The organism is Polynucleobacter sp. Tro8-14-1 (genome assembly GCF_018881655.1).
Taxonomy (GTDB): domain Bacteria; phylum Pseudomonadota; class Gammaproteobacteria; order Burkholderiales; family Burkholderiaceae; genus Polynucleobacter.
Map to the genome: position 1 here is coordinate 1 of NZ_JACVPX010000006.1, position 56,937 is coordinate 56,937.

The following is a 56,937-nucleotide window of genomic DNA, read 5'->3' on the forward strand; positions in this document are numbered from 1 at the left end:
CAACCTTAAACGAGTGATGAACATCATGGGTAGCAGCAATCTAATGAAGGCGATGGCGACATAAGGCGAAAGCCTTACTCAATCCGTAATAAACAGGCCTGAGTAACGCCTCTACGAGGCGTTACTATAAAACCAATATTTACCGAAACAGGATGCTTGAGCCCCTCAGGGCTCTTTATTGAGAAACCTAAACCCGTGTACACGCTTTAAATCTAAATCAATGGAAGTATTTTGGGTTTTTACACAGCCTCGGTCGACAGCAGTCTTTGATGCATAGGGCTTTACAGCCCATTATTTGTACATTTCACATAAAGAGCAAACGCCCGATTACTTTTTACAAAAAATATGTTAGATTAATTATAATTTTTGTAAAATAATCATCATTTAGAGGTCTCAATGAAACATCGCCTATTACTCACTTTTATTGCTATTTCTTTGGGTTCAATATTGATTGGCTGTGGTGGGGGAGGAGGCAGCAGTTCGTCTACCTCAACTACTCCTGCTCCTGCTAGCTCAACTAGCTACAGCTCTGCATTGGCAGTAGGTGATTTGGGTGCGCTGACAATTAATCCTGAGGTTACTAGCTACTCATTGGCAATATTAAGAAGCTCTTTTGGATTAACCAATAAAACTTTTTCCGGTAGCCTCAGTCGTAACGCTGATGGTACTTATACTGCAATAGATTCAACACAGCCAACTAAGCCACTCAAGTTATTTAAAACAACTAATTTATCTGTCATGGCTGTGCCAATTTCAATATCAGGCGTTGTTTCTGCTTATGCGCCAGTCTTTTCAATTAAATCAGGTGCAGCAATTACAGAAGCAAGTCAAATAGTAGTCAATACGAATACAGTAAGGGCTGTGCAATTTAGATCATCTGGTTCAAGCAACTCTAAGGTTTATGGCGCTTCTGGTGCTACGGGTTTTATAACTGTTATTACGCCATCTCAATTTACTCTTAGTCTTTGTGATAATGGGGGTATTAGCTCCAATAATACAAAGCTCGTAAGTTGTGTAGCAGGCAGTTCAAACATCACGAGTACAAGTACATTTAATTACGATAGCTCCAGTAGCTCATGGTTAATGGCAAATCCCTCTGGTACATCTATTGTGAGCGCACAATTTACCAGCATCCCAGAAAATGGAAGTGTAGTCGGATATATTGATACCTCAGACACCAGTGGAAACTCATCACAATTTATGGCACTAGCCTTAGCTAGTCCCTCACAATTACCAGCTCCATTGGCTGGAACCTTTAACCATACTTCATATCAGGCTTGTACGAGCACTAACAACTGTGCATACGATAATGTATTGGGTAATGGTGTAGATACGGGTCCTATAACAATCGTGGCTGGTAGTTCTATAACTAGAAATCCTAGTACTGGCTACCCAAACTGTACAGAAACATTAACTCCTGATAGCCCCATTGCTGGCATGTATTCTGTAACCCATGCTAACTGCAAGCCCGGAAGTAACCCAGATATTATTGGATTTAATATTACCCAGAATTTGAGTTTTAGTGCTGGTTACGATAACTCAGTGACTCCTGCTGCGGTAAAGGTCAACATTGATATCCTGTATTAATTTCACAGGCTATTAAGCAAACCACCTACGGGTGGTTTTTTGTTACTCTGGGAGACTGCTATGAGTCTTGAATTCAACCGATCGATGCAACACACTACAAACTGCGTAAGCAAAAGGAGTGTTGCTCATGAAACAACGACCTCGAATCTATTACACGGCCACCCAGAAGGCTTTAATGTGGGAGCGGTGGCAAAAAGGCGATAACCTTCATCAGATAGCGCAGTTATTTGATCGGGGCCACTCCTCTATCCAGCGTATTTTGGCTGAAAGTGGTGGCATCAGACCACCAGAGCGAACTCGATCCGTTTTAGCGTTAACTTTGGCCGAGCGAGAAGAGATCTCCCGCGGCCTGGCAACGGGACAATCCCTTCGCTCTATCGCTCAGCTTTTAGGTAGATCGCCTTCTACGGTTAGTCGGGAGGTAAAGCGCAATGGTGGTACCAAAGACTACCGATCAGCTGGAGCCGATGGTTCTGCTTGGGATCGAGCACTTCGCCCCAAGACTTGTAAACTGGTCTTAAACAAGCCCTTGGCAAGTATCGTGACAGACAAGCTGCAGCTCTTGCAGTGGTCGCCACAACAGATTGCCGGATGGTTAAAGCAAACGTATCCAGATGAGAAAAGCTATCAGGTGTCACACGAGACGATTTATCGCAGCCTCTTTATCCAAGCCCGTGGAGCCTTAAAGAAAGAGCTCGTGGCACATTTACGTCGCACTCGGATCATGCGCCGCTCACGCCATCACACACTTAAAGATCTTGGTCTTGGCAAGATTGCCAATGCCATCTCCATTAGAGAGCGGCCAGCAGAAGCAGAAGATCGCGCAGTACCAGGTCACTGGGAAGGTGATCTACTTTATGGAGATGCCAATAGTCAGATCGCTACTCTTGTAGAGCGCCAAACCCGTTATGTAATGCTAGTCAAGGTTGCTCGTAAAGATAGTCAGACGGTGGTCAATGCACTCATTAAGCACGCCAGAAAATTACCAGATGAGTTATATAAATCGTTGACTTGGGATCGAGGTAAAGAAATGTCTGAACACAAACGCTTTACTCTAGCTACCGATGTGCAAGTGTATTTTTGCGATCCTCAGCATCCTTGGCAACGAGGCTCGAATGAAAATACCAATGGGTTATTAAGACAATACTTCCCTAAAGGAATGAGTCTGGCCAATTACTCACAGGCTAAGCTCAATGCCATAGCTAGGAAACTGAATGAGCGCCCTAGAAAGACACTAAACTATCAAACACCGGCAGAACGTTTTGCCCAATCTGTTGCGTTGACCAGTTGAATCCAAGGTCGAAACCAGACATTGCAAAATACCTTCTTATCCCAGTATCATTTTGTCAGACTTAATCGCCTGCAGTACGGTGGTAGCGATTTCTTCAATGGATTTGCTGGTTGTTAGCACCCAAGGAATAGATTGTTTCTTCATCATCGCCGTTGCTTCATTAATTTCATAGCGGCAGTTTTCTAGCTTGGCGTAGTTACTGCCGGGTCTGCGTTCATTACGAATCTCTGAGAGTCGTTCAGCATCAATCATTAGGCCAAATATTTTTTGGCGATATGGGACTAAATCCTTCGGAAGTTGTCCTCGTTCGAAATCTTCCGGTATCAGGGGGTAGTTGGCTGCCTTGAGTCCATATTGCATTGCCAGATAAAGACTGGTTGGCGTCTTACCAACCCTGGAGATTCCAATTAGAATGACATCGGCTTCGGCAAGGTTTTGATTGGACTGGCCGTCATCATGGGCCAGGGAATAGTTGATGGCCTCAATCCGGTTCTTGTAGGCCTCGGTATCGGCATTGTGGTGAAGGCGGTTCATGGCATGGGTGGATTTCATGCCTAAAGCTTCTTCTAGAGGGGCTACAAAGGTCTGGAACATGTCCAAAATCAGGCCATTTGCCTTAGCCACGATTGCATTGAGCTCAGAGTTCACCAAAGTGGTGAAAACGATGGGTTGCACCCCATATTTAGCAGCTGCCTGGTTGACGCTGCTAACAGCATCGTGGGCCTTATCCACGCTATCCACAAAAGGCACCCGAATATGCTTAAAAGTGGCCTCAAATTGGGCCAAAATCGACTGGCTGAAGTTCTCGGCAGTAATGCCGGTGCCGTCAGAGACAATAAAAACAATGCGGGTTTCGTTAGACATGGATTTGGCTTAAAAGTCAGGGTCAGCACTACAATAGAATCATATTAAAGCATGCCCCCTTTAGGGTGGCCGCTACACCAGTTTCCTTATCTTTTGAGAGTATTTTATGTCCAATCAACAGCAACAAAATAGCAGTATGGCTGATGCCTATGTTTTGCCTTTTGAACAACTCCGCATGACTGATGTTGAATCAGTTGGCGGTAAGAATGCATCATTAGGAGAGATGATTTCTCAGTTAGCGTCTACTGGGGTTCGTGTTCCTACAGGTTTTGCAACGACTTCGTTAGCATTCCGCGACTTTCTAAAGCACAACAATTTGACTGAGCGCATTCAACAGCGTTTGGAAGGCTTGAATATTGATGATGTGCGTGCATTGGCGCAAGCTGGGGCAGAAATTCGTGGCTGGATCGAAACAGCGCCATTTCAGCCAAAGTTGGATGAAGAAATTCGTAAAGCATTTGCAGTATTGGATGACTCTGGTCAAGGCTCATTTGCAGTCCGTTCATCAGCTACTGCCGAAGACTTGCCAGATGCTTCTTTTGCTGGTCAGCAAGAAACATTCTTGAACGTAGAAGGCATTGACGATGTTCTGAAGAAGATTCGTGAAGTATTTGCTTCTTTGTATAACGATCGCGCGATCTCCTACCGTGTTCACAAGGGCTTCGCCCATGCTGAAGTAGCCTTATCTGCTGGTATTCAGCGCATGGTGCGTTCTGACTTGGGTGCTGCTGGCGTAATGTTTACTCTGGATACCGAGTCTGGATTTGAGGATGTGGTTTTCATTACCTCTAGCTATGGCTTGGGCGAGACTGTTGTCCAGGGCGCAGTGAACCCGGACGAGTTTTATGTATTTAAAACCACTTTGGCTCAAGATAAGAAGGCGATCATTCGCCGCTCCTTGGGTTCAAAGTTAATTCAAATGCAATTTGCCCCAAAAGGCTCCGCAGAAAAAGTACAAACTGTTGATGTCACCCCAGAAAAGCGTAACCGCTTCTCTTTGGAGGATGCGGATATCACTGAGTTGGCTAAATATGCAGTGATCATTGAAAAGCACTACGGCCGTCCAATGGACATCGAGTGGGGTAAAGATGGTCAAGATGGTCGTATCTATATCTTGCAGGCGCGCCCTGAGACTGTAAAGAGTCAGGCTGCCGGTCAAGTAGAGATGCGCTACAAGTTGAAGGGCAGCTCAAAGGTATTGGCAAAAGGTCGCGCAATCGGTCAAAAGATTGGCGCTGGTCCTGTACGCATTATTCGTGACCCAAGCGAAATGGATCGTGTTCAGCCAGGTGATGTCTTGGTTGCCGATATGACTGACCCGAACTGGGAACCAGTCATGAAGCGTGCTTCAGCGATTGTGACTAATCGTGGTGGACGCACATGCCACGCAGCAATCATTGCCCGTGAATTAGGTGTGCCTGCAGTAGTTGGTTGCGGTGATGCCACTGAGCATTTGCAAGACGGCATGATGGTGACGGTTTCTTGCGCTGAAGGTGATGAAGGTCATATTTATGATGGCTTGATCGAAACTGAAGTCACTGAAGTATCCCGCGGTGTGTTGCCAGAGATTCCTGTGAAGATCACGATGAATATCGGTAATCCTCAGTTGGCATTTGATTTCTGTCAGATTCCGAATGCTGGTGTTGGCTTAGCTCGTCTTGAGTTCATCATCAATAACTACATTGGTGTTCACCCACGTGCTGTATTGGAATATCCAAATATTGATCCTGACCTCAAGCGTGCAGTTGAAAGCGTTGCTCGTGGCTACGCTAGCCCGCGTCAGTTCTATGAAGATAAGTTGGTTGAAGGTGTAGCAACGATTGCTGCTGCTTTCTATCCAAAGCCAGTGATTGTTCGTTTGTCAGACTTCAAATCCAATGAATATAAGAAACTCATTGGTGGATCACGTTACGAGCCGGATGAAGAGAATCCAATGTTGGGATTCCGCGGTGCATCACGTTATGTGTCTGAAGATTTCGGCGAGGCTTTTGCTCTTGAGTGCGCTGCAATGAAGCGTGTTCGTGAAGATATGGGCCTGGACAACGTAGAAATCATGGTTCCGTTTGTACGTACTATCAATCAGGCTAAGCGCGTGATCGACATGATGGAGAAGTTTGGTCTCAAGCGTGGCGTAAATGGTTTGCGTCTCATCATGATGTGCGAGATCCCATCTAATGCGATTTTGGCTGATCAGTTCCTTGAGTACTTTGATGGTTTCTCAATCGGCTCAAACGACATGACTCAATTAACTTTGGGCCTAGATCGTGACTCCGGAATGGAATTGTTGGCTATCGACTTTGATGAGCGTGATCCAGCGGTAGAGTTCATGATTGCTCGTTCAATTGATGCTTGCCGTAAGCAAAATAAATATGTTGGTATTTGCGGTCAAGGCCCCTCAGATCACCCAGACTTTGCTCGTTGGTTGGTTGAGAAGGGAATCACTTCAATCTCATTAAATCCAGATAGCGTAGTGGCTACCTGGGAGATGTTAGGTAAGAACTTAAAAGCCTAAATCAAAGCGGATAGCATTAAAGCAAAAGGCCTAGATTTTTTCTAGGCCTTTTTGTTTATCAATGCATCTAACGCTTCACTATTAGAGACTTACTTTTTCTTTGCAGTCACCTTCTTTAGAACCACTTTCTTTGTCGCCTTCTTTACGGGGGTGACCTTAGTATTTCTTGTGGCCTTTTGAGCCCCTGCTTTAGATGGCGGATGATTGATAGGAACAATCCCCATTTTTTTAGCAGGAGTGGAAATATCGCTCGATTTATGAGCGCCGCTCCAACTAGGTTCCGCTATGGAATTAAACGCCTCGCGTAGTTTCTCGCCCCACGCTTGATGAATCATTGCAAAATAGGGGTTTGCATCATCTAGAGTAACGAGCTTCGTGGCTTTCAGAGAATTTTTTTCGTAAACCAACATATCCAGAGGTAGTCCAACCGAAATATTACTTTTCAAGGTGGAGTCCATTGAGATGAGGGCGCACTTGGTTGCCAGATTAAGTGGTGTATTGAAATTGAGCACTCGGTCCAAGATGGGCTTACCGTACTTGGATTCGCCAATCTGGAAATAGCAAGTCTCGGGCGTAGCCTCAATAAAGTTTCCTGCCGAATAAATATTAAATAGGCGCGGTTTCTCGCCTTTTACTTGACCACCAAAAATCATATTGCAGTTAAATTCAAGACCCGCTTTTTCAAGTGCGGCATGATCACGTTCATACACTTGTTTAATGGCATCGCCCACAACGACGGCAGCTTCATATGAGTTTTTGGCTGTCCAGAGGTTCTTGCCCTTAAAAAGCTGTCCTTGCAGCAGGATTTCTTTAACGGATTGGGTAATGGCAAGATTGCCGGCACTCATCAAGGTAAAGAAGCGATCCTTGTTTTGAAACAAGGTCATCTTTCTAAAGGTGCCGATTTGGTCTACGCCAGCATTTGTTCGGGTATCAGATAAGAAAACAAGACCATCTTTAAGGCAAAGACCAACGCAATACGTCATACACGGACCCTCTTCATTATTTCCTGGAATTATCTCTTAAATATCCCAGAGGGTTGCTATGGCAACTGTTGAATCGAAATGTTGGCGCTGAGTTCTTCTCCGCCGCCGCCAGAGCGAACCCCCTTAACAGGAGCGGCGGAATAATAATCTCTGCCAATGGCAAGGCGAATATGACGTGAGTCAACTAAGCATGCATGGGTGATATCTACACTGGTCCAGATGCCTTTATCGATATCGCTACAAAAGTCGATCCAAGCATGGCTAGCAAGATTTGGGGATTCTTCTGCAAAGAAATAACCACTGACATATCGCGCTGGAATTCCAGAGGCGCGACAGAGACTCAACATAATATGGGCATGATCTTGGCAAACGCCAGATTTCATGGCGAAGGATTGAGCTGCAGTCGTGGCAAAGTTCGTTTGGCCAGGAGAGTACACAATCAAGCCTTGAACTGCCTCAGCGAGTTTTAGTACTTGATCAACTGAATTTTTCTTTGGAATGCCATAAGAGAAATACTCCAACATTTCATCTGTAGGCTCAGTCAGATTGGTTTGCTGCAGTAAGTAGTAGGGCGAAACTGCTTTAGCATCATCGACAAACTCAAATGCATCTTGTGTATGTACTTCACCTTCAGCCTCAATCATCATTGAGGTGTAAGGGCTTTCCTGCACAAATACACTGCAAAGATTACCAAAAGTATCTATAGAGCTAGATGCTTTTATTGGGGTGCTAATTCTCCATTTATCGACTTGTTGGCCAGCTAGAGTGGGAGGTGTCAAGCGCAATTCTTGTATGGAATAATGCACCGGTGTTTCATACCGATATTCCGTGCGATGGCGAATTTTAAGATGCATATAGTCTTTGTGATTTCTTAGGCAACAGCCAGTGGAATGAGATAAGCATTGCTAAACTCATCGGCTATGTAGTTAATGCGCTCTAAGAAAGCCTCAATAAATTCTTCCAGGCCTTGCTCAAATACCTCATCAATATCGGAATAATCCAAGCTAGCCTTGAGCTTTCCGAGCAGACGTTCAATTTCTTTGGATTGCTGATTCTTCACTTCAGAAATGAGGGGGATTAATTCATTGACGCAGGACACCAAGGATCGTGGCATCTGTTTATTGAAGATAAGTAGTTGTGCGACTTGTTTTGGAGTGACTTGATCGGAATAAATTTGACGATAGATCTCAAATGCGGAGACGGAGCGCAGTAAGGCTGCCCAGTGATAGAAGTCAAAGAATTCACCATCAGTGCCATCTTCCGAGGATTTCTTAGCGCCAAGAACCCGCAGGGCTGCTGGGTCCTCATACTTAGTTTCCAGAATACGTGCGGTGTTATCAGCGCGTTCTAGCAGTGTTCCCACGTTAATAAAGTAAAAAGCCTCATTTTTCAGCATCGTGCCGTATAGAACACCCCTAAAGAGGTGGCAGCGGTGCTTGACCCACTCCAAAAGGCGGCTGGGATCCGATTGATGTCTTGCTTCTAGAATGCGTTGTAGCTCAAGCCAAGTAGTGTTTTGGGTTTCCCAAACTTCGGAAGTAATCTTGCCGCGGATAACGCGGGCATTCTCACGCGCAGCAAACAGGCAGGAAACGATGCTGGAAGGATTGCTGGTTTCATAAATCATGAAGTCCAAAACATTCTCACGATTAACGACATCATATTTGCTGAGGAAGGCTTCTTCCAACTTAGAAATCGTGAGTAACTTTTTCCAACTCTGCTCTAAAAACTCTGCAGGCTGAGGAAGTAGAGAGGTTTGATGGTTTACATCGAGCATGCGGGCAGTATTCTCTGCGCGCTCGGTGTAACGGGCCATCCAATAAAGACAATCAGCTGTACGACTCAACATATTTTCTTATTCCCCATACTCTTCACTCACTCTTCCAATACCCAGGTATCTTTAGTGCCGCCACCTTGGGAGGAGTTCACCACTAAAGAACCCTCTTTGAGTGCAACCCTAGTCAATCCGCCTGGTACCATCTTGATAGTCTTACCTGAGAGAACAAAGGGTCTTAAGTCGATATGCCTTGGTGCAACGCCTGACTCAACAAAGGTAGGGCAGGTGGATAGCGCCAATGTAGGTTGCGCAATGTATTTATCTGGATTGGCGATAAGGTGAGTTCTAAATTCTTCAATCTCTGCTTTGGTTGATGCTGGACCAACTAACATGCCATAACCACCAGCACCATGAGTCAGTTTCACAACCAGCTTATCCAGATTAGCTAAGGTATAGGCTAAGTCATCTGCCTTACGACATTGGAATGTAGGTACGTTATTAAGAATCGGTTTCTCACCAAGATAAAACTCAATCATCTCTGGAACGTATGGATAAATAGATTTGTCATCAGCAATACCGGTGCCAATCGCATTTGCCAGTGTTACGTTACCAGCGCGGTGTGCTGATAAGAGCCCCGCAACGCCTAAAGTGGAATCAGAGCGGAATGCCAATGGATCCAAGAAGTCATCATCAACACGACGATAGATAACATCAACTCGCTCAGGCCCTTGAGTGGTTCGCATAAAGACTTGCTCATTTTTCACAAATAAGTCTTTACCTTCCACTAACTCAACACCCATCTGCTGCGCGAGGTAGCTGTGCTCAAAGTAAGCAGAGTTATACATACCTGGAGTTAGTACAACGACGTTTGGTTTTTTAACGTCATCTGGTTTAACTGACTTGAGACATTCCAATAAAAGATCGGGGTAATGCTCTACAGGGGCAATGCGATATTTTTGAAAGAGGTCAGGGAAGAGTCGCATCATCATCTTGCGGTCTTCAACCATGTAAGACACGCCAGAAGGAACACGCAGGTTATCTTCTAAAACGTAGAACTCACCTTCACCGGCGCGAACGATATCAATCCCAGCAATTTGTGCGTAGATGTCGCGCGGTATGCTGACGTTGCGCATCTCAGGGCGATATTGCGCATTGTTATAAATCTGTTCGGCTGGAACAATGCCCGCCTTAATAATGTCCTCATCGTGATACACGTCGTAGATAAAGCGATTAAGTGCTTTGACTCGTTGACGTAATCCCGCCTCAAGTTGCTCCCATTCCTTGGCAGTAAAGATGCGTGGCACTTGATCGAAAGGAATGGTTCTTTCCGACCCCAGGTCATCTCCGTAGACGGCAAAGGTAATGCCCACTCTTCTAAAGATCAGGTCTGCTTCAGCGCGTTTGAGACCCATGAGGGTGTCACTTTGCTGTTTCAGCCAATTGTGAAAGATTTGGTAGTGGGGACGCGCTTTGCCTGCGGCGTCGAGCATTTCGTCAAAAGGCAATTTCATAGTTACCAAACTAATGCCTTTATAAAAGCTGGAATGAATGATTTGAAGCGGCTTGGTGCTGAATTGCACCATAAAAGTGCATATATGCTCAAATATTCGCCCTAAGGGCAGTCTACCCCAGTTTTTATGGGCTTAGGCAAGAAATTAAGCGTTTAGATCGCCTCTAGCGATACGGCCTTTTTCGACTTCCCATTCACGTTCTTTGGTGGCTGCGCGTTTGTCATGTTGCTTTTTGCCTCTGGCCAGGCCAATCTCACACTTCACATTGCCTTTAGAGAAGTGCAGGTTTAGGGGTACCAGGGTATAGCCCTTTTGCTCTACTTTGCCGATGAGTTTTTTAATTTCGATGGCATTGAGCAGGAGCTTTCTAGTGCGGGTGCTATCGGGCACGATATGGGTGGAAGCTGAGAGCAGGGGGGTGATATGGCAGCCGATTAAAAACAGCTCCGCCTTGCGAATGACGACATACGCTTCTTTGACGTGCACGCGACCTGCGCGGATGGCTTTTACTTCCCAGCCTTCCAGTACAAGCCCTGCCTCAAAGCGCTCCTCGATAAAATAATCAAAGAAGGCTTTTTTGTTATCGACGATACTCATATTTATTTAGCTCTCAAGAACGATTATGGCAGACGTCTACAAGACCGTTTTAATTAGCCAATCAGCCGACCGTATGTACGGCTTGGTGACCGATGTCGCCCGCTATCCTGAGTTCTTGCCTTGGTGTGGCGGAGTGGAAATTTTTGAGCAGACTGAGACCGTGCTCGACGCCAAAATTAATATTCATTTCAAGGGAATTACCCAATATTTTCATACTCGGAATGTGAATCACCGCCCTGAAACAATTGACATGGTCTTTGTAGACGGCCCGTTTAAGCACTTTTCTGGGCAATGGAACTTTATCCCTTTGCGGGAAGATGCTTGTAAGGTGGAGTTCAAGTTGCACTGGGAGTTCAAAAGCGTCATTTTGGACAAGATTATTGGCCCAGTATTTGGTCATATAGCCGGCACCTTTGTTGACTGCTTTGTAAAGCGTGCCGAGGACCTCTATGGCTGAGCGCTCGCTTGACCTCATTCTCTGTGATGCCAGGCAGGGTGAGCCAGAGCTTAAGGCGTTCAAGCTCATCCTGTCAGCGGGCGAGTTGCCTACTGTTGGTCTGGCTCTTATTAGGGCCGGGATTGCAGTTGGTCCAGAAGACCCTGTTTTAGCTAGAAAAGGCTGCTTCGGGGTCTTTGGTAAGCGCAAGGACTGGGATAGCCCCATTTATGCTGGAGATCGCCTAGAGCTCTATTCCCCGCTATTAATTGACCCTAAAACGGTTCGGCGTAAGAAGGCTAATCAGAACCAAGATGCCAAATTCCAGGCTGCCGCAGCTAAAAGAAAGGCTAGGAGGCTATAATCTGTTTTTGCGACTAGGGGTTTTGCATGCGACTCATTCAAAAAGCACTCACTTTTGACGATGTGCTCCTCGTACCGGCTTATTCATCGGTACTCCCTCGAGATGCCAGCTTGGCAAGTAAGTTAACTCGAGATATTTCACTTAATACACCATTGGTGTCCGCAGCTATGGATACCGTCACTGAAGGTCGTTTGGCAATTGCCATGGCTAGTGAGGGTGGCATTGGCATCGTTCATAAAAACTTAAAGCCTGCTGAGCAAGCGCGTGAAGTAGCTAAAGTAAAGCGATATGAATCTGGTGTTCTGCGTGATCCAATCACGATAAGCCCAGAGGTCACTCTGCGTCAGGTGATCCAACTTTCTCGTGAGCATGGTTTCTCAGGATTCCCAGTGCTCGTTGGCAAAGAGGTTGTTGGCATTATTACGAACCGAGATTTGCGTTTCGAAGAAGACTTAGATGCTCCAGTAAAAACAAAGATGACTCCACGTGAGCGTTTGATTACCGTGAAAGAAGGTTGCTCACTGGATGAAGCAAAGCGCTTAATGAGTCATCATCGTTTAGAGCGCGTATTGGTTGTCAATGACAAGTTTGAACTGCGTGGCCTCATTACCGTTAAAGACATTCTCAAGGCAACTGAACATCCGAATGCTTGTAAAGACAGCGAAGGTAAATTACGCGTTGGCGCCGCAGTAGGCGTTGGCCCTGATAACGATGAGCGTATTGAGTTATTGGTGCGTGCTGGTGTTGATGTGATTGTGGTTGACACAGCTCATGGCCATAGCCAAGGCGTATTGGATCGCGTGAAGTGGGTTAAGAAAAATTATCCTCATGTGCAAGTGATTGGCGGCAATATTGCTACTGGTGATGCTGCTAAGGCATTAGCTGATCATGGTGCTGATGGTGTCAAGGTGGGTATTGGTCCTGGCTCAATCTGTACAACACGTATTGTTGCTGGCGTTGGTGTTCCACAAATCACTGCCATAGTGAATGTGGCAACTGCACTTAAGGGTACCGGTATTCCATTAATTGCTGATGGTGGCATACGTTACTCCGGTGACGTTGCAAAAGCATTAGCTGCTGGCGCTAGTTCGGTCATGATGGGTGGCATGTTTGCTGGCACTGAAGAAGCTCCTGGTGAAGTGTTCCTGTATCAAGGGCGCTCATATAAGAGCTATCGCGGTATGGGTTCTTTGGGCGCGATGGCGGATGGTTCTGCTGATCGTTACTTCCAAAGCGATATTGTTGCGAATGCAGAAAAGTTAGTGCCAGAAGGCATTGAAGGTCAAGTGCCATACAAAGGTAGCGTGTTGGCAATCTTGCATCAGCTGACTGGTGGTATTCGTTCTTCTATGGGCTATCTCGGTTGCAAGACCATTGATGAGCTCCATGAAAAAGCTAACTTCGTAGAAATCACATCAGCTGGCGTGCGTGAGTCGCACGTTCATGACGTGAAAATCACTAAAGAAGCGCCAAATTACCATATTGATTAACAACTATAAAAAGCTGAAATAAAGGCTGATCTTTTCGTGCACGACAAAATACTGATTCTCGACTTTGGTTCACAAGTAACTCAACTCATTGCTCGGCGTGTACGTGATGGACGCGTATATTCAGAGATCCATCCCTACGATTGCGACCCTGAATTCATTCGTAAGTTTGTTCAGGAGCAAGGTGGCAAAGGCATCATTCTCTCTGGCGGCCCTAGTTCGGTAACTGAAGATGGTAGTCCCCGTGCGCCTCAAATCGTTTTTGAGCTTGGCGTTCCTGTTTTAGGAATTTGCTACGGTATGCAAACCATGGCTACTCAGTTGGGTGGTGCAGTTGCCTCTGCAGAGTCTTTGGGTAAAGCACGTGAGTTTGGTTACTCCGAAGTGCGCGCTCATGGGCACACAAATTTGCTTAAAGGCATTCAGGACTTCTCCACCAGCGAAGGTCATGGGATTTTGAAGGTGTGGATGAGTCATGGCGACTCAGTCACCTCAATGCCGCCTGCGTTTAAGTTGATGGCCTCTACTGAGTCTTGCCCAATTGCTGGCATGGCGGATGAAGAGCGTCGCTTCTATGCATTTCAGTTTCATCCAGAAGTAACCCATACCATTCAAGGCACTGCAATCATTGAGCGCTTTGTCCATGAAATTTGCCAATGCAAACCTGACTGGGTAATGGGCGACTACATTGCAGAAGCAGTTGAGAATATTCGCAAGCAAGTTGGAAATGAAGAAGTCATTCTGGGCTTGTCTGGCGGTGTCGACTCCAGTGTTGCAGCGGCCTTAATTCATCGTGCGATTGGCGATCAATTGACTTGTGTATTTGTGGATCATGGCCTGCTTCGCTTGAATGAAGGTGATATGGTGATGGAAATGTTTGCACGCAATTTGGGTGTGAAGGTTATCCGCGTTGATGCCAAAGAGAAATTCATGGGTGAGTTGGCTGGTGTTGCTGATCCAGAAGCCAAGCGCAAGATCATCGGTAAAGAATTTGTTGAAATTTTCCAGACTGAGTCTGGGAAGATTCAGAATGCTAAGTGGCTTGCCCAGGGAACGATCTACCCTGACGTTATCGAGTCTGCAGGTAAGGGTAAGAAGGGTGCGCACACGATCAAGAGTCACCATAACGTAGGTGGCTTACCTGAAGACATGCATCTCAAATTGCTTGAGCCCTTACGTGAACTCTTTAAGGATGAGGTCCGCGAACTTGGGGTGGCCTTAGGTCTTCCTCGTGAGATGGTGTATCGCCATCCATTTCCAGGGCCAGGTCTTGGCGTGCGTATTTTGGGTGAGGTCAAAGCAGAGTTTGCGAGCTTACTGCAACGTGCTGATGCCATTTTCATTGAAGAGTTGCGCAATACGATTGATGACGCAAGTCAAAAATCTTGGTATGACCTTACGAGTCAGGCATTTGCCGTTTTCTTGCCAGTGAAGTCTGTTGGCGTAATGGGTGATGGCAGAACTTATGAATATGTTGTTGCCCTTAGAGCAGTCCAAACCCAAGACTTTATGACAGCGCATTGGGCCCACTTGCCACATGAGTTGTTAGGTAAGGTTTCAAACCGCATCATCAATGAAGTGCGCGGTATTAACCGTGTTGTATACGATATCAGTGGAAAACCACCCGCAACGATCGAGTGGGAATGATTTTAACAGATAATTTCATTATAAATCAAGCACTTATCTGTTACAAACTTATTACAAAGTAATGTAAATTTTGTGTAAAATCAATAGGTTAAATAACCTTTGATGAAAAATGTCACAAAGTTCGAAAACCATTCAGAAGAATAGTTCCCTAAAGACGAGTTCAGTCGTCCCCAAGAGTCGTATCAAACAATCTCGAATGAGTGAACGATTCGAGGTATATGACGGTGAAATCATGATTTACAAGACCACCGGATCTGGTGATGTCTGGCAAATGAGGATGTGGGTAGGTTCGGAGAAGAAGTATGTTCGTGAAAGTTTACGAACAAGAGATAAGTCCGAGGCCATTGAAGAAGCCAAACGAAGATTCTTGAATTACAACCATTTAATCAAAAATGGACAAAAGATATTCTCCATAACAACAAATGAACTTCGTCAAAGGTATTTGGTTCATGTAGAGGAGTTGGTTAGATCTGGACAGTTGAGTCCAGGAAGACAAACAAACATTAAAACTTTTACCAAACACTATATTCAGTTCATTGGTAAAGATAGAAAAATAGCCAATATTGATCGTAAAGAGTTCCAGAGATATCGTGCCCACCGTCAAAAAGATAAATCAGATATCAAAATGAGTGTGGTGGTAAATGAGTCAATCACAATAAAACAGATGTATAAGTGGGCTGAGAATGAAGGACTGATATCAAACTATGTACCGGACTTTGGAGTTATTAAAGTACCAAAAGACGATACTGTGAGAGATGGATTCACGATCAAGGAATATATTCAATTAACTGAAGTAGCTAGTAAATGGTACCAACGTGTACCTAAAAACTTCTTGAAATTTGAAGAAGAAAGTTTTTATCGAAAGTCTATACGTGACTTCATTTTATTAATGAGTAACTATGGATTCAGAACTGGTGAATTGATGTTAGTGAAATACAAGGATATCGAATTCAAGACAGGTAAGAGGGCAGACGTTCATATACCAGCGGCAAATACAAAGGTAAGAAAATCAAGGATTACAGGTGGTTTGAGGGCTGATGTATTTCAACGAAAGTCCGAATATTCGAAACCCTTCAATAAACTCAACGACTATCTATTTACTGGATATGGTGTTGACTCTCAAATATCAAGATACGTAGTCTACGATTACTTCAAGAAATTGGTGAATGAGGTAAAAGAAAAGTATCCAGAATACGATACAACTAAGAGTCTGTATTCTCTCAGACACTTTTTTATTACTTGGCATCTCACAATTGGAAAAATGAACGTATACGATCTGGCTAGTGTGGCTGGTACTAGTTTGAAACAGATACAAGACCACTATGATCACGTATCTCAAACTCATCGTATTGATGAAATGTTGTCCTACTCGAAAAATCGTAGGATCGATGACAACTATCAGATGATATCGATAGACGAAGAACTATCAAAAGACTAGGTGGAAACTTAGAGGACTATTCTTTAAAGATTCCGTATATAAGATAGTATCTGTGTATTATTTTGTCAATAAACTACTGGAAGTGACGTCCTCAGAATCTTCTTAATTAAGAAGGAAATATGAATAAAACAGATATTGTTCGTAAAATTTATGAGAATTCAGACAAGAAGATACCAATGAAGGATTTGGATCTAATTGTGGAGAAAACCTTTGATTTAATTTCTGAAGTCATACAGCAAGGTAAGGAAGTTCAAATTTCTGGGTTCGGATCATTTTCATTACCCGAGAAAGTGACAAAACCACTAATTAAAATTCGTAAAGTGGTAAATCCTAAGAAATGAAATCTAAGTTCGTTTACACGGAACCTAATGAACAATATCGGGAATGGTTAAAAACCAATCCAATCAAGAAACTCACTCCATCAGATGAAAAAAAACTGGATGATGAAATTCGGAAGAAAATATCAGATGAATTAAATGTAACAGGTGAATTCGATATAGCTGAGTTCATGTTGTTACATAAGTGGTACGAAGTCAGGGAGTTTGTTTCAAAACAGGATCCCAAGGATATAGAAGAGGTGAAAAATCTCATCTGGAAACCTAAAGGTAGAAGTGATTTTAGAAGAATTGTTCCAGAATTAGTTTTAACAAGTGATAGTCTGGATATTAAAAAAATAAATTTTTGGGATGAAGAAAGTTATCAATCCTATACAACTAATGATAAGTTCATTAAACATTGGAACATTCTTCGTGTATTAATCTCCTCCTCACGACATGATGGAACAATAGGTAGACAGTTGAGATACCTCGTCAGAGATAAGGTAACAAACACATATCTTGGAATTATTTGTATTTCATCTTCAATGATGAACTTGGCTGAAAGAAATAAAGAAGTATTCGGTGGAGAAATTACTAAAAATAAGGAAGCCAAACAACACTTTATTGATGCTTTCTCTACTGGTGGTAAATCAATCAATATGGCTAACGGTCAAACCATCATGTGTTGTCAACCGTTTGGAAGATACTTTAACGGTGGGAAATTATTAGCATTATTGTGTTTAACGAAACAGGTAGCTAACGATTGGAAAGAAAGATACGGTGACACTCTTGTTACAGTTGAAACAACTTCTTTATATGGTGAAAAAGAATCTACACAATACGATGGTTTAAAACCATTCTGGAGAAACCTAGGTAAAACGAGTGGTGATACTCCACTTAAACCAACGGATCAACTCTGGAAGGAATTAAGAAGATGGTTAAAGAAAAGATATCCAAGAAAATATCATCACTTTATGATCCAAAGGAATGTGAAGGGTGTTCAGTCAGTTCGGGATAAAAAGAATGGAATGATTTCTCGTTGTTATCAATTACTAGGGATTGGAGATGTATTAAAAATATCATCTGGTCATCAACGAGGAGTGTTCTTATCTAAACTTTATACAAATTCAGATTTATTTCTACAAAATAAAATTACCGAAAGTGAATTGATACCTGCTTTTGATAATTCACTTGAAACATTAGTAGAGTTTTGGAAGTTTGGATTTAAAGGTGATACGAAAGATTCATTACATCCAGAACTTGAAAAATTAGCTAGTAGTAAGAATAAACACAGTACCAAGAACAGTCCGGCCAAAACACGATTACAAACTTTAATTAACAAAGCCAAAGAGAAGGGGGAATCTCCTTACATTGACTTGATTACAGATTGGTATGAACCAATGTCTAGGTTATCGTTGGCTGAAACAAAAAAACAGTTCTTAGTCCAGATTTCTCGTTGATAAATTTAGTAATTGGTTCTTGAATCTCCTGTTCCCTGAGGAAAAATTCAATTTCAGAATCTAAATTTATAAAATTAACCAATCCATTTTCAAGAACCTCAACATCATAGTTATTGTCTGATAACTTTAAAAAAGTTCTAGCATCCAAAGTGAAGTTTATTTCACCAGAAAAGTATGAATTTTTGATGATGGATTCTGAGATGAATGGAACTGAATTTTCTCTGATACTAATTCTGGAAATAAATTGACGGTAATTAAATACCGAAACTTTAAGATTTGAATCTTCCGTAAAGAATCTAATGTGAGTGGAATCCGTAGTGTTGATGGTGTCACCAATAGCTTCAACATATTTTTTATCGAGATGGAAACTCTCAGATAGTGTTGATTTTATTTTAGTTATCACCTTGTTATACAGATTCATCACCTCTGTTTCTGTAACATTAACCAATCCGTCAAGATTAAAGAGTTGATAACTTTGTTGGCTAATATTTAAATTAGTACGAATAACCAAATCTTCATGTTTCTCCGACTTACCGAAAATAATAACAGTTGAGTTTGGTGTAACTAGAAAGGAATCACCATAGTTACCGTATTTCTCAATAAGTTTGGAATGAATTTTCATTAATCACCATCAATTTTTCTTTTGAGTAATCCTGACACCTCAATATCAGCGTATCTCATTAACCGTTTTATTTCTTTAAGATGTTCTTCAATCTGGTGATATTTTTTGATGATATCGTTTTCTGAGAAGTAGATGGTGATACCTTTTTTCATATCCTTCACCTCTTCGTAAACCTCAACAACTTGAATACCGTCATCATCATCAATTTGTTTCCATTGACGAGCTTCTTCCAATTTCAATACAGGGTGAATTAATCCTTTTTTGAATTTTTCCTTTAGTTCCTTATCTTCTAGTTTTGATAATTCCCAAAGTGTGTTGTATGCCGGTGGAAGTAGTTGAACATTGTCATAAAGAATTTGTCGTTTGGCTATCTGACAAAGATTACTGATTGTCGTTTGACTCATAATCTTTCTTTCGATTAAGGCTTCACGAATTTCTCTCCACTTATTTTTACCTACTGAATCATTGTAAGTAGCGTGTTTATTGACGATGGTAGCTACTTCAAGAATGTATTCAGCTGCTTTATTCCATGTATTGGTAATTTGACTGATTACAACTTCAACATCATTTGATTTTGATTTGGATGTGATATTTGTCATATTTAATAAAATCAATGAAATTTCTGGTTTCTAGGAAATAATCGTATTACTATTAATAATGATACCTAGAAAAAAGTTGAGATGATGAAACGATTGATATTGATATCTTTAATGATAATTTCCATTAGTTCAATAGCCCAAACTACGAATCTGAAAAACTCTCCCTACAACATGGAGAACAGTATCAATAATATGGAAAATTCTCCATATAATATGAGGAATTCACCTTACAACATGGAGAATTCACCTAATAATTTGAGTTCAACAAATGGTGTTTACGACAATCAGGGAAATCGAACAGGTTATCAAGTCAAGGAACCTACGGGTGTAACTAATTATTATGACAATCAAGGAAACAGAACAGGTTATACACCTTCAAAAAGGTAAGAAATCCTTAGATGAACTCTTGGCTTCCAAAGAAGTCATCACAGGTAAAGAAGTGATTCACAATCTCAAAGAACTGGAGAAACGACAGAAAGAATTTGAGGAATCTGTGGAGGTGGAGTTAAGGAATAGGAGGGGTAAATGAGGAAAACACTAAGACTCACTCTTATAGTAATTCTACTTTCCATTTCTACACTCTCATACTCTCAATTATCTCCCTATGGAACTGGATTCAATGTCGGCACCAAAGAAGACTTAGAGATTCGGTTGGAGTGGTCTAAAAAAGATCCCTGTTTCGATCCTGGTTTTTCTAAAAATACCAAGGAGTACATTGAATTGATGAAATATAGAAAGATTCAATCAGGTCCCAATGGAAAACAAATAGTCTGTGAGAAGAAAAAATGAAAAAATACATACTTATATTGATGTTGACAGTCATGAGTCAAGTTCACTCACAATCGAATGAAAATAGACCCGTAACCTTAAATGACAATACAAAAACTCAATTGATTGAACTAAATCCCCAGACACCAAGTATCGGTCTTGAATCTAGGTATCAGTCTGACACAGTTTCAAAAAAGACTGATTCAGTATTTGATGAAACAGTTTCTTGGTTAAAAAAGAATGGATTCTTTAAGTTTCTCTCAGTTATCGTAATTGTTTATTTCGGATATATAAGATTCAAAAGAAAAAAACTTAAGGAGTCACAGGGTGGGAAGTGACCTTGAATTTGTCGGAAAAATGAATCCTCAGAGGCTAAAGTCTTGGGACGAGAGATTTCGTGAAGAACGTGAACAGTTCTTTAGGGATGAAAAGAATAGAGAACTAAGAAGGTCTGGTAAGTTAGTAAAGGTTGAACTTGAGACTACTTACGAAAGAGACGAATGACTCGATTTCTATTTCTTGTATCACTAATCTTGTCATTTAATGTCTATGGTCAAGTTTGGGAACCTGTTGTTGAATCCGATAACCATACTATCTACTCCTATGATTCCTCATCCACTAAACGTGAGGGTGACATAGTTACCTACTGGGAGTTAGTCAATCACAAAACTCCATTAAAAAATGGTAAGTCGTTAGTTCTTTCATCAAAGACAAAAATCATTCAAGACTGTGAAAAGAATAGATTCAAAGTCTCTGACATGATTGAATATGACGGTCACAATGGGTTGGGGAATATGGTCAATGTAACTATTGGTTCTGAGACTAATTGGTATCCCACTGAAAAAGACTCAATAAACGAAGTATTGAAGGAGTGGGTCTGTAAGTAATCAGTTTGATTGTTCAACAACCATGATTACTAAACTTTTCTTCTTCACATTCGTCTTAATCACCTTATTCAGTTCATTCAAGTATCCGTTGATGACCTGATCCTTCAAGTCAGAACTCACCTTCATCGTGTAGATAGAGTCTTTTTCTAATCGTTCTAGTTCTCTTTGATTCATTCTTCTTCACCATCAAGAACTGGTTCGACTGTAATCAATACTTGACCATTCTTTAACATCTTGAGTGTGAGTGGTAGTAGTTCATTGAGTAGATATACAACATCTTCTTTTGTCATATTGGGAAAGAGGTCACAGGTATAAAACTTCTCTTTTTCTTCAGTCATAAAACGATGGAAAGACTTAATTTTTAGTGAGGATTTCTTCATAGTTCTTCTACCTCATTCAATACAGAAACAATACCGTTCTGTTCAATATTTGATATCAATGTATTGATGGCTAGGCGCCCAAGAGTAGATTTTGGAATCTTGGTGTAACTTGATACTTCATTGAATCTTTGATTTAATTCATTCGAAATCCTAAGGGGAAATTGAATTTGTGGTGTAGCTGATACGAATAGTTGTGTCATTTGTATTTCCTTTAATTGGACATTTAGACTAAGACCATCACGAACTCAACACTAGCGATGGTTAGAACGACAAGTTTGGGATTACTTGGTTCTTGTGGAATATTTATGTCATTTAATATCTGTTGATTGATAGTGGTATTTCACAATCAATAGATACAGTTATGGCTTATGTATCGTTTACAACTCATTTCAAACGGATATAACTTTACTCAGAGCAATTCACCGTTTGTATCCTCTTAATTCAAAAGGAACGATTTACATTCAATTAACACCTTCTCGTCACCATACATAAAACTGTTACCTTCATATCTGGTTACATAGTAGGTGTGTTTTTTACCTAATTCTTTTTTGTAAGGTTGAATCCATACTTCCGACTTGATACCTTTTTGTAGTGATTTTTCCGAATACTTTTTCCAATACCTTTTAAGGTTGTCATTCAATTCGTAAACATTGGAATTCTTTGGTATTTCAACGAAAGCATGAATATGAACATTCACACCCATTTCTTTGTCACCACCAATAAATGGAACAAATCTCATTGTTTTGTTACCAAGTTTTCGTCTGGTGGTGGTAATTGTCCAATCCAAGGATTTCAACATTCTTGGGAATGACAGTTCATTTATTGATTGTCGGGATATCCCAGACTCATCCATAAATCCTCCATTGAGTTTAAAAACAGCTATGACCCATTCGGTCTCAGATTCCGTCAGAACCTCATTAATCCACTCCCTAATCGTTTTTGACATACATTGATTCCTATATCTATCTATGTATATAGGCTGAATTTATTGATACCAATTGGTAATGATGAATAAATTCAATATTTCCCACTTTTCCATTCCGGGAAAATTTCAAATTATCGAGTTCCGGCCAATTAAATTTTTTTGGATATTTTCAGTTTGATCTGGTGGGAATTTTTCTTATAACTGTTATTCCACTCACTATTCCCAAAACATCTTTTTTATTGGTTTCGGGAACATCATTTTTTGATGGTTTTGACTATTCCTAAATCGTCATATTTTCACTATTCCAAATGACATGATTCGGGAATGTTTATCTTGTGTAGAGTAGGGTGGTAAACATTCATCTACACCAGAATATCTATTGCCTGGGGTCTTGACGACCTGTAATATGAGTATGTACCCCTATGAGATTAGATGATTAATCTAATAACCAATAAACCACAGATTCATTCACTTTAGTGAATATTGATACGAACAGGTGAGTATCAATGGATGAAAAACCTTCTTAATTAAGAAGCTTTTGGTCTCTTGGGTTTATGGTTATTGAGTGTATTGATAATCATTGAACCAACAGATTTAGCTAGATTGACGGGAACAGCATTACCAATCTGTTTGTATTGTGATGTCTGTGATCCAGAGAATTCCCATGAATCGGGGAATGTTTGAATCCTAGCGTATTCACGAACTGTAAAAGGTCGTGTTTCATCTGGATGACATCTCTCTGTTTGTTTCTGAGCGGGAGCACAGGTTAGTGTTAAGGATGGTTCATCCCAACTTATTCGTCTAGCCATACCTGTCTTACCACCACCGAGATAAAACGATTTCATCATGTATGACTTTTGAATATCTAAAGGTAAATCTCTCCAATATCCTCCAGGAGGAACGAGATCCATAATCTTTTTCTTAGCCTTTGGATATTCTTGACCGGGAGATTTCGGTACATCCGTTTTGTATAAGACGCCTTTTTTCAAAGCATCTTTTAGATTCAATATCTTTTTATTTGGTTTTGGGTAGTCAAATTGTAAATTAGCATCTTTTCTCAAAGCTACTAGGAATAATCTTTCTCTTTTCTGTGGAACATTGTAAAAAATAGCTTTCAACACCTGTGGAGGAACAACTTCATAACCTAACTCCTCTAAGACTGAAACCATTCCGTTTAGTGTTTTACCTTTTTCGTGAGAGAGTAGACCACGGACATTTTCACCAATAGCTATTAAAGGTTGTGTTTCTTTCACACAACGAGCGAATTCATAGAACAATGTACCTCTGGCATCATCGAAACCAAGTTTCTTACCAGCATAACTAAATGCCTGACATGGAAATCCACCAGTTACTACATCTACCTTACCTTTGTATGGTTTGAAATCAATAGTTGAAATGTCACCTTGAACAACATTCCACTTTGGACGATTTGTTCTTAAAGTATTACAAGCATCCTTATCTATCTCGTTGAGAAGAATACAGTCTAACCCTGATTCTTCTAACCCAAGAGCCAAACCACCAGCACCAGCAAATAGTTCAATGGTTTTGTATTTTCTTTTTGGTTTAATTTCTGATGGTGTGTTTTTCACTTCATCTTTCTCAAATAAAAAACTTAGTTCATTAAGGTTCTTCAAGTCATCCAATTTATAGACACGATAGTCATTGGTTGGATGTCTATGAGATTTTAATTTTCCACTTTTATCCCATCTTCTTAATGTGTCCTTTGAAACAGACAACATATCGGATACTTTAGATAGGGATAAGAATTCTTCCATCCGGGGATTATATAACCTTATGTATGGTTACTATAATTCTCGTTTGTAAATTGTGTGTGGTAAATTAAAAAAATGACAAATTTACCTTCATCAGTTGATAACGAAAAGGTCTTGAAAGAGGCTAAAGAGTGGTTCAAGACAAAAATCGTTAGTAGACATCTCGTCAATACAAAGAAACTGACCAATTCCTCTCAATTCGACATCAATCCCTTTTTAACACCGTATTTGTCATCATTTCTTACGGGAGATATCACCAATAAAGGTGTGGCCAAATCTCTTGTATATGCTCGTGTATTAGGTACCTCGATAACAACATCCTTTGGATCAAATATTCAAAACTTCATTTCTGATGTTTTGGTTAATGCTTATGGAAGTATTGTTCAAGGTATTGATATTGTCTTTGTAGATAAGTTAGATGGTCGGACGAAATATGCCCAGTTGAAAGCTGGACCCAATACCATCAATGCTGATGATGTAGAAACAATTGATAGACACTTCAAAACTATCAAGAATTTATCCCGAACCAATAATGCTCAGATAATGACTACTGACCTCATAGTGGGTGTTCTTTATGGAAATGAACAGTCTATGAGTGCTCATTACAAAAAACTACGAGATGAACATAATTACCCAGTATTTGTAGGTGAGGAGTTTTGGCATCGTCTAACAGGTGACAAGGGGTTCATGAACAAACTAATCACCTCAATTACCGATGTAGTAAACGATATTGAGGTTTCCTCGGTCTTGGAGAATGTAATAGATGAATTATCACAATCCGAGGAAATTTCTAATATTGTTAAGTTAAGTAAACGAACTTAAATATATTTGTAAACTGTACCAACACCACAATTTAATTGTTTACTGATTGAAACAATTCCCATTCCTTTTTCTCTAAGAATCTTGATGGCATTTTTCATACCATCGTTCATATTCGATGGTCTTCCAAGTTTCTTACCTTGTGACTTAGCTCGGTTAATACCAAGAACAATTCGTTCTCTCATTAGATTTTTTTCATACTCACCCAAACTAGCCATAAGAGAAAAGGTAAGACGACCCACGGAAGTAGAGGTATCAATACCTTGTTTTTGAATCAATATGTCTACATTCAATGAGTTTAGGTAGTTAAGTGTTTCAATACAGTTTTGTAGACTTCTTCCTAACCTTGTAATGTCAAATATCAAGACTTGTTCAAATTTCCTCTGACTGGCATGATTTAATAAAAGATCCAGTCCCGGTCTTTCTTCTCTCCCTTTGGATCCTGAAATACCGTTATCTATGTATTCCTGAACAATCTCCAAATTCATTCTTTTGGCCAAATCTCTTAATTCCATCAACTGGTTGGTCGTATCTTGTTTTGATGTCGAAACACGGACATAAACAGCTGTTTTTTTCATGATTTTCCTAGTTACAATGTAGTTACAAAGGGTGAGGTCTTGAACTGGATGTATCAATACCTTCACATTCGATACTCACTATTCACGATAGGTTTAGGATTCTTCAATTGAATCAACTGGATAACTTCTTAATTAAGAAAATGAATATAATTTTAGTTACAAAGTTGTTACAAACTATTCATAAGTCATTGATTTTATGAAGAATTTTACCTATATGACTATTGAGTGGGAATAAGGGGTAGGCGATTTAAGCCTGCCAATATTCATGCTTGAGTTACGCGAAGCTTCACTCGCAATCCTGGCAAGGGCTGATGCACAAAACAAAGTAAGTCAGTTACTCAGTTTGTTTGATGGTTATCACAAACAACAAATCACCCTGGATGTTGCTCGTAAGATTGATGCTCAAGGCCTTTCTCTACCTGGGCGTCCGCTAAAGCCGGAATTGGTACTTCCTAAGCTGGTTCCCAAAAGAAGAATGGATACCTCCGAGGGTAGGGCGGGCTTATTGCACTCACTCGCCCATATTGAATTTAATGCAATGAACCTTGCGCTAGATGCCATCTGGCGTTTCCCAGATATGCCCAAGGAATACTATGAGGACTGGTTGAAGGTTGCCAAAGAAGAGGCCTATCATTTCAGTTTAGTAAATGAGTATTTGCATGCGCTGGGGTTTTCTTATGGAGATTTCCCTGCCCACAATAGTTTGTGGGAGATGGTTGAAAGAACAACGGATTCTGTAATTGCAAGAATGGCTTTGGTGCCCAGAACAATGGAAGCAAGAGGCTTAGATGCGGTGCCAGCGATTCGAGATCGCTTCAAGCAAATTAAAGAAGTGCGTGCAGTGGAGATATTGGAAATTATTCTCAATGATGAAATCGGCCATGTATTGATTGGCAATCGCTGGTTTAATTTCTTGTGCGTGAAAGATAATCTTTCTCCAATCACTGCTTATCGAGAGTTAGCCGCCAAATATCGTGCGCCTGTTTTAAAGCCCCCATTCAATATGGAGGCCCGCAAGCAGGCTGGCTTTACAAGCGAAGAGCTATCTCTTCTTGGTGCATAGTAAATAATGATGAAGGTATTAAGCCTCATTCCACCCATGACCCAGCTGAACACGCCGTATCCCTCTACGGCGTATCTCACGGGATTCTTGAGGTCTCGTGGAGTTGACGCCGTTCAAGAGGATCTCGCCTTAGCTTTAGTGCTCAGTTTCTTTACTCCAGAGGGTATGTCTGAGATTCGTGCTCAAGCGCTCACGGTGCCTGAAGAGAGTCGCAGTGCCAGCGTTAATTTCTTTCTGGATTACTTTGATGCCTATCAATCAACCATTGCCCCAACGATTAGCTTCTTACAGGGGCGCGATAGCACTTTAAGTCATCGCATCAATACCCGTGATTTTCTACCTGAGGGACCACGATTTACTTCTCTTGATGCATTTGATGAAGAGGAGGCGGGTGATCCTTTATCTTGGGCCTTTGGCGCTTTAGGGTCTCAAGACAGGGCGCGTCATTTAGCCACCCTTTATCTCAATGATTTATCCGATGTATTGCGTGATGCTGTTGATGACCGCTTTGAATTCGTGCGTTATGCAGAATCCTTGGCAAGTAGTCAGCCTACCTTTACGCCTTTGGCTGATGCGCTCCAGGCTAAACCAACGCTCATGGACCTGCATTTACAAGAGTTAGCCAGTAAAGCGATTGAGCGTCACCAGCCGAATGTAGTACTCCTATCCGTACCCTTCCCGGGCGCCATGTATGCAGCCTTGCGTATAGCTCAGGTGATTAAAAAATCACATCCAGAAATCAAGATTGCTTTGGGTGGTGGTTATGTCAATACTGAGCTTCGAGAGTTATCCGACGCTCGGATCTTTGATTATGTGGATTTCATTACGCTAGATTCTGGCGAGAGACCGCTGCTTGCTTTACTCGAGCACATCGGCGGCAAACGCTCCACCGAAAGATTGGTGCGAACCTTTATGCGGAATTCTAGTAATCAAGTGCAATACCTCAATTGGCAAGAGCTTGATGTGCCTTTTGAAGAGGTTGGTACTGCCACTTGGGATGGGTTACCGCTGGATTCTTATTTATCTCTTTTGGATATGCTTAATCCGATGCATCGCCTATGGAGTGACGGCCGCTGGAACAAGCTGACTGTTGCGCATGGCTGTTATTGGAAAAAGTGCAGCTTCTGCGATGTATCTCTTGATTACATCTCTCGTTATGAAACTGCGTCAGCCAGTTTATTGGTAGATCGTATTGAGCAAATTGTTCAGGAAACTGGGCAGACAGGATTTCATTTTGTGGATGAAGCTGCGCCACCTAAGATATTAAAAGCGCTGGCTGAGGAGCTCATTCGCCGCAAGGTGCTCATTTCTTGGTGGGGCAATATTCGCTTTGAGAAAACCTTCACGCCTGAATTGGCGGAGCTGTTAGCTAAAAGTGGATGTATTGCGATGTCTGGAGGTCTCGAAGTGGCCTCTGATCGCCTACTCAATCTCATGAAAAAAGGCGTATCGGTTGAACAGGTTGCTCAGGTTACAAAGGGTTTCTCTGATGCCGGAATCTTGGTTCACGCTTATTTAATGTATGGCTTTCCAACGCAAACCGTCCAAGAGACGGTGGATGCATTGGAATATGTGAGACAGCTTTTTGAGCATGGCTGCATTCAAAGCGGCTTCTTTCATCGTTTTACTTGCACCGTACATTCTCCGGTGGGTCAAAATCCGCAAGAGTATGGAATTGAACTCATTCCTTTGCCAGAAACCACCTTTGCCAAGAATGATGTTGCCTTTATTGATTCCACTGGGGTTGATCATGGAGTCCTTGGTCAGGGGCTAAAAAAGGCCATTTATAACTATATGCACGGCGTAGGATTTGAGATCAAAACTCAGTCTTGGTTTGATGGTTTGGGCATCTCCATACCCAAGACAACTGTCCCTAAAAATTTCATTCAAAACGCCTTGTATCGCTAGCTCACCTCTATAAATCAGACTTACAATTATTTTGTAAAGTTCTCAATTAACGTAGGAGATATCAATGAATTTATCACGCCGTACTTTTATTGCATCAGCCGCATTAGCTCCCGTCGCTTGTGGCGTTCCTCTCTCATATGAGCGTGGGACACCAGTTGCCCAGCCAAAACCTTTGCCAGCAGTGCGCGCCCCTCAAGTAGGTCAGGCGTGGTCTTATATCAAGCGCAATGTATTTGATGGGAAAAACCTAGGAATCATTACTGAGCGTGTTGCTAGTGTTGGCTCGACCATTGTGATTGAACGCACGGATGAGAGCGGCGGCAAGCTGCCGAATGAAGTGCAAGGCCCATGGGGTGTTGTGCAGACCGATCCACAGTGGTCGCGTACGATTAGCTTTAATCCGGCTATCCCGTTATGGCCATCAGAGCTATCTTCCAGTTGGAATAAGCAGCTCAATACCAAATACAAATTAGCAGGCTATCCAGATTCCGCCTATAGCTGGCAGGAGTTTATGGGTGCACATGGCTGGGAACAAATTACTGTGCCTGCCGGAACATTCTTAACTTTGCGTTATCAAAACCTCATTAACTATGAAAGCAATGATGACAATAAGGTCAATTGCATTCGCAAAGAAACGATTTGGTTTGCGCCAAGTATTGGGCGCTGGGTTGCGAGGGAATCTTCTGGCTCTTACATGATTCAAGGCCAACTAGGCATGCCTAATTTAGAAGATAGTTTTCAATGGCAACTGACTTCTTACAAGTAAGCGCTTTGCGTCGCCTTGTCTTATTGATGCTGCCAGTCTTACTGGCGGCATGCATCTCATCTCAACCCTACCCTGGGGGTATTCTTGAGCCTCAGCCCATACCAGCTCCAGTGGTAAGGGCGCCCAAGGTAGGTCAAGAGTGGGTTTATCAAGTTCGCAATGTATTTAATCAAGAGATCGTAGATACGGTCACCGAAAAAGTAGTTTCTGTTGGCAATGAAGTACGCATTGCTCGCACGAGTCTTAAGGCGGGACCACTTCCTGATGAAGTTCAATCGCCCTGGGGTTTTGTTGTGCAAGATGCCCATTGGAGTCCAACTCAGAAGTTCACAAAGCCCATTCCGATGTGGCCGCTACAATTACAGGCAGGCTGGAGTGGGTTCTTTACCACCCAATATCAAGTGCCCGGATACCCCGATGGCAGTTATTACTGGGGTCTCGGTATGACTGCATCGCAATGGGAGCGCATTCAGACCCCTGCGGGGCAATTTTTGGTATTACAGATTCATAATGAAATCCCGAATTTTGTCAGTAATGACCTATTTAGGGTTGGTAATGAGCGGCAAGAGGACTTGTGGTTTGCGCCAGAAATCGGACGATGGGTTATTCGGCGTAGTTCAGGACGCTATATCACTACTGGCATCTATTGGGCTAATGCCTACTGGGAAGACTATCTGGAGTGGGAGCTAATCTCCTGGAGATAAGCAAAGCGCTTAAAATAGACGCATTGCTATGTATACCGTTAAAGAACTATTCCCCACACTTCAAGGCGAAGGCACCCACACTGGTAGGGCTGCCGTATTTTGTCGTTTTGCTGGATGCAATCTTTGGAGTGGGCGTGAAGAAGATCGCGCCTCAGCGATTTGCCAGTTTTGCGACACCGATTTTGTAGGTAGCGATGGTGCTGGCGGTGGCAAGTTTGAAACTGCTGCCTCACTTGCTGATGCAATCGAGACTTCATGGCGTAGTACTTCAGCTGGTCCGCAGCAGCGTTATGTAGTTTTCACTGGTGGGGAGCCGCTCTTGCAATTGGATGAAGAGTTGATCGCTGCACTTCATCAAAAAGGTTTTGAAGTGGCGATTGAAACGAACGGCACCATTAAAGTTCCCAAAGGAGTTGATTGGGTTTGTGTAAGTCCTAAAGCTGGCTCTGATCTGATTGTTCTTCAAGCGGATGAGTTAAAGCTAGTCATCCCACAAAATGACCACCAAGCATTAGAAAAACTCATGGCCCGCTTTGAGGGAATGGATTATCGCAATCGTTTCTTGCAACCCATGGATGGGAAAAACCTTAAAAGTAATACTGAGTTAGCAGTAAGCTTATGTCAAAAGCGTCCCTTATGGAGATTGAGCCTGCAATCTCATAAACTGATTGGGATTCGATAGTTGACTGAGCTCAAATAGGATTAATTAAGCACTGAATGACAAATAAACAACCTGCCATCTCCATTACGCGCCGCCTTGAGTTTGACTCCGGGCATCGTATTCCCAATCATGATGGTCAATGTCGACATCTGCATGGACATCGCTATGCAATAGAAGTCACGCTGACTGGTGAAGTGGCTGATCATCCTGGCAAAGCAGATGATGGCATGGTGCTCGACTTTGGCGATATCAAACGCTTAACAAACCAATACGTAGTAGATCTTTGGGATCATGCATTTTTGGTGGCTAAAGAGGATGAAGGGCTGGTTGCATTCTTGTCAACCTTACCTGATCACAAGACGGTCATCATGGAGCATGTCCCAACTGTTGAGAACTTAGCTAACGCGGCCTTTGTAATATTGAAACCCGTTTTCAGTAAAGCTTTTAGTGGCCGCTTAGAGCTCTCTTCTATTCGTCTTTATGAGACGCCCAATTGCTGGGCTGACGTGCATGTTGTGTAAATGACGCAAACAGAGCTTGACCAGCAATATATGCGTATGGCAATTGAGCAAGCTCAGTTGGCAGCGCAATCAGGTGAGGTTCCTGTAGGCGCAGTGCTAGTTCGGGATGGCCAAGTCATATCGAGGGCATTTAACAAGCCGATTGCAAACCATGATCCTAGTGCTCATGCTGAAATGCTGGCCTTGCGAGAAGCAGCGCTAGCCGAAGAGAATTACCGTATCCCTGGCAGCACCTTATATGTCACTCTTGAGCCGTGTGCGATGTGCTCCGGTGCTATGCTCCATGCTAGGATTGATCGAGTGGTTTATGGGGCGCAAGACCCCAAAACAGGCTCTGCTGGTAGCGTGCTAGATATATTTTCTTCAAAACAGATTAATCACCAGACCAGTGTTGAAGGTGGCATCATGAGTGAAGAGTGCGGTCAATTGCTGCGTGATTTTTTTAAGGGGCGACGTTGAAATCCATTCACCTCATTGCTCCTTCTGGAGCAAGCTTAGATAGTAAAAGCCCATTGGCTGGTATTGACTGGTTTGGACATCAAGGTATTACTATCTATAACGTAGATTGCGTACATCGTGGCCATGAACGCTTCGCTGGCAATGATGATGAGCGTCTTACTGAGTTAAATGCCATATCCAAATTAGAACCTCAGACTGTAGTGATGTCTATGCGCGGCGGCTACGGTCTCCATCGCTTGCTACCCGGTATTGAGTGGCAAGCAATTGCAAAGGCTATTCAAAACGGCTTGCAAGTATGTGGTCATAGTGATTTCACTGTCTTTCAGTTGGGATTGCTAGCAAAAACTGGTGCCATTTCTTTGGCTGGTCCGATGCTGAACTATGACTTTGGAAGGTTAGGTGATGATGGTTCACCGGTAGTGCCGGATGAGTTTATGTGGAAGCATTTCCAGGCCGCAGCTCAAGACCGAAGACTAGATTGCCAAGTGTCGACCCCACAATCTTTCTTGGGTAATAAAGACGCGCACTCAATCACAGGTTTATTGTGGGGCGGTAATTTAACGGTTCTGGCTGGTTTAGTTGGCACACCATATCTTCCAAGCGCTCAGCAAACGCAAGGCGGGATCTTATTTTTGGAAGATGTGAATGAGCATCCTTATCGAATTGAAAGAATGTTGATGCAACTTTTAGATGCAGGCATTCTTGCAAATCAATTAGCCATATTGTTGGGTGGATTTTCTGCCTATCGTCTTTACGACAACGATAAGGGGTATTCGCTCGAGCGCGCTATTGAGGCGATACGCAAACGTTTGCCGGAAGCGATTCCAATTTTGACCGGGCTGCCATTCGGACATCAGGCCAATAAATTAACTTTGCCTGTTGGTGCGCAAGCCGATTTACATTTCAATTCAAATGGATTTGAACTTAAAGCACAGTGGTAATGTTTACTGAGACCAGTGTGGGAAACTCTTTTTTTAAAAGTCTTTTAGTTTTCATTGCACTCACCTTTACTGGAGCAGTCATGGCAACCGAAGAGCCAAAATATGCTATTCTCGAAAAAGAACCACCCTTTGAAATCCGCTCTTATGCACCCATGATTGTTGCTGAGGTACAAGTTGAGGGTGATTTAGATGAGGCCTCGAGCCAAGGGTTTCGCTTGATTGCTGCTTATATTTTTGGCCAGAATCAAGTGAGCGAAAAAATTGCAATGACTGCGCCAGTGACAGTCGAAGATCAAGCGGTGAAGAGCGCAAAGATTGCAATGACTGCACCGGTAGGAATTGAGTCTAAAGCCGGCAAATGGACAGTGTCGTTCGTGATGCCTGCTGAATATACGATGGAATCGATACCCAAGCCCATGAGTCCGCAAGTGCAATTGCGCCAAATTCCCGCAGTAAAAAGGGCAGTCATTAGTTTTAGTGGTTTTTATAATAGCCAGAAAGTGGCCGAGAAAACGCTAGAGCTGGAGCAGTGGATGAAGTCTCGTAATTTGCAAAGTGCCGGCACTCCTAATTTCGCACGTTATAACCCGCCTTGGACTTTGCCCTTCATGCGTCGCAATGAAGTCATGATCACCTTACGTGACTAGTTCTTAGCTTCGAAGCTCTTCAATAAAAATTGGCCGCCGCCATTGATGCCTAAAGCCTTCGTTAAGGTCGGTAGTGCCTGGGCCAGATGTTTTTCTAGAGTCCAGGGTGGATTGATAATAAACATCCCGCTAGCTTGCAAACGGCGCTCACCTGGCGCATTTTCAACTCGTAACTCTGTATGTAACCACGAGCGTTTATGTGCGGTAGCAATTTTTTTCAGACGGTCAGGTAGAGCTGCCGATTCTCTTCTAGAAAGTACCGGGTACCAAATTGCATAGCAGCCCGTGGCGAAGCGTTGCAGCGCCTCTTCCATGGCGAGCTCAAGATAACGATAGTCTTGCTTGTCTTCGTAAGAAGGGTCAATTAATACGAGGCCGCGTCGACTAGGAGGGGGCAGTAGTCCCTTGAGTCTGGCAAAGCTATCCTCAGCATAAATATCAATCTGTTTAGACTGTTTTAGTTCGCCAATATTGTGGCGCAGAATATCGATCTCTTTGGGGTGCAGCTCAAAGAGCTTGAGTCGATCTTGTGGACGCAGCAGACGTGCCAGAATAAAGGGGGAGCCAGGATAGGTATTTAGATGGCCCTCAATGTTCTCAGCATCAATGCACTTCAAGTACTCTTGGATGCTCTCGGGGATTGGGGTGTTTGCGTGATGGCAAGTTTCTACATATTGCTTGAGGCGAAAGATTCCGCCATCAGCTTCTTTACTCACTGTAGAAAAGCCATCTTGCAAACTATAGATGCCAGCACCTGCATGGGTATCAACAAAGGTAATGGCAACAGGCTTCTCTTGAAGGTATTGAACCAAGTGAATTAAGGTAAGGTGCTTCAGGATGTCTGCGTGACTTCCCGCATGAAATGCATGTCGATAGCTAAACATCTTGAATTATTCTGCCTTGCGAGGCGCTTGAGTAAATTGCGCCTTGACATAAAAGACTAGGGTGAAGGCCACTATGGCAATGGAGAGATACTGCAATGGCAGATTTAAGTCCAGATCCATGATTTGCGTAAGGTGGGCGTACATTGCGATAACGCCGCCAAGCGCAATCAGATGCGACCAGATTTTTCTTGGCCCAAGTTGATTTTCCGGAAATTGATTAGCCGCTAGGGCCCCGAGCATTCCACACCAAATACCAACACCTGCGCCACCTAAAACGTCGGTGAGCCAATGGGCGCCTACAGCGCTACGTGATAAGCCCACTAAAGTGGCAAGCAAAAACAGCAGCATCAATGAATCACGTTTAACTTTACCTACGGAAAAATACAAGGCGCTTGCAATAGCAAATGCAGTGAGCGTATGACCAGATGGGAAGGCTTTATGGAGTAACGCTTCACCAATGCGATAAAAGCTGCCATCAGTTAGGACGCCTGCAGGTCTTGGCAGGTCGAAGAGGCCTTTTAAGACTGTGCTTGCTAATGCGGCTATCCCGCCAGCAAAAATTCCAGCAGTCAGCATCCTTGGCGCAAGTAACAGTAATGGAAAGGCAAGTGCAAACACTCCCCAACCATTACCTAAAAAAGTAAGCCAAGCCCAAAGGGTGTCTGGCAGTAATTGCGTAAAGCGGTTAATGAATAAAAAAGTACTGCTTTGAAACTCACCAAAGTAAATTACGCAAGCGAGCGCAATTGGAGCTAATGGAATGAACCAAGAAAATGTGGGAATTGCCTTTTTGCTCATCCAGCTTAGCGAGCCTTTGCCTTGTCAGCATCTTGCAATTGCTTGATTACTTTATCCAGGACTTGTGGAACGGTGATGGCCTGCATGCACACGTTGTCTTGACAAGGGGTTTTACGGTGATTGGCAGCACTTACGCAGGGCGAGCAAGCTAGATTGGCAGTGATCGCAATGGAATTGCCAACAGAACCATAAAGGGCTGGAGTCTCCGGTCCAAAGAGAACGACTGTTCTCAATGGCGTCACGGCTGAAAAGTGACCAGGACCAGAGTCGTTGGTAACCATGACATCTGATAGCGTGTACAACGGTGGCAGCTCAGCAAAGCCGACCTGTCCAGCAAAATTTAATGCATTTTTAACATTGGCAACAGCACGAACTTTTTCTACGTAGACAAACTCAGTAGGTGAGCCGGTAATTAAGATGAGATCGTTGGGATATTGCTGATGGATTGCTTGAATCAATTCAGAAAAACGCTGTTGTGCCCAGCGGCGTTGTGGAAGAAGATCGCTTGCATTCGGATTGATCAGAATGAGACGATCCTTCCCCGAGATGTAATTGATGCGGGCCTCTTTAGCCATTTTTTCAATACGCTCGCGCACCTTTTCGAGGGCGCTTGGATTGATGACGGCTTGCTCGAGGCGTACTTCAGAGTCCGGAATCTCAATCTTGCTAAATGGAACTTCAATTTTTTGGGCAAACGCCGCATGAATTAAAGATAGAAAATTCTTAGTAATGTGAATATGCGGGTTGTAATGCACCTTGCGAGTGAGCATGAAGCCGCGCCACAATCCTTCACCATGAAAAATGTGATACCCCACGCGACGACGAGCGCCACACATGCCAGTCAGTAGGGCAGTAAATCGAGAGAACAACTCTAGGTCAATAACGGTATCAATACGGTGCTTGCGAGCAAGTATCAGAAAGCGCAGCGTATCTTTAATTAAGCCACCTAAGCTAGATGAGTCAATTGTGAAGATATTGTCTGGTTTAACGGTATTGAGTAAAGTCAGGCTGGCGCGATTGCTTTTGAAGATCAAGAAAAACAATTCTGCTCCACGAGCTTTTGCATTGCGCATTGCAGGATCTACCAGAATGGCGCTTCCCATTTCCGAGAGTTCAATAAAGAGTAATTTTTTTGGAGTCTCTGGGCCGTGATTGAATATATTTTTTATGCGATCAATCAAAGCGATAAATGGGCTAACGATTGCACAAAGAGGCACACCGACCCAATGATCAATCGCGCGCATAGTGTTGACACTAATAGTCATATTTTGGCTCTAAAAAATTATTTTCGTTTTAATAAAAAATAGGCGCCTGGCAACACCGATAAAACAGTAATTGCTCCGTAGCTAATGGAGGCTAATACTGTTAGCGAGGGGTTAACACCCCATAAGGCCAGGACCGATGAAAGGGTGGCTTCACGCAAGCCCCATCCCGAAATGCTAATTGGCAACATGAGCAACAGGCTGAGCGCAGGTAAGCCAATCATTAAGCCTTCAATAGGTGCATCTACACCGTAAGCCTTAAGACAAAAGAGTAGCGTCAAAATAGTGAGGAAATGAATGCCAATCGCCAGGCATGCTTGAGCAATATTGTTAGGCCACGCAAACGCTAGCTGGATACCAGGCATGGCTTTGTTCATATTGAAACGTTCTAAGAGTTTTTGCAGGAGTTGCTTGCTCGGCCCCCAGGCAAGGATAAGGGCGATTGCTACGCCAGCAAGCAGCATTACCGCCATGACTGCGTAGCCCAAATCTTGACCCCAGGCTGCGAGGGTGGCGCCACCCAATATCAAGCCAATCCCGCCTAGTAAATTGTTACCCGCTAAACCAAGAAGGCGATCTACCAACACCATCGAAAAACTTAAACGCAATTTAGGTGTGGCGTGCTCAAGGTCTACTGAGTGATGAAGTTCATCATCCAACTCTTTGGTTTCCGAGAGATTGCCGGTGCTGGTCAAATGCGTTGCAGTAATGGCGCGATAACTATCGCCACCCAAGGTGCTAGGCAGGCCTTGGTTTATGAGACCGCCGGCAAAGTAGAGGCCAATGTAAGAGCGAATACGGCGGGGAAATCCCACTCTTTGCATAAACAAGCCCCAGCGATATCCGCCACAAATAAATGCCAACATCATGCTTACTAGAGCCGCCAAGAACCATAGAGGCTGCATCTGAATATGGGTATCAAATAGTGAGCGCCAATCAATTCCACTCGTTGCTTTCCAAAGCAGAGCAACGGAGAGTAGAACGCGAATAGTAGGCCAAGCCTTCTTGAGAATGGATTTCCACCCCGATTGGGTCTTTGGGGTGGGTTGGGCTGGTGAACTCATAAGCGTAAGGATAATGCCTCGGGCGCCTAAGGTCTTGAATTTGGGGGAATTACTCCGCTTGGCCAGGGCCTTGCCAATGACTGCAGAGGCTAAAGTCAAATTTAGATAGAACTTGACCAAATCGGACGATTTCTAGGCTATCCAAGGGCTCGCAGGCTTGAAAGGCTGCTTTCTTACCCACCGGTATAGGGTATGGCATGCCAGACCAGCTAATCAGAAGTACATTTGCCCCCTTTGGCACATCCCCAAACCAGAGATCAAACTGATCCTGTCTCTGGTCTAAAACATAAACTGGTATAGGTGAAGCATACCAAGCAGCTCGACTTCCTAAGGTCCAGTTTTGAACAGCAATGCCATCGGCTTTAGTGGCCTTAGCAAGGCCTGCTGCCTTTTGACCCGCCACTTTCCAGCCATACAAATCCGCAATTGGATTGGACTTGACTGAGGCCGAACTAATACCGCCTGACAATACGTATCCAAAGCCGATGCAACATAAAGCAATTTGAACAAAAAATAAAATACGAATCCAGTAACGATGTTGTGTAGCCCAAGCTTTTGCTAAGCCAATTCCGGCAAATGGTGCGAGACAGAACCAAGCAGGCGAAGTCCAGTGAGGAAGTCCACCTCCGCCAGAGAGGCTGACAAAAATTGCAAATGGAATCAAAAAGAATCCGAAGAGCGCAAGCAATGACAGTTTTGTAGCGTGCATGCAGTCTTTTAAAAACACAACAGATCCCAAGATGAAAAGAGGACCAAAGACTAGTATTTGAATGCCGATATAAGCGCCTAGCCTGCGCCAGAGCCATTCTCCACCGCCACCATGGGCAAGTTGATATTTGAATGAAATCCAATCGTTAGCCCAATTCCAATACACGACGGGGGTGATCAGGAGTAGAGCGCTTAGTGTGGCAATCCAAAAACCTACTTTGGTGATCCATGGTTTTCTTGGCGTACTCAAAAATACCAACAGCAACGCAAGCGCAGTAAAAGCGGCCGTGTATTTACTTAAGCCAGCTAGGCCTAACAAAACGCCAGTAATAATCCAATCGCCAATGCTAAATTGGTCTTTACTTAACCACCGTAAAGCCATCCACATCAGACCAAGACTTAATGGCGCAAGTAAAGTATCCGGTAGTAAACCGATCGCCAGAATGTGCAACATGGGTGCAGCGATAACTGTCAAGACTGCCATTAGTCCACATAAGTTTGTTGATGGCAGTGCACTGGTGAGATAGCCAGCGTTGCGCCCACGAATAAAGTGATGCACCTCAACCGTAACTTCATAAACTAAGTAACAAGAAAGAATCCATAGCAACTCTGGGATGAGGCGAATGATGCCTTCTGAAGAGGTGAGCGTCACTAAGGGCCACTGAATCCAACCCACCAACGGTGGGTGATCAAAATAACTCCAGGCTAAATGTTGGGCATATAGCGCATAGTGGGCCTCATCAACTGAAAACTCTATTGAAAAGCCCAGAGCCAGGTGCACTACCGCGGCAATAAGGACGCAGATTGCAGCCCAGCTGGAAGGTGATTGTTGGCGCATTCGATAATTTTAGTCTCACAAAGACCATTCTTTGGGACAATTAAGACATGCTCAAGCAAGTCCTTTCACTTTTAATCCTTGGTGCAGTCGTATTTTTGACTGGCTGTGCTGGGCTGGGCGGAGAATCTGTGCAAAACGAGGCAGGACAGGCATTTAATGTGGATCAATTGCCGGCGCAAGAAGAGATGCCCAAATTCTCGTCTGAAACTGCGCGGGCTGGCATGCCTAATGGCTGGAATTTTTACCGCATTGCACCTTTTAAGAAGAATACGGTATATCGCTTAGAAAACTATCAAGGCAGAACAGTCTTGAGCGCAAATTCCAAAACATCTGCCTCCGGATTGGCTGTGAAGTTACGCCCCCGTCAGGCAACCAATTTATGGCTGCAGTGGGAGTGGAAGGCTATCAACCCAATCGCCAATGCTGATAATGCTGATGCTTATGCTGACGATGCTCCACTGCGTATCTTGGTCGCATTTGATGGCAATAAGTCAAAGTTACCTTTAAAAGAAAAAATGACATTTGAGATGGCTAATCTCATTAGCGGGCAAGAAATGCCCTATGCCACATTGATGTATATCTGGTCCGGAAAATCCCCTGTTGATACCATCATTCCGAATGCGCATACCTCTCGCATCAAAATGATTGTGGTGGATTCTGGTTGGGATAATTTGGATCAGTGGCATAAGCATCAGCGTGATTTAGCGGCCGACTATAAGCTTGCTTATGGTGAAAACCCCGGCCAAATCATCGGCATCGCCTTGCTGACTGATACAGACAATACCAAATCAGAAGCGCGTGCGTATTATGGTGATATTGAACTTATTCGCAAGAATCAAAAATAAATTACTTCCAAATAAGTGACAATATGCAAGTAAGCAATGCTTCTTATTTGTTAATGCGCAGGACGCCAGCGCTTGAGTAGTAAGGCGTTGCTAAGAACACAGAAGCTCGATAAGGCCATGGCACTGCCAGCTAGCATGGGTGACAGATAACCGAGCGCTGCCAATGGAATCCCGGTAGCATTAAAGATAAAAGCCCAGAATAAATTTTGCTGAATCTTTTTCCAGGTCCGCCTGGAGATATCGATAGCATTCGCAACCAGAGTGGGATCACCTCGCATTAAGGTAATCCCGGCAGCTTGCATGGCCACATCAGTGCCCGTAGACATTGCCATACCCACATCTGCAGTTGCCAAAGCAGGGGCATCATTCACGCCATCTCCTACCATTGCAACAAATTGACGTTCACCATCTTTCGATTGGAGTTGGCGAATAATTTCTGCTTTATTGCTTGGCATAATTTTTGCAAACACTTCTTGAATGCCAATCGTTTTGGCAACACGATTGGCTGCAGCTAGATTGTCACCAGAAAGCATTACTGCGCGAATATGCAACTTATGTAGTGAAGTAACCGCCTCTTGAGCGTTATCTTTGAGTTCATCTCCAAAGGCAATGATCGCAATGGGTGAGGAAGGATTTTCTTGATTCATTAATACGGAGATGGTTTGACCGGCATCAAAACAGGCTTGTGCCTTTGCAAGTATTGCGGAGTAGTGTGGATTGCCTTCTAACGATGCAATGCTTTGTAGGTTCAGACTAAGGCCCAGAAAAACGCCAGCGCTTGGCCTGCCGCTGATACCAATGCCGGGCAGGGCTTTGCTGTCTGTTGGCGTGATGGGATTTAAGCCCCTTTGTTTAGCGGCATCTAACAGTGCTTTTGCAAGAGGGTGCTCACTACCAAGCTGTAAACCTGCTGCACTCGCGAGAATGTCATCAACCGCATATGAATCACCAAAAGGAATAATCTCTAGCAGTCTTGGTTTGCCAATAGTGAGGGTGCCTGTTTTATCGAAGGCCACTATGTTTAAGCGATGCGCTAACTCTAATACCTGTGGATCTTTGATGAGGATTCCAAAACATGCTGCCACGCCAGTCCCTGCCATGATGGCTGCAGGTGTTGCAAGACCCAGGGCACATGGACATGCAATAACGAGAACTGAGACTGCGCGCAATATGGCGACAGATGCAGAGTCCAAATAAAACCAGTTCGCTAATCCAGTAATGATTGCAATCCCAATCACGCTAGGAACAAAAATTGCACTTACTTGATCGACTAATTTTTGTATAGGTGCTTTTTGGGTTTGCGCATCCTCTACTAAAGAAATAATTTTTGAGAGAACGCTCTCAACGCCTACCGCCTGGGCCTCGATCACTAACAGGCCTTCCCCATTGAGTGAGCCGCCAATGACCTTTTCACCAAGATGTTTTTTGACGGGGTCGCTTTCTCCAGTGAGGAGGGATTCATCAACATGGCTGTTGCCAAGTAAGATGATTCCATCCACCGGTATACGTTCACCTGGCAACACTAAGACGCGATCTTTAGGGAATACCTGATCTAGAGGAAGATCTCGAAATTGGTCTAATGCAGAGTTCTCGCTGATAACAATATTTCGCTCGATGACTTTGGCATGCTCTGGCCATAGCTTTTGCAAAGCACGTATCGCTTCACTAGTTTGTTGTTTGGCTCGGGCCTCTAACCATTTGCCAAGCATGACCATGCAGATAATGACAGCTGATCCCTCAAAATAGAGCTCGTGACTTGCATGAGGTGATGCAATCATTTGGTACGCACTTAAGCCATAGGCTGCACTCGTGCCGAGCGCTACCAACAAATCCATGTTGCCAACACCTGACATCAGAGATTTGAAGCCTGCTTTATAAAAACGCCAACCTAAAAAGAATTGCACTGGCGTTGCAAGCAATAGTTGCCATGTCGGTGATAGCGACCAATGAATGCCAAAAGGCATGAGGAACATGGGTAGAAAGAGTGGAGCTGAAAGGCTAAAGCCTAGAATGACGCGACCCAGACCATCAGTCCCCCAGAACAATTTAGAGGGGGCTAACTCAGGAATGCCGTGGGGCGCACTGATTTTGGCTGAATAACCTGTTTTTTGTACTAAAGCGATGATGTCATCGATTTTGACCCCGGAATCAGCGTTTACGCGAATTTTGGCTTGTTCAGTTGCCAAATTCACGCTGGCCGCTTCCACGCCGGGAATCTTGTCTAGAGCCTTTTCAACCCTGCCAACGCAGGACCCACAGGTCATCCCGCCGATATCTAGAGTAAATAGCTCTGAATTAGTGTCTTTTTGGGGATCCATATAGAAGATAATCTACTCTATACAAGCTATTTTCACAGCAAAAGGCCCTATATGTTGAGTTTAAAAGTTTCCGGAATGACCTGTGGGGGCTGCATTAATGCCGTCACTCGGGCAGTGCAGGCTCAGGACCCTCAGGCTAAAGTTCAGGCGGATTTGGCAGGTCAGATCGTCACTCTTGAAACTACTCTATCTGCTGCGCAGGCGAGTCAGCTCATCACAGATGCCGGCTTTCCAGTCATTCAATAGTAATTGTTTAGAATGTCGGCAAACATAACAAAACCCGTAGTTTTTGTTCCTAAAGGATCGTGATTTATGTTCTTCAGTAAGTTAATGCCTCACGATGGTAATTTCTTCGAGCTATTTAATGAGCACGCTAGCAATATCGTTTCCGCCTCCGAATCTTTTTTGAAGTTCGTTGAGTATTACAGTGATGAAACCTTGCGCGCTAAGTACACCCAAGAGGTAGATAAAGCTGAGCATGCTTGTGATGATGTTGTGAAAGAGGTGCATCGTCGTTTGCATAAGACCTTCATCACACCTATAGACCGCGACCAAATTTTTTCACTCATCAATACGATGGATGACGTAGCTGATTTATTGCAAAACGGCACTGAAGCAATGCACTTGTATGACGTGAAGCAAATGACGCCAGAGATGTTGCAAATGGCGGAGCTTTGCAATCAGTGCTGCATCAGCATGAAGAATGCTGTTGCTACATTAAAAGACATTTCTGATCCAGAAGTAGCTAAAGCAGCGTTAAAGACTTGTGATGAAATTGATCACCTGGAGTCTGGGGCTGATCGCCTACTATCTACTGCTATTACTAGGTTGTTCCGTGAAGACATCGAGGTGCGTGAGCTGATTAAATGCCAGCGTATTTATGAGTTGCTCGAGGAAGTTACCGATAAATGTGAAGACGTTGCCAACTTGGTTGAAGGCATTGTTCTTGAAAACTCTTAAGGCGAATTAAGTTGCCAGCGACAGAAGTAGCCTTTTGGGTTGTAGCGCTATTAGTAGTGCTAGCTCTTGCATTTGATTTCATGAACGGCTTTCATGATGCTGCTAACTCTATTGCGACGGTGGTTTCTACTGGCGTTTTAAAGCCGCAACAGGCAGTGGTGTTCGCTGCCTTCTTTAACTTTCTTGCAATATTCATTTTCCATTTAAGTGTCGCTGCTACTGTGGGCAAGGGAATTGTGCTTCCTGCCGCGGTGGATCTCCACGTGATCTTTGGCGCATTGGTTGGCGCCATCATCTGGAACTTGGTGACTTGGTTCTATGGCATTCCATCAAGCTCTTCTCATGCTTTGATTGGTGGCTTGCTAGGAGCGGCGTTGCCTAAGGCGGGACTTGCCGGCTTAGTTTGGGCAGGTATTATCAAAACCGTTGCTTTTATCTTCATCTCCCCATTGGTTGGATTTCTTTTAGGCTCCTTGATGATGTTGCTGGTGTCATGGGTTTGCCGAAATGTCACACTCTCTAAAACCGATCGCTGGTTCCGCCGTCTGCAATTGGTTTCTGCTGGCGCATATAGCCTTGGACACGGCGGTAATGACTCACAAAAAACGATTGGCATTATTTGGCTGTTACTCATCATTACTGGCTATACAGATGCCAGCGCAAGTATGCCGCCAATATGGACAATTGTTTGCTGCTATATCGCTATTGCGATGGGCACAATGTTTGGTGGTTGGCGGATTGTTAAAACCATGGGTCAAAAGCTGACAAAACTCAAACCAGTAGGAGGCTTCTGTGCTGAAACTGGTGGCGCCATTACTTTGTTTGCGGCAACAGCCTTGGGTGTTCCTGTTTCGACTACCCACACAATTACTGGGGCTATTGTTGGCGTTGGTTCAACTCAGAGAGCCAGCGCGGTCCGCTGGGGTGTCGCTGGAAACATCGTTTGGGCCTGGATCTTCACCATCCCAGCCACGGCTTTGATGTCGATGGCAGTCTATTACCTGAGTTTGCTGATTTTCTAATGCGATAGACGGAAGGTGCTCAAGGGCGCTTTCAGCAAATATTGGCGGCTACGAGTAAGCTAGCGCTAATTAAGAAAATACTAAAAAACCTAGAAGTCCATTCTAGATTTATCCATATTAGGAGAATGTAGTGTCGGTTACACCAGAGTTGATACAAGCAGCGCTAAAAAACTTAGTTGATCCCAATACGAAAATTGATTTTGTTACGGCAAGGAATATTAAAAATCTCCGCGTAGAAGGCGGCGATATTTCTTTAGATATTGTGCTGGGATATCCCGCTAAAAGCCAGTTCGACTCGATTCGTAAATCGGTAATCAATGCCTTGCGTGAATTATCAGGCGTCAAAAATGTGAGCGTCAATATCTCTAGTCAAATCGTTGCGCATGCAGTGCAGCGTGGAGTGAAGTTATTGCCCGGCGTAAAAAATATTATTGCAGTGGCTAGCGGTAAGGGTGGAGTAGGGAAGTCCACAACAGCCGTGAATCTCGCCCTAGCTCTTGCTGCGGAGGGTGCGCAGGTCGGTATTTTGGATGCGGATATTTATGGCCCAAGTCAGCCAATGATGTTGGGTATTACCGGTAGGCCAGACTCTATTGAAGAAAATACGATTGAGCCAATGGAAGCCTATGGTTTGCAGGCAAGTTCGATCGGTTTCTTGATTGATGACGATGCACCCATGGTGTGGCGTGGACCGATGGTGACTTCAGCCCTTGAGCAGTTGCTTCGCCAAACCCGTTGGCGTGATCTTGACTACCTGATCGTAGATATGCCGCCTGGTACGGGAGATATTCAATTGACTTTGGCGCAAAAGGTTCCCGTTACAGGATCAGTCATTGTTACCACGCCTCAAGATATTGCTTTGCTAGATGCTCGTAAAGGCCTCAAGATGTTTGAGAAGGTGGGTGTACCCATCATTGGCATTATTGAAAATATGAGCACTTACGTTTGCACTCAATGTGGACACGAAGAGCACGTATTCGGTACTGGCGGCGGTGAAAAAATGTGTAAAGAGTACGCTGTAGATTTCTTGGGCTCCTTGCCCTTGAATCTTTCGATTCGTGAGCAGGCTGATGCTGGGCGCCCAACAGTAGTGGCTGATCCAGATGGCGCTATTAGTGCTATCTATAAAGGTATTGCTAGACAGGTAGCCATTCGTGTTGCTACTCTATCTAAAGACATGAGCAGTAAATTTCCGAACATTGTGGTTCAAAACACCTGAGGCTCTGAACATTTATGCGCTTTGCAGTGCTAATGCGTAAACAGAATATTGATAACCCATGGGTCTCGTTCCGCTGGGTGCCTCAGGAAGTATTGCCTGATTTTGGGCAATTTAATAGTCAACAAAGTAAATCCATTGTGGGTCAGTTTCTTGGGCGCGATGCTGATGGTGAATCCTGGCTATTCACAGGCTATGAACTTGATCTCTTTCCGGATGAGGCTGAGGGCTACTATCTCAATGTTTCTGCTACTACGCCCGCATGGTTTGTCATGTGGCGCTTGGAAGAAGATATTGAGCGTTATATCGACGAGCAATCGCTTTCCTTGGCAAAATCTGAAGATTCCTTTGCAGTACCCCATCGCATTTGTGTCAGTTATAACGAAGCCGCTCGCTTACTCGATGGTGGTGAGTCGGTTGATACGATACCGCTGAGTGAGCAGCATGCATCGTGGTTGCAAGAGTATGTCAATGACAACTATCGGCCGGAACCCAAAAAACGCCATAAGCCAGCTTCATTCAAGGGCGCGCAACGCCCTATGGAGGAATAATGGCTGATGGATTTCTGGGACGTTGGTCTAAGCGTAAAGCGGGTAAAGAAGATGTCTCGCCAGAAAAAAAAGTAGAGGTTCCTAAAGAGGCTGATCAGGCTCAACTCGTTGAGGGCGCTCAAGAGGCTGCACCTCCGCCAGCTACCCTAGAGGATGTAGTCAAGATCGATCGTTTCGATCCAGACTTTTCTGCTTTTATGAAGCCGGATGTAGATCCCGCTGTTCAGCAGGCTGCTCTAAAGAAAATGTTTACCGATCCCCATTTCAACATCATGGATGGATTAGATATTTATATTGATGACTACAGTAAGCCGGATCCACTGCCACCTGGAATGCTGGAGAGAATGGTGCAGAGCGATATGCTCAACCTTTTCCGCAAATCGAGCGAAGAGCTTGGTCCAGAATCCCAGCAAAGCGTAAACCTAGCACCTGACCCGCGTCTTGAGGGTCGCACATTGGCAGCCGAACAGCAAACTGATTTAACATCCACACAACAAAAACCTACAGATCAGTTGGAAGAGGTGCCCAATAAGGTATCAATAGAGTCTGAACAGAAAAAAACCTAAGAAGATAGCGCATGAGTCAAAAATTAGTCTGCAACTGTAATGGCACCATGCCTTTGGATGCAAAAGCTATCGGGGTTCCGATTCATCAATCCTTGTGCAGGCAGGAGGTCGGCTCTTTTTTAAAAGCGCTAGATGGTTCTGATTCTCTGGTGATAGCGTGTACACAAGAGGGTGCACTTTTTAGTGAGCTCGCTGACCAAGCTGAAAAGCCATTAGTTGCGCCACTGCGTTTTGTCAATATACGTGAAGTAGCTGGTTGGACTCAAGAGGCTAAAACATCCGGACCTAAAATTGCTGCGTTGTTAGCTTTAGCTGACATGCCTGAGGCTGAACCTGTTCCTGTTGTGAATTATGAAAGCCAGGGAAGATTATTAATTATCGGCGCTGGGTCACAAGCCATTCCTTGGGCTGAAAAATTAAGCCCATCATTAGATGTTTCTGTCTTATGCACGCAGCCCGGTGACTTGCCGCTGACCCGTAGCTACCCAATCTTTACTGGCGCAGTAACCAAGTTGGATGGTTACCTAGGAAACTTTTCAGTAAATTGGGATTTGCAAAATCCGATTGACCCAGAGATGTGTACTCGCTGTGGGGCCTGTGTTGAAGTATGTCCTGAGGGTGCCATTGATCTTTCCTTCCAGATTGATTTAATTAAGTGTAAATCCCATCGTGACTGCGTTACTGCATGTGCCAGCATTGGCGCCATTTCTTTTGATCGCAAAGAGCGTGAACGTAATTCAGAATTCGATTTAATTTTGGACCTACGTGTAGACCCCAAAATGCGTATGAGTCAAACGCCCCAGGGTTACTTCGCTCCCGGTGTTGATCCCCTTGAGCAGGCGCTGGCAGTTAATCAACTCTCCGAGATGGTGGGGGAGTTTGAAAAGCCTAAATATTTTGCCTATAACGAAAAAATTTGTGCTCATGGCCGTAATGGCAAAGTAGGTTGCAGCGCTTGTATTGATGTTTGTTCAACAGGCGCTATTGGTTCAATCTTTAAAAATGGCCAAGGTTCTGTAGAGGTCAATCCAAATCTTTGTATGGGTTGCGGAGCTTGTGCAACTGCATGCCCTTCCGGGGCAATGCGTTACAACTACCCAAGCGTTGCTCATCAGGGCAAAGAACTCAAAACGGTAGCGAGCGTCTTTACCGCCGAAGCTAAAAAGATTAATCAAGCGATGGCCCCCAGCTTGCTTTTACATACCCTAAAAGCGGGTACGCAAATGATTGATGGCTTGGGCAGATCAGCGCATGTTATGCCAAAGCAATACGAAGGCCTCCCTGCATTTGTGATTCCTTATGGCATTGAGCATATTGCCTCTACTGGTTTGGACTTATGGCTGGGCGCACTGACGTATGGTTTTGCGGAAGTGACTTTGTTGTTAAGTGGAGACGAGGATCCTGCCTATTGTGCAGCACTTGAAGAGCAGGTAGTTTTAGCAAATAGCATTCTGAATGCGTATGGCTTTGACGATCGCATTCATCTGATCTTGGCTAGTTCTGCCGAAGATATGGCGACGGTGTCTAAAGCAATGGGCGTATTACGTCAGCGAGGAGCACTCAGTCCGATCTGCACTCCTGCAAGTATTGGTTTATCGAATCAAAAACGCGAAACGCTTGAGGCAGTCTTAGAGCATTTGCAAAAACATGCGAAGACTCCGTTGCCAGAGATGGGCGCTGCACTTCCAAAGTCTTCCTTGTTAGGGGGCCTGACAATGAATAAAGATGCTTGCACCTTGTGCATGTCTTGTGTGAGTGGCTGCCCTGAAGGCGCGCTTTTAGATAATCCCGATGAACCCATTCTTTCTTTTATTGAGAAGCAGTGTGTTCAGTGCGGCATCTGCGTGCAAACCTGTCCCGAGAAGGCCTTAACCCTTATGCCTCGTTTGCAAACCGTTGAGCAACGCAAGCAACGGACTACCTTGAATGAAACCCAGGCATTCCATTGCATCAGCTGCGGCAAGCCTTTTGGAACACTTAAGATGGTTGATTTGATGCTCAGCAAGCTTGGTGCGCATGGTGCTTTTGCTGGAGCTGCAATGGATCGATTGAAGATGTGTAGTGATTGTCGAGTGGTAGATATGGTGAAAAAAGAAACATGAGCGAAATTGCGAAAGAAGCAGCAAAAGAGAATCTATCCGCCGAAGTAGGCGATGTAGGCTTGCCTGAGGATTTGGCTAGGGCCGATTTATATGGCTTGATCGCCCGCTTTTTTCAGATGCCGCCCGATCAAGAGCTTTTAGATCAAATTGCCGCTACCGCCGATCAACAAGATGCTGCCGATGAGGCGCCCTTGGCTAAGGTTTGGATGGACGTAGTGGAGGTCGCTAAAAATAATCCCGCTAAAGCTTGGCATGATGAGTTTGATTTGAATTTCATCAGTGTTGGTAAGCCGAATGTCATTTTGAATGGCTCCTTTTACATGGCAGGCCATCTAAATGAAAAGCCCTTAGTGAATATTCGCAAGGCTTTAGAGGGTTTTGGGCTTGAGGCCGCAGAAGAGGTGACTGAAACTGAAGACCACATCTCAGCCCTCAGTGAGGTCATGCGTTATCTCATCGCGGGGGATGACGTGGAGATCTCAAACCTTACAAATCAAAGGGTTTTTTTCAATGAGCATATTCGTCCCTGGTATGACGAATTTTGCGATGCTATAGAAGGCATACCGGAGATGCATCTGTATCACCCAATCGCAGCCCTAACTAGGGAGTTTCTAGCAATCGAAGGGCAAGGCTTTGACATGATTTGATGTTGCATCGCAATATAAATATTGCCTTAATAACTAATAGTTACACCAATATGTCAAAAATGCGATTTCCTATTACACTTGATGCAAATCAAGAATAATCCGATAGGAGCATGCAATGACCACTAAATCCAAGGTTGCTTTAAGCGAAGAAAACAAGCCGTCGCGCCGTAAGTTCTTTATTGGTGCAAGCGCTGCAGTTGGAGCTGTCGCTGTAGTGAGCCAAACTCCAGTTGGCAAAGCAGTTATCCAAGAAATTACTGGCGCTAAAGCGGTGCAAGATGTTGGTCAAACGATGACTGCTCACATGCGCAAGTACTACGAATCCACTCTGATTTAACAATCTTCGTTTCACTGTTTCTAAATAAATATAAAAACTTTCTCAGGGACATCATATGAGTCTGACTCGTAAATCCAATACCCCACAAAGCAGTCGTTCCACATCGCGCCTGATCGGTAGTCTGTCACGCGGCTTAAAAGCTGCTGTTCCAACGATGGATCGCCGCACATTCCTCAAGCGGTCGGGCGTAGGGGTTGGCGCTGGTATCGCTGCTAGTCAATTAAGTTTTGTTCAAAAAGCATCTGCTGAGCAAAGCAAGGCAATGCTAGATGGCAAGGGAAAGATTGAGGTTAAGAGATCTATTTGTACCCACTGTTCTGTGGGCTGCGCAGTAGATGCCACCGTTGAGAATGGCGTATGGGTCCGTCAAAACCCAGTATTTGATTCCCCAATTAATATGGGTGCTCACTGTGCTAAAGGCGCTGCCTTGCGTGAGCACGGACATGGTGATTACCGTTTGCGTTACCCAATGAAGTTGGTTGATGGAAAGTACCAACGCATTTCTTGGGATCAAGCCTTAACTGAAATTACCGCTCAGATGAAGGATATTCGCCAGAAATATTCTCCGGATGCAATGTTCTTCATCGGCTCCTCCAAACACAATAATGAACAGTCCTACTTACTCCGTAAGTGGGTCTCTTTCTTTGGCACAAACAATACAGATCATCAAGCTCGTATTTGTCACTCCACAACAGTAGCGGGTGTTGCAAACACCTGGGGCTATGGTGCGATGACCAATAGCTACAACGACATGATGAATGCCAAGGCTGCTTTGTACATTGGTTCAAATGCGGCTGAAGCGCACCCAGTTTCGATGTTGATGTTATTGCACGCAAAAGAAAACGGTTGCAAAGTGATCGTTGTAGATCCACGTTACACCCGTACTGCTGCTAAGTCAGACCAGTACATCCGCATTCGTTCTGGTACTGATATTCCTTTCTTATTCGGTATGCTGTATCACATCTTTAAAAATGGCTGGGAAGATAAGAAGTACATCAACGACCGTGTTTATGGCATGGAAGAGATTCGTAAAGAAGTGATGGAGAAGTGGGCGCCTGCTGCAGTTGAGGAGGCTTGTGGTGTGCCTGAGGCTCAGGTTTACCAAGCTGCTAAAACTATGGCAATGAATCGTCCTAGTACCGTTGTTTGGTGTATGGGTCAAACCCAGCACACTATCGGTAATGCGATTGTGCGCGCCTCTTGTATTTTGCAATTGGCTTTAGGTAACATAGGTAAGTCTGGTGGTGGTACTAATATTTTCCGCGGTCACGATAACGTTCAGGGTGCAACTGACGTTGGCCCTAACCCAGATTCATTGCCGGGTTACTATGGTTTGGCTGCTGGCTCATGGAAGCACTTCTCAACAGTTTGGGGTGTTGACTATGAGTGGATTAAAGGTCGTTATGCGCCTGACATGATGGAGAAATCCGGCACTACTGTGTCTCGTTGGGTTGATGCTGTTCTCGAGAAGAATGACATGATCGACCAGCAGACTAACGTAAAAGGCTTGTTCTTCTGGGGTCATGCACCTAACTCACAAACGCGTGGCCTCGACATGAAGCGTGCGATGGATAAGTTGGATCTCTTGGTAGTGGTTGATCCATATCCAAGTGCTACTGCTGCAATGGCAGCAATGCCTGCTGCAGAAGGACAAGCGGTTAATAAGAATCGCAATGTGTACTTATTGCCTGCAGCAACGCAGTTTGAAACTTGCGGTTCAGCGACAGCTTCCAATCGTTCATTACAGTGGCGTGAGAAAGTAATTGATCCATTGTTTGAATCTGTTCCTGACCACGTGATCATGCAGGCTTTTGCTGATCGCTTAGGCTTCGGAGAAGAGTTGTCTAAGAATTACAAAATGCTTAGTTCCAAATTTGCCGGTAAGCAATGGAAAGAGCCGCAAATTGAAGACATCCTGCGCGAGATTAATCGCTCTTGCTGGACCATTGGATACACAGGTCAAACTCCTGAGCGCCTCAAGGCTCACATGAGAATGGTGGCAACCTTTGATCCGAAGACCTTGAAGTCTCGTGGTGCTGTTGATCCAGTTACTGGCTATGACACTACTGGCGACTACTATGGCTTGCCTTGGCCTTGCTACGGTACAGCAGCTATTAAGCATCCTGGCTCACCAAATCTGTATGACACAAGTAAGAGTGTGATGGAGGGCGGTGGTAACTTCCGCGCTAACTTCGGTGTTGAGCGTGATGGCGTCAGCTTGCTTGCTGCCGATGGATCCCACTCTAAGGGTGCTGCAATTACTACCGGCTACCCAGAGTTTGATCACGTGTTTATGAAGAAATTAGGTTGGTGGGATCAGTTAACTGAAGACGAGAAAAAACTCGCTGAAGGTAAAAACTGGAAGACTGACTTATCTGGTGGTATTCAGCGCGTGGTAATGAAGAATGGCTGTCATCCGTTTGGTAACGCCAAGGCGCGTGCGGTGGTTTGGAACTTCCCAGACCCAGTTCCAATTCACCGTGAAGCGCTCTACAGTACAAACGCTCCAATGATGCGTAAGTACCCAACAGCTGCCGATAAGAAAAACTTCTGGCGCTTGCCAACCCTCTATAAAACTGTTCAAGATCAAAACTTGAATCAGAAGTTATATGAGAAGTTCCCAATCATTCTGACTTCAGGTCGTTTGGTTGAGTACGAGGGTGGTGGTGATGAGACTCGTTCCAACCCATGGTTAGCAGAACTCCAACAAGAAAACTTTGTGGAGATTAATCCTAAGGCTGCAGCAGATCGTGGCATTGAGAACTGGGATTATGTTTGGGTGAAATCACCAACAGGTGCCAAGATCAAAGTACGCGCATTAGTGACTGAGCGTGTTGACCAAGGAACCGCGTTTGTACCATTCCACTTTGCTGGCTGGTGGCAGGGCGAAAATATTCGCAAGTACTACCCAGAGGGTGCTGCGCCGATAGTTCAGGGTGAAGCGGTTAATACTGCAACTACTTATGGTTATGACATGGTGACGATGATGCAAGAAACGAAAACCACAATGTGTCAAATCGAGAAATTTGCCTAAGTCAAAAAATAAGGTCAGGAGAACACAATGGCAAGAATGAAATTTATTTGCGACACGGAGCGATGCATTGAGTGCAACGGTTGTGTCACAGCCTGTAAGAATGAAAACGAAGTACCTTGGGGTGTTAATCGTCGTCGCGTTGTAACGGTGAATGACGGCATCATTGGTCAAGAAAAATCAGTTTCAGTTGCTTGCATGCACTGTAGCGATGCTCCTTGTATGGCCGTATGCCCAGTAGATTGTTTCTACCGCACGGATGAGGGTGTTGTGCTGCACGATAAAGATATCTGTATCGGTTGCGGTTACTGCTCTTTTGCCTGTCCATTTGGCGCACCACAGTTCCTCAGCAAGGGTGCCTTCGGCTCCCGCAGCAAAATGGATAAGTGCACATTCTGTAGTGGCGGCCCAGAAGAAAACGGCAGCGTTGCAGAGTTTGAAAAGTATGGCCGCAATCGTTTGGCAGAAGGCAAGTTACCACTTTGCGCTGAAATGTGCTCTACCAAGGCATTGATTGGCGGCGATAGTGATGTCATTAGTGGCATCTTTAATAATCGCGTTGCTACCCGTGAGAAGAATGGCAAGTACCCAGGATCCAAAGCCTTTGGTTGGAATACTGCTTACGGTGGACCGGATGCGCCAGCACCTACACCAACGCCTGCTGCAAAAATTCCAGGAGCTCAATAATGAAAGTAAATTTCAAAACTCTCGGTCTGTGTTTTGCAGCAGCAGCTTTGTTGGGGGCTTGCTCTGAGCCTCCAGAAATTGCTGCTAAAGCTGCTAAGCGTCCAGATGTTGCTCCTTATATGGGCGCCAATAATGGATTTATGACTAAGAATTGGACGCCAGGCAACCAGGCCAGTTGGACCGAGTCGATTGATAAGCGCAATCAGAATCAAAACGAATACAGTCGCGTTAAGTGATCAACTCAATAACAATAAATAAAACGAAAACGTTTAAGGACATGTGTATGAAACGATCATTTTCTAAAGTTCTACGCACTTTGGTAGTGGCTGCAGGTTTGTCACTGACTCTTGCGAGTGGTATGAGCTTGGCTGAGCGTGCACCGATGGCGCCTTTGCCTTCCCCTAGTGGAGTAGACGTGCCTCCTGCATCTGTGCCGGCAAATCCAAACGCTTTGGCCAATGGCACTCAAGCGCAGGCTCAGCCAGCAAATCTATCCATTTTCATGGCGCCAAACAGCGATCCACAAAATTACGTCAGCATTCCTGATAAGCAAGCAGGTGTTTTGATCCAGCGTGCCGGTCAAGAATGGCGCGTGATTCGTAACGGCATCATTACCGTTTATGGAGGCTGGTTATTGGCGATTGCTTTCTTTGGAATTATTGCTGTCTACACCCTCAAAGGCTCAATCAAACTGCATGAGCCATTGTCGGGCATTAAAGTGAAGCGTTTTAGCGCATTTGACCGTATCACTCACTGGGTGATGGCTTTTAGCTTCCTGGCCTTAGCGTTTACTGGTTTGATGATTTTGTATGGCAAATATTTTGCAATGCCATTGATGGGCGGTGTCGCATATGGATCCTTCTTGTTTGTTTGCAAGAATATTCATAATTTTTCCGGCCCATTATTTACTCTTAGCATTGTGATTTTCTTTTTGCTCTTTGCCGGCAAGAATATTCCAGAAAAAGGCGATCTCAATTGGTTGTTAACTTTCGGTGGAATGTTTAGCGGCAAGCATGTGCCTGCTGGCTTCTTCAATATGGGTGAGAAATTTTGGTTCTGGTTTGGTATGACTTTCTTAGGCTTAGTAATTTCTGCCTCAGGATTTGTGCTCGACATGATCGTGCCGTTTATGCAGATAGAGTACCTGCGTGGCACGATGCAAATCGCCAACATCATTCATAGTAGTGCTGCAATCTTGATGACTACTATGGCGATGGGCCACATTTATATCGGTACTATTGGCATGCAAGGCTCAATCGATGGCATGAAGACCGGCTATGTAGATGCTACTTGGGCTAAAGAGCACCATGAGCTCTGGTATGACAAACTGAATAAATAAGGATAAGGCCATGAAAAGAATCATTGCTCTTACGTTTTGCGTATTTGCTGCCTCCTCGGTAATGGCGACGTTGCCACCATTGAGCCCAGAGGCACAAGAGGCTGCTAATTTGGCTAAAGCTAAAGCCGCTTATGGCGATAAGGTGGGTGCGTACCAATTGTGTCAATCCATGAATAGAGTTGCTGATCGTTTTAGAGTCTCTGGAACTCCTGCGCCGACTGCCTGTGTTGCCCCTCCGCCGTTTGTACCTCCTGTTGCATCGGCACCCGCTGCCAAGTAATTAATCGGCGATCAACTCTTGTTGTAAGTAGCGCTTAGCTGCTGGTGTTTGGGGATTATTAAAGAAGGGGCCTACGGGTCCCCTTTCTTTTATCTCACCTTGATCAATAAAAATAATATGCTCAGCTAGTCTTTGTACCTGGGCAAGCTGGTGAGATGAAAAAATCACATCTACTCCCTGACGGTCAAATTGACGAATCAGTTCTTCAACCTGTTCGGTAGTCTTGGGGTCGAGATTGGCGGTAGGCTCATCTAGTAAAACCAAATTGGGTTTTTGAAGAATGGCTCTTCCAAGACAAACCTTTTGTCTTTCGCCTGCAGATAATTTATGCGCTGGGCTGTTAGCTAGCTCGTTTAAACCTACTTGCTCAATTACGCGGTCTACATCAGCATTTTCAATGGATCCATCCGCGTCACAAACCATTGCAATATTGGTTTTAGCTGAGGCTTTGATCATCGGCGTGTGATGTAAAACCAAAGCCGTTTTTGTTTTGAACGAGTAACTCACTGTTCCGCTATCTGGCTTAACGAGCCCATCTAGAAGCTTAAGAAGAGTAGTTTTGCCAGCGCCATTGGGGCCAATACAGGCAGTAATTCTGTCTGCTGGAATAAGGGCGTGCGGGATGCTTAGAATAGTTCTGCCATTACTTTTGACGATGATGTCTTTGAGCTCAATGAACTTTTCAAAAGTTTCCATTGCATTAACCATAGCGGTGCTCCGCAATTTGGCGAACTGCAAAGGTAAATAAATTGGCCATAAGAACAATGGTGAGCAAGACTATGCCAAGGGCGAGGGCTAAAGGTAGATCGCCTTTGCTGGTCTCTAGCGCTATCGCAGTTGTCATCGTTCTGGTGGAATGATCAATATTGCCACCAACAATCATGACTGCTCCAACCTCGGATATGGCTCTAGCTAGACCGGCAAGCACGGCAATAGTCAGCGAGAAGCGGGAATCCCATATCAGCCATTTAAAGCGGGGGAGGGGTGGCAATTTGAGGCTCAGAAAGGAATCGCGATGTATTTTCCAAGAGTCCTCCAGTATCTGGCGACTAAGGGCGGCAATTAAGGGGGTTGTGAGCAATGTTTGAGCCACAATCATCCCCTTCACTGTAAATAGCCAGCCCCACATGCCAAGGGGCCCTGTACGTGACAGCAGGAGGTATACCAGAACCCCAACTATGACTGTAGGCACACCCATGAGGGTGTTCAGGGTAACAATGATGGTCCTTTTGCCTGCAAAACGTTCGGTGGCCAGAAGGGCGCCAATCGGAAGGCCCAAAAGCGTTCCAACCAGAAGGGCTGTAAGGCTGACTTGTAGAGAAACCCAGACTATCCCCATTACGCCGCCATCTAAGTGGGCGAGCAAGGAGAGGGCGTCTTGAAAAGCTTTTAACATGCGCTTGATTCTATCAAGGCAATGGCAAAATGACTGTAATGAGATTGATTTCCCTATTTTTGACCTATGGCTGAAGTGGTTTGCCTCTGTAATGAGGTTCTCGACGTGGATTTACGCGAATATTTAGATGCTTACCCGATAGACTCGATTGACGAGTTACGGGAGCAGGCATCTATTTGCAATAAATGCATGCAGTGTCAAGAGTTGGTCGAAGGTGAAATTTACTTAGCGCGCGCTCGACGCCAACGTGCTGCAGGTCAGTTTTGATGAGCGCCATTAAAACTGCTCGTTTCACAGTATTAAGTATGAATGTCCATAAAGGGTTATCTCCTTTGCATAGACATTCCACGATTTACCAGCTGCGTGAAAAAATGCGCAGTCACCATCCAGACCTGCTTTTCTTGCAGGAGTTGCAACAGGAGCATCGTGGTAGGGTGCGTCGTTTTACTCAATGGCCTTTAGCAGAGTTGACTCACTTCCTTTCGGAGGGATTTTGGCGCGATTGGCATTATGGAAAAAATGTTGAGTATCTCGATGGACATCATGGCAATGCCATCCTCTCTAAGCACCCTCAGCAAAAAGGAAATAACTACGATATTTCAGCATACCGCTTTGAGAGTCGCGGTCTTCTACATAGCGTCACTACTTTGGATGGTATGGATCAACCCATTCATTGTTTCTGTGTACATTTGGCGCTTTTCGAAGGAGGTAGAGAGCGACAGCTGGAGGCCATCATTGGACATATTCAGGATCTCACCCAAAATGGACCTACGATCGTGGCGGGAGACTTCA

60 protein-coding genes (1 of these 60 only partly in view) are annotated in these 56,937 nt (G+C 44.1%); 39 read left to right on the forward strand and 21 right to left on the reverse strand.

Annotated elements, in window-relative coordinates; all coding sequences use genetic code 11:
- Positions 1-396: 396 nt before the first annotated feature.
- Both ICN34_RS07445 and ICN34_RS07450 read left to right on the forward strand, forming a co-directional pair.
- Positions 397-1,587: a hypothetical protein gene (locus tag ICN34_RS07445; RefSeq protein WP_216121770.1), complete on the forward strand. Its 1,191-nt coding sequence runs from the start codon at positions 397-399 to the stop codon at positions 1,585-1,587.
- Positions 1,588-1,714: 127 nt separating this feature from the next.
- Positions 1,715-2,878 (forward strand): IS30 family transposase, encoded by a 1,164-nt coding sequence (locus ICN34_RS07450; protein ID WP_216121772.1) that lies wholly within the window; start codon positions 1,715-1,717, stop codon positions 2,876-2,878.
- Positions 2,879-2,914: 36 nt separating this feature from the next.
- On the opposite strand, the gene ICN34_RS07455 is transcribed toward ICN34_RS07450, so the two are convergent.
- Entirely contained in the window at positions 2,915-3,742 is an 828-nt protein-coding gene (locus ICN34_RS07455; protein WP_216121774.1) for a pyruvate, water dikinase regulatory protein, read from the reverse strand.
- A 106-nt stretch (positions 3,743-3,848) separates the two neighbouring features.
- Between ICN34_RS07455 and ppsA the strand changes: the two genes are divergently transcribed.
- Positions 3,849-6,254: a phosphoenolpyruvate synthase gene (gene ppsA, locus ICN34_RS07460; protein ID WP_255538605.1), complete on the forward strand. Its 2,406-nt coding sequence runs from the start codon at positions 3,849-3,851 to the stop codon at positions 6,252-6,254.
- Positions 6,255-6,343: 89 nt separating this feature from the next.
- On the opposite strand, the gene ICN34_RS07465 is transcribed toward ppsA, so the two are convergent.
- From ICN34_RS07465 to smpB, 5 genes are all read right to left on the reverse strand, one after another.
- On the reverse strand, positions 6,344-7,240 hold the full coding sequence (locus ICN34_RS07465; RefSeq protein WP_216121777.1) for a peptidase: 897 nt from the start codon (positions 7,238-7,240) through the stop codon (positions 6,344-6,346).
- Positions 7,241-7,296: 56 nt separating this feature from the next.
- The gene (locus tag ICN34_RS07470) at positions 7,297-8,094 is read right to left on the reverse strand and encodes a transglutaminase family protein (protein WP_072583019.1); all 798 of its coding nucleotides are present in this window, start codon (positions 8,092-8,094) and stop codon (positions 7,297-7,299) included.
- Positions 8,095-8,111: 17 nt separating this feature from the next.
- Positions 8,112-9,089, reverse strand: a complete 978-nt coding sequence (locus ICN34_RS07475) for an alpha-E domain-containing protein (protein ID WP_216121779.1) — start codon at positions 9,087-9,089, stop codon at positions 8,112-8,114.
- 26 nt (positions 9,090-9,115) lie between these two features.
- On the reverse strand, positions 9,116-10,528 hold the full coding sequence (locus ICN34_RS07480; protein WP_215322276.1) for a circularly permuted type 2 ATP-grasp protein: 1,413 nt from the start codon (positions 10,526-10,528) through the stop codon (positions 9,116-9,118).
- A 144-nt stretch (positions 10,529-10,672) separates the two neighbouring features.
- Positions 10,673-11,125, reverse strand: a complete 453-nt coding sequence (gene smpB / locus ICN34_RS07485) for an SsrA-binding protein SmpB (RefSeq protein ID WP_216121781.1) — start codon at positions 11,123-11,125, stop codon at positions 10,673-10,675.
- Positions 11,126-11,150: 25 nt separating this feature from the next.
- On the opposite strand from smpB, the gene ICN34_RS07490 reads away from it, so the two are divergent.
- From ICN34_RS07490 to ICN34_RS07520, 7 genes are all read left to right on the forward strand, one after another.
- Complete coding sequence (locus ICN34_RS07490) at positions 11,151-11,582, forward strand: type II toxin-antitoxin system RatA family toxin (RefSeq protein WP_072583016.1); 432 nt, start codon at positions 11,151-11,153, stop codon at positions 11,580-11,582.
- Positions 11,575-11,925: an RnfH family protein gene (locus ICN34_RS07495; protein ID WP_072583015.1), complete on the forward strand. Its 351-nt coding sequence runs from the start codon at positions 11,575-11,577 to the stop codon at positions 11,923-11,925. The genes ICN34_RS07490 and ICN34_RS07495 overlap by 8 nt, the downstream gene beginning before the upstream one ends.
- 26 nt (positions 11,926-11,951) lie before the next feature.
- Positions 11,952-13,415 carry an IMP dehydrogenase gene (gene guaB, locus ICN34_RS07500; protein ID WP_072583014.1) on the forward strand — a complete coding sequence of 488 codons (1,464 nt, stop codon included), beginning with the start codon at positions 11,952-11,954 and terminating at the stop codon, positions 13,413-13,415.
- Between the two features lie 36 nt (positions 13,416-13,451).
- Positions 13,452-15,059, forward strand: coding sequence for a glutamine-hydrolyzing GMP synthase (guaA, locus tag ICN34_RS07505; protein ID WP_072583013.1), 1,608 nt, complete (start codon positions 13,452-13,454; stop codon positions 15,057-15,059).
- A 196-nt stretch (positions 15,060-15,255) separates the two neighbouring features.
- Positions 15,256-16,497: a tyrosine-type recombinase/integrase gene (locus ICN34_RS07510; protein WP_216121783.1), complete on the forward strand. Its 1,242-nt coding sequence runs from the start codon at positions 15,256-15,258 to the stop codon at positions 16,495-16,497.
- Between the two features lie 119 nt (positions 16,498-16,616).
- Positions 16,617-16,838, forward strand: a complete 222-nt coding sequence (locus ICN34_RS07515; RefSeq protein ID WP_216121785.1) for an HU family DNA-binding protein — start codon at positions 16,617-16,619, stop codon at positions 16,836-16,838.
- A complete protein-coding gene (locus ICN34_RS07520) occupies positions 16,835-18,274 on the forward strand; it encodes a Druantia anti-phage system protein DruA (protein ID WP_216121787.1) in 1,440 nt (479 codons plus the stop codon). The genes ICN34_RS07515 and ICN34_RS07520 overlap by 4 nt, the downstream gene beginning before the upstream one ends.
- On the opposite strand, the gene ICN34_RS07525 is transcribed toward ICN34_RS07520, so the two are convergent.
- Positions 18,219-18,896 carry a hypothetical protein gene (locus tag ICN34_RS07525; RefSeq protein WP_216121789.1) on the reverse strand — a complete coding sequence of 226 codons (678 nt, stop codon included), beginning with the start codon at positions 18,894-18,896 and terminating at the stop codon, positions 18,219-18,221. The genes ICN34_RS07520 and ICN34_RS07525 overlap by 56 nt on opposite strands.
- Positions 18,896-19,495: a hypothetical protein gene (locus ICN34_RS07530; RefSeq protein ID WP_216121792.1), complete on the reverse strand. Its 600-nt coding sequence runs from the start codon at positions 19,493-19,495 to the stop codon at positions 18,896-18,898. Before ICN34_RS07530 ends, ICN34_RS07525 begins: the two co-directional genes overlap by 1 nt.
- A 340-nt stretch (positions 19,496-19,835) precedes the next feature.
- Here ICN34_RS07530 and ICN34_RS07535 point away from each other — a divergent pair, with 340 nt between their 5' ends.
- Positions 19,836-20,024, forward strand: a complete 189-nt coding sequence (locus tag ICN34_RS07535) for a hypothetical protein (RefSeq protein ID WP_216121794.1) — start codon at positions 19,836-19,838, stop codon at positions 20,022-20,024.
- A gap of 739 nt (positions 20,025-20,763) precedes the next feature.
- Positions 20,764-21,150 (forward strand): surface-adhesin E family protein, encoded by a 387-nt coding sequence (locus tag ICN34_RS11605; RefSeq protein WP_370623987.1) that lies wholly within the window; start codon positions 20,764-20,766, stop codon positions 21,148-21,150.
- A 170-nt stretch (positions 21,151-21,320) separates the two neighbouring features.
- Here ICN34_RS11605 and ICN34_RS07540 read toward each other — a convergent pair whose 3' ends face one another.
- The 4 genes from ICN34_RS07540 to dcm all read right to left on the reverse strand — a co-directional run bounded on the left by ICN34_RS07540 (position 21,321) and on the right by dcm (position 24,230).
- Positions 21,321-21,530: a hypothetical protein gene (locus ICN34_RS07540; protein ID WP_216121796.1), complete on the reverse strand. Its 210-nt coding sequence runs from the start codon at positions 21,528-21,530 to the stop codon at positions 21,321-21,323.
- On the reverse strand, positions 21,527-21,730 hold the full coding sequence (locus ICN34_RS07545; RefSeq protein ID WP_216121798.1) for a hypothetical protein: 204 nt from the start codon (positions 21,728-21,730) through the stop codon (positions 21,527-21,529). Before ICN34_RS07545 ends, ICN34_RS07540 begins: the two co-directional genes overlap by 4 nt.
- A 236-nt stretch (positions 21,731-21,966) precedes the next feature.
- Positions 21,967-22,476, reverse strand: a complete 510-nt coding sequence (locus ICN34_RS07550; RefSeq protein ID WP_216121800.1) for a hypothetical protein — start codon at positions 22,474-22,476, stop codon at positions 21,967-21,969.
- 506 nt (positions 22,477-22,982) lie between these two features.
- Complete coding sequence (gene dcm / locus ICN34_RS07555; protein ID WP_216121802.1) at positions 22,983-24,230, reverse strand: DNA (cytosine-5-)-methyltransferase; 1,248 nt, start codon at positions 24,228-24,230, stop codon at positions 22,983-22,985.
- A gap of 72 nt (positions 24,231-24,302) precedes the next feature.
- Between dcm and ICN34_RS07560 the strand changes: the two genes are divergently transcribed.
- On the forward strand, positions 24,303-25,049 hold the full coding sequence (locus ICN34_RS07560; RefSeq protein WP_216121804.1) for a PmeII family type II restriction endonuclease: 747 nt from the start codon (positions 24,303-24,305) through the stop codon (positions 25,047-25,049).
- On the opposite strand, the gene ICN34_RS07565 is transcribed toward ICN34_RS07560, so the two are convergent.
- On the reverse strand, positions 25,046-25,624 hold the full coding sequence (locus ICN34_RS07565) for a recombinase family protein (RefSeq protein WP_216121806.1): 579 nt from the start codon (positions 25,622-25,624) through the stop codon (positions 25,046-25,048). The genes ICN34_RS07560 and ICN34_RS07565 overlap by 4 nt on opposite strands.
- Before the next feature lie 265 nt (positions 25,625-25,889).
- Between ICN34_RS07565 and ICN34_RS07570 the strand changes: the two genes are divergently transcribed.
- The 9 genes from ICN34_RS07570 to ICN34_RS07610 all read left to right on the forward strand — a co-directional run bounded on the left by ICN34_RS07570 (position 25,890) and on the right by ICN34_RS07610 (position 33,294).
- A complete protein-coding gene (locus ICN34_RS07570; protein WP_216121808.1) occupies positions 25,890-26,687 on the forward strand; it encodes a ferritin-like domain-containing protein in 798 nt (265 codons plus the stop codon).
- Positions 26,688-26,696: 9 nt separating this feature from the next.
- On the forward strand, positions 26,697-28,595 hold the full coding sequence (locus ICN34_RS07575) for a radical SAM protein (RefSeq protein WP_143143893.1): 1,899 nt from the start codon (positions 26,697-26,699) through the stop codon (positions 28,593-28,595).
- A 64-nt stretch (positions 28,596-28,659) separates the two neighbouring features.
- The gene (locus ICN34_RS07580) at positions 28,660-29,361 is read left to right on the forward strand and encodes a hypothetical protein (RefSeq protein WP_216121810.1); all 702 of its coding nucleotides are present in this window, start codon (positions 28,660-28,662) and stop codon (positions 29,359-29,361) included.
- The gene (locus tag ICN34_RS07585) at positions 29,337-30,065 is read left to right on the forward strand and encodes a hypothetical protein (RefSeq protein WP_216121813.1); all 729 of its coding nucleotides are present in this window, start codon (positions 29,337-29,339) and stop codon (positions 30,063-30,065) included. The genes ICN34_RS07580 and ICN34_RS07585 overlap by 25 nt, the downstream gene beginning before the upstream one ends.
- A 28-nt stretch (positions 30,066-30,093) precedes the next feature.
- Positions 30,094-30,747 (forward strand): 7-carboxy-7-deazaguanine synthase, encoded by a 654-nt coding sequence (gene queE / locus ICN34_RS07590; RefSeq protein WP_072583008.1) that lies wholly within the window; start codon positions 30,094-30,096, stop codon positions 30,745-30,747.
- A 35-nt stretch (positions 30,748-30,782) separates the two neighbouring features.
- Positions 30,783-31,247, forward strand: coding sequence for a 6-carboxytetrahydropterin synthase QueD (queD, locus tag ICN34_RS07595; protein ID WP_072583007.1), 465 nt, complete (start codon positions 30,783-30,785; stop codon positions 31,245-31,247).
- Entirely contained in the window at positions 31,248-31,706 is a 459-nt protein-coding gene (tadA, locus tag ICN34_RS07600; protein WP_072583006.1) for a tRNA adenosine(34) deaminase TadA, read from the forward strand.
- Positions 31,703-32,647, forward strand: coding sequence for an LD-carboxypeptidase (locus ICN34_RS07605; RefSeq protein WP_072583005.1), 945 nt, complete (start codon positions 31,703-31,705; stop codon positions 32,645-32,647). The genes tadA and ICN34_RS07605 overlap by 4 nt, the downstream gene beginning before the upstream one ends.
- A complete protein-coding gene (locus ICN34_RS07610; RefSeq protein WP_255538607.1) occupies positions 32,647-33,294 on the forward strand; it encodes a heme-binding protein in 648 nt (215 codons plus the stop codon). Before ICN34_RS07605 ends, ICN34_RS07610 begins: the two co-directional genes overlap by 1 nt.
- On the opposite strand, the gene ICN34_RS07615 is transcribed toward ICN34_RS07610, so the two are convergent.
- Genes ICN34_RS07615 through ICN34_RS07635 form a run of 5 tightly spaced genes read right to left on the reverse strand, consistent with a single transcriptional unit; the run spans position 33,291 to position 38,848 of the window.
- Positions 33,291-34,178: a 23S rRNA (adenine(2030)-N(6))-methyltransferase RlmJ gene (locus ICN34_RS07615; RefSeq protein ID WP_072583004.1), complete on the reverse strand. Its 888-nt coding sequence runs from the start codon at positions 34,176-34,178 to the stop codon at positions 33,291-33,293. The two genes, ICN34_RS07610 and ICN34_RS07615, sit on opposite strands and share 4 nt — an antisense overlap.
- Before the next feature lie 6 nt (positions 34,179-34,184).
- Positions 34,185-34,976, reverse strand: coding sequence for a phosphatase PAP2 family protein (locus tag ICN34_RS07620; RefSeq protein WP_216121815.1), 792 nt, complete (start codon positions 34,974-34,976; stop codon positions 34,185-34,187).
- 5 nt (positions 34,977-34,981) lie between these two features.
- Positions 34,982-36,241, reverse strand: coding sequence for a glycosyltransferase family 9 protein (locus ICN34_RS07625; RefSeq protein WP_216121817.1), 1,260 nt, complete (start codon positions 36,239-36,241; stop codon positions 34,982-34,984).
- A 17-nt stretch (positions 36,242-36,258) separates the two neighbouring features.
- The gene (locus ICN34_RS07630) at positions 36,259-37,302 is read right to left on the reverse strand and encodes a lysylphosphatidylglycerol synthase transmembrane domain-containing protein (RefSeq protein WP_216121819.1); all 1,044 of its coding nucleotides are present in this window, start codon (positions 37,300-37,302) and stop codon (positions 36,259-36,261) included.
- Between the two features lie 49 nt (positions 37,303-37,351).
- The gene (locus ICN34_RS07635; RefSeq protein WP_216121821.1) at positions 37,352-38,848 is read right to left on the reverse strand and encodes a glycosyltransferase family 39 protein; all 1,497 of its coding nucleotides are present in this window, start codon (positions 38,846-38,848) and stop codon (positions 37,352-37,354) included.
- 47 nt (positions 38,849-38,895) lie between these two features.
- On the opposite strand from ICN34_RS07635, the gene ICN34_RS07640 reads away from it, so the two are divergent.
- The gene (locus tag ICN34_RS07640) at positions 38,896-39,693 is read left to right on the forward strand and encodes a DUF3047 domain-containing protein (RefSeq protein ID WP_216121823.1); all 798 of its coding nucleotides are present in this window, start codon (positions 38,896-38,898) and stop codon (positions 39,691-39,693) included.
- 50 nt (positions 39,694-39,743) lie between these two features.
- On the opposite strand, the gene ICN34_RS07645 is transcribed toward ICN34_RS07640, so the two are convergent.
- On the reverse strand, positions 39,744-42,011 hold the full coding sequence (locus ICN34_RS07645) for a cation-translocating P-type ATPase (RefSeq protein ID WP_216121825.1): 2,268 nt from the start codon (positions 42,009-42,011) through the stop codon (positions 39,744-39,746).
- Between the two features lie 51 nt (positions 42,012-42,062).
- On the opposite strand from ICN34_RS07645, the gene ICN34_RS07650 reads away from it, so the two are divergent.
- From ICN34_RS07650 to ICN34_RS07715, 14 genes are all read left to right on the forward strand, one after another.
- Positions 42,063-42,257: a heavy-metal-associated domain-containing protein gene (locus ICN34_RS07650; RefSeq protein ID WP_255538608.1), complete on the forward strand. Its 195-nt coding sequence runs from the start codon at positions 42,063-42,065 to the stop codon at positions 42,255-42,257.
- A gap of 66 nt (positions 42,258-42,323) precedes the next feature.
- Positions 42,324-42,971: a DUF47 domain-containing protein gene (locus ICN34_RS07655; RefSeq protein WP_072582997.1), complete on the forward strand. Its 648-nt coding sequence runs from the start codon at positions 42,324-42,326 to the stop codon at positions 42,969-42,971.
- Positions 42,972-43,051: 80 nt separating this feature from the next.
- A complete protein-coding gene (locus ICN34_RS07660) occupies positions 43,052-43,993 on the forward strand; it encodes an anion permease (RefSeq protein WP_370623997.1) in 942 nt (313 codons plus the stop codon).
- Between the two features lie 130 nt (positions 43,994-44,123).
- Complete coding sequence (gene apbC, locus ICN34_RS07665; RefSeq protein ID WP_072582995.1) at positions 44,124-45,212, forward strand: iron-sulfur cluster carrier protein ApbC; 1,089 nt, start codon at positions 44,124-44,126, stop codon at positions 45,210-45,212.
- Between the two features lie 32 nt (positions 45,213-45,244).
- The gene (locus tag ICN34_RS07670; RefSeq protein WP_237767748.1) at positions 45,245-45,760 is read left to right on the forward strand and encodes a DUF3305 domain-containing protein; all 516 of its coding nucleotides are present in this window, start codon (positions 45,245-45,247) and stop codon (positions 45,758-45,760) included.
- Positions 45,760-46,326 carry a DUF3306 domain-containing protein gene (locus tag ICN34_RS07675; RefSeq protein ID WP_072582993.1) on the forward strand — a complete coding sequence of 189 codons (567 nt, stop codon included), beginning with the start codon at positions 45,760-45,762 and terminating at the stop codon, positions 46,324-46,326. The genes ICN34_RS07670 and ICN34_RS07675 overlap by 1 nt, the downstream gene beginning before the upstream one ends.
- Before the next feature lie 11 nt (positions 46,327-46,337).
- Complete coding sequence (locus tag ICN34_RS07680; protein WP_216121827.1) at positions 46,338-48,428, forward strand: 4Fe-4S dicluster domain-containing protein; 2,091 nt, start codon at positions 46,338-46,340, stop codon at positions 48,426-48,428.
- The gene (locus ICN34_RS07685) at positions 48,425-49,075 is read left to right on the forward strand and encodes a molecular chaperone (protein ID WP_216121829.1); all 651 of its coding nucleotides are present in this window, start codon (positions 48,425-48,427) and stop codon (positions 49,073-49,075) included. The genes ICN34_RS07680 and ICN34_RS07685 overlap by 4 nt, the downstream gene beginning before the upstream one ends.
- Positions 49,076-49,190: 115 nt before the next feature.
- Positions 49,191-49,412 carry a hypothetical protein gene (locus tag ICN34_RS07690; RefSeq protein ID WP_072582990.1) on the forward strand — a complete coding sequence of 74 codons (222 nt, stop codon included), beginning with the start codon at positions 49,191-49,193 and terminating at the stop codon, positions 49,410-49,412.
- A 55-nt stretch (positions 49,413-49,467) separates the two neighbouring features.
- Positions 49,468-52,446 carry a formate dehydrogenase subunit alpha gene (locus tag ICN34_RS07695; protein ID WP_072582989.1) on the forward strand — a complete coding sequence of 993 codons (2,979 nt, stop codon included), beginning with the start codon at positions 49,468-49,470 and terminating at the stop codon, positions 52,444-52,446.
- A gap of 27 nt (positions 52,447-52,473) precedes the next feature.
- Positions 52,474-53,130 carry a formate dehydrogenase FDH3 subunit beta gene (gene fdh3B, locus ICN34_RS07700; protein ID WP_072582988.1) on the forward strand — a complete coding sequence of 219 codons (657 nt, stop codon included), beginning with the start codon at positions 52,474-52,476 and terminating at the stop codon, positions 53,128-53,130.
- A complete protein-coding gene (locus ICN34_RS07705; protein WP_072582987.1) occupies positions 53,130-53,366 on the forward strand; it encodes a hypothetical protein in 237 nt (78 codons plus the stop codon). The genes fdh3B and ICN34_RS07705 overlap by 1 nt, the downstream gene beginning before the upstream one ends.
- 47 nt (positions 53,367-53,413) lie before the next feature.
- On the forward strand, positions 53,414-54,469 hold the full coding sequence (locus tag ICN34_RS07710) for a formate dehydrogenase subunit gamma (protein ID WP_216121831.1): 1,056 nt from the start codon (positions 53,414-53,416) through the stop codon (positions 54,467-54,469).
- Between the two features lie 10 nt (positions 54,470-54,479).
- Positions 54,480-54,749 (forward strand): hypothetical protein, encoded by a 270-nt coding sequence (locus ICN34_RS07715; RefSeq protein ID WP_072582985.1) that lies wholly within the window; start codon positions 54,480-54,482, stop codon positions 54,747-54,749.
- Here the strand turns inward: ICN34_RS07715 and ICN34_RS07720 are convergent, their stop codons facing one another.
- Positions 54,750-55,445 carry an ATP-binding cassette domain-containing protein gene (locus tag ICN34_RS07720; RefSeq protein WP_255538609.1) on the reverse strand — a complete coding sequence of 232 codons (696 nt, stop codon included), beginning with the start codon at positions 55,443-55,445 and terminating at the stop codon, positions 54,750-54,752.
- Positions 55,446-55,449: 4 nt separating this feature from the next.
- Complete coding sequence (locus ICN34_RS07725) at positions 55,450-56,145, reverse strand: ABC transporter permease (RefSeq protein ID WP_072582983.1); 696 nt, start codon at positions 56,143-56,145, stop codon at positions 55,450-55,452.
- 66 nt (positions 56,146-56,211) lie between these two features.
- Between ICN34_RS07725 and ICN34_RS07730 the strand changes: the two genes are divergently transcribed.
- Positions 56,212-56,412 (forward strand): hypothetical protein, encoded by a 201-nt coding sequence (locus ICN34_RS07730; protein WP_216121835.1) that lies wholly within the window; start codon positions 56,212-56,214, stop codon positions 56,410-56,412.
- A protein-coding gene (locus ICN34_RS07735) for an endonuclease/exonuclease/phosphatase family protein (protein ID WP_072583182.1) crosses the window boundary here: on the forward strand, positions 56,412-56,937 show its 5' portion. Its footprint extends 227 nt past the window's final position; only the first 526 of its 753 coding nucleotides appear in the window; its start codon is at positions 56,412-56,414; its stop codon lies beyond the right edge, outside the window. Before ICN34_RS07730 ends, ICN34_RS07735 begins: the two co-directional genes overlap by 1 nt.

Coding starts and splice junctions, on each gene's coding strand:
- smpB (WP_216121781.1), bottom strand. CDS start 11,125: ATGAGTATCGTCGATAACAAAAAAGCCTTCTTTGATTATTTTATCGAG.
- ICN34_RS07445 (WP_216121770.1), top strand. CDS start 397: ATGAAACATCGCCTATTACTCACTTTTATTGCTATTTCTTTGGGTTCA.
- ICN34_RS07565 (WP_216121806.1), bottom strand. CDS start 25,624: ATGAAAAAAACAGCTGTTTATGTCCGTGTTTCGACATCAAAACAAGAT.
- ICN34_RS11605 (WP_370623987.1), top strand. CDS start 20,764: ATGACTCGATTTCTATTTCTTGTATCACTAATCTTGTCATTTAATGTC.
- ICN34_RS07525 (WP_216121789.1), bottom strand. CDS start 18,896: ATGAAAATTCATTCCAAACTTATTGAGAAATACGGTAACTATGGTGAT.
- ICN34_RS07705 (WP_072582987.1), top strand. CDS start 53,130: ATGAAAGTAAATTTCAAAACTCTCGGTCTGTGTTTTGCAGCAGCAGCT.
- ICN34_RS07550 (WP_216121800.1), bottom strand. CDS start 22,476: ATGTCAAAAACGATTAGGGAGTGGATTAATGAGGTTCTGACGGAATCT.
- ICN34_RS07585 (WP_216121813.1), top strand. CDS start 29,337: ATGGCAACTGACTTCTTACAAGTAAGCGCTTTGCGTCGCCTTGTCTTA.
- tadA (WP_072583006.1), top strand. CDS start 31,248: ATGACGCAAACAGAGCTTGACCAGCAATATATGCGTATGGCAATTGAG.
- dcm (WP_216121802.1), bottom strand. CDS start 24,230: ATGGAAGAATTCTTATCCCTATCTAAAGTATCCGATATGTTGTCTGTT.
- ICN34_RS07535 (WP_216121794.1), top strand. CDS start 19,836: ATGACAATCAAGGAAACAGAACAGGTTATACACCTTCAAAAAGGTAAG.
- ICN34_RS07635 (WP_216121821.1), bottom strand. CDS start 38,848: ATGCGCCAACAATCACCTTCCAGCTGGGCTGCAATCTGCGTCCTTATT.
- ICN34_RS07680 (WP_216121827.1), top strand. CDS start 46,338: ATGAGTCAAAAATTAGTCTGCAACTGTAATGGCACCATGCCTTTGGAT.
- ICN34_RS07660 (WP_370623997.1), top strand. CDS start 43,052: ATGAACGGCTTTCATGATGCTGCTAACTCTATTGCGACGGTGGTTTCT.
- ICN34_RS07480 (WP_215322276.1), bottom strand. CDS start 10,528: ATGAAATTGCCTTTTGACGAAATGCTCGACGCCGCAGGCAAAGCGCGT.
- queE (WP_072583008.1), top strand. CDS start 30,094: ATGTATACCGTTAAAGAACTATTCCCCACACTTCAAGGCGAAGGCACC.
- ICN34_RS07475 (WP_216121779.1), bottom strand. CDS start 9,089: ATGTTGAGTCGTACAGCTGATTGTCTTTATTGGATGGCCCGTTACACC.
- ICN34_RS07530 (WP_216121792.1), bottom strand. CDS start 19,495: ATGACAAATATCACATCCAAATCAAAATCAAATGATGTTGAAGTTGTA.
- ICN34_RS07720 (WP_255538609.1), bottom strand. CDS start 55,445: ATGGAAACTTTTGAAAAGTTCATTGAGCTCAAAGACATCATCGTCAAA.
- ICN34_RS07570 (WP_216121808.1), top strand. CDS start 25,890: ATGCTTGAGTTACGCGAAGCTTCACTCGCAATCCTGGCAAGGGCTGAT.
- ICN34_RS07645 (WP_216121825.1), bottom strand. CDS start 42,011: ATGGATCCCCAAAAAGACACTAATTCAGAGCTATTTACTCTAGATATC.
- ICN34_RS07695 (WP_072582989.1), top strand. CDS start 49,468: ATGAGTCTGACTCGTAAATCCAATACCCCACAAAGCAGTCGTTCCACA.
- ICN34_RS07560 (WP_216121804.1), top strand. CDS start 24,303: ATGACAAATTTACCTTCATCAGTTGATAACGAAAAGGTCTTGAAAGAG.
- ICN34_RS07630 (WP_216121819.1), bottom strand. CDS start 37,302: ATGAGTTCACCAGCCCAACCCACCCCAAAGACCCAATCGGGGTGGAAA.
- ICN34_RS07545 (WP_216121798.1), bottom strand. CDS start 21,730: ATGACACAACTATTCGTATCAGCTACACCACAAATTCAATTTCCCCTT.
- ICN34_RS07715 (WP_072582985.1), top strand. CDS start 54,480: ATGAAAAGAATCATTGCTCTTACGTTTTGCGTATTTGCTGCCTCCTCG.
- ICN34_RS07450 (WP_216121772.1), top strand. CDS start 1,715: ATGAAACAACGACCTCGAATCTATTACACGGCCACCCAGAAGGCTTTA.
- ICN34_RS07455 (WP_216121774.1), bottom strand. CDS start 3,742: ATGTCTAACGAAACCCGCATTGTTTTTATTGTCTCTGACGGCACCGGC.
- ICN34_RS07650 (WP_255538608.1), top strand. CDS start 42,063: ATGTTGAGTTTAAAAGTTTCCGGAATGACCTGTGGGGGCTGCATTAAT.
- ICN34_RS07670 (WP_237767748.1), top strand. CDS start 45,245: ATGCGTAAACAGAATATTGATAACCCATGGGTCTCGTTCCGCTGGGTG.
- ICN34_RS07655 (WP_072582997.1), top strand. CDS start 42,324: ATGTTCTTCAGTAAGTTAATGCCTCACGATGGTAATTTCTTCGAGCTA.
- ICN34_RS07730 (WP_216121835.1), top strand. CDS start 56,212: ATGGCTGAAGTGGTTTGCCTCTGTAATGAGGTTCTCGACGTGGATTTA.
- ICN34_RS07520 (WP_216121787.1), top strand. CDS start 16,835: ATGAAATCTAAGTTCGTTTACACGGAACCTAATGAACAATATCGGGAA.
- ICN34_RS07615 (WP_072583004.1), bottom strand. CDS start 34,178: ATGTTTAGCTATCGACATGCATTTCATGCGGGAAGTCACGCAGACATC.
- ICN34_RS07725 (WP_072582983.1), bottom strand. CDS start 56,145: ATGTTAAAAGCTTTTCAAGACGCCCTCTCCTTGCTCGCCCACTTAGAT.
- ICN34_RS07470 (WP_072583019.1), bottom strand. CDS start 8,094: ATGCATCTTAAAATTCGCCATCGCACGGAATATCGGTATGAAACACCG.
- guaB (WP_072583014.1), top strand. CDS start 11,952: ATGCGACTCATTCAAAAAGCACTCACTTTTGACGATGTGCTCCTCGTA.
- ICN34_RS07685 (WP_216121829.1), top strand. CDS start 48,425: ATGAGCGAAATTGCGAAAGAAGCAGCAAAAGAGAATCTATCCGCCGAA.
- ICN34_RS07490 (WP_072583016.1), top strand. CDS start 11,151: ATGGCAGACGTCTACAAGACCGTTTTAATTAGCCAATCAGCCGACCGT.
- ICN34_RS07690 (WP_072582990.1), top strand. CDS start 49,191: ATGACCACTAAATCCAAGGTTGCTTTAAGCGAAGAAAACAAGCCGTCG.
- ICN34_RS07620 (WP_216121815.1), bottom strand. CDS start 34,976: ATGAGCAAAAAGGCAATTCCCACATTTTCTTGGTTCATTCCATTAGCT.
- ICN34_RS07515 (WP_216121785.1), top strand. CDS start 16,617: ATGAATAAAACAGATATTGTTCGTAAAATTTATGAGAATTCAGACAAG.
- ICN34_RS07710 (WP_216121831.1), top strand. CDS start 53,414: ATGAAACGATCATTTTCTAAAGTTCTACGCACTTTGGTAGTGGCTGCA.
- ICN34_RS07575 (WP_143143893.1), top strand. CDS start 26,697: ATGAAGGTATTAAGCCTCATTCCACCCATGACCCAGCTGAACACGCCG.
- ICN34_RS07640 (WP_216121823.1), top strand. CDS start 38,896: ATGCTCAAGCAAGTCCTTTCACTTTTAATCCTTGGTGCAGTCGTATTT.
- queD (WP_072583007.1), top strand. CDS start 30,783: ATGACAAATAAACAACCTGCCATCTCCATTACGCGCCGCCTTGAGTTT.
- ICN34_RS07610 (WP_255538607.1), top strand. CDS start 32,647: ATGTTTACTGAGACCAGTGTGGGAAACTCTTTTTTTAAAAGTCTTTTA.
- ppsA (WP_255538605.1), top strand. CDS start 3,849: ATGTCCAATCAACAGCAACAAAATAGCAGTATGGCTGATGCCTATGTT.
- ICN34_RS07580 (WP_216121810.1), top strand. CDS start 28,660: ATGAATTTATCACGCCGTACTTTTATTGCATCAGCCGCATTAGCTCCC.
- ICN34_RS07495 (WP_072583015.1), top strand. CDS start 11,575: ATGGCTGAGCGCTCGCTTGACCTCATTCTCTGTGATGCCAGGCAGGGT.
- ICN34_RS07625 (WP_216121817.1), bottom strand. CDS start 36,241: ATGACTATTAGTGTCAACACTATGCGCGCGATTGATCATTGGGTCGGT.
- ICN34_RS07540 (WP_216121796.1), bottom strand. CDS start 21,530: ATGAAGAAATCCTCACTAAAAATTAAGTCTTTCCATCGTTTTATGACT.
- ICN34_RS07465 (WP_216121777.1), bottom strand. CDS start 7,240: ATGACGTATTGCGTTGGTCTTTGCCTTAAAGATGGTCTTGTTTTCTTA.
- fdh3B (WP_072582988.1), top strand. CDS start 52,474: ATGGCAAGAATGAAATTTATTTGCGACACGGAGCGATGCATTGAGTGC.
- ICN34_RS07675 (WP_072582993.1), top strand. CDS start 45,760: ATGGCTGATGGATTTCTGGGACGTTGGTCTAAGCGTAAAGCGGGTAAA.
- ICN34_RS07510 (WP_216121783.1), top strand. CDS start 15,256: ATGAGTGAACGATTCGAGGTATATGACGGTGAAATCATGATTTACAAG.